General features: G+C 40.5%; 54 protein-coding genes and 2 pseudogenes (1 of these 56 running past the window's edge). 27 read left to right on the forward strand and 29 right to left on the reverse strand.

From position 1 onward, the window contains the following. Positions 1-196 precede the first annotated feature (196 nt). Both CXF95_RS14115 and CXF95_RS31475 read left to right on the forward strand, forming a co-directional pair. A complete protein-coding gene (locus CXF95_RS14115; protein WP_101199311.1) occupies positions 197-655 on the forward strand; it encodes an RNA-binding protein in 459 nt (152 codons plus the stop codon). 691 nt (positions 656-1,346) lie between these two features. Continuing rightward, positions 1,347-1,445 carry a SipW-dependent-type signal peptide-containing protein gene (locus CXF95_RS31475; protein ID WP_369809321.1) on the forward strand — a complete coding sequence of 33 codons (99 nt, stop codon included), beginning with the start codon at positions 1,347-1,349 and terminating at the stop codon, positions 1,443-1,445. Positions 1,446-1,678: 233 nt separating this feature from the next. Here CXF95_RS31475 and CXF95_RS31480 read toward each other — a convergent pair. After that, positions 1,679-2,125: pseudogene (locus CXF95_RS31480) on the reverse strand (DUF5610 domain-containing protein); the annotation flags it as partial. 174 nt (positions 2,126-2,299) lie between these two features. Between CXF95_RS31480 and trmA the strand changes: the two are divergent. Continuing rightward, complete coding sequence (trmA, locus tag CXF95_RS14125; protein WP_101199313.1) at positions 2,300-3,397, forward strand: tRNA (uridine(54)-C5)-methyltransferase TrmA; 1,098 nt, start codon at positions 2,300-2,302, stop codon at positions 3,395-3,397. 21 nt (positions 3,398-3,418) lie between these two features. Here trmA and fabR read toward each other — a convergent pair whose 3' ends face one another. Further along, entirely contained in the window at positions 3,419-4,030 is a 612-nt protein-coding gene (fabR, locus tag CXF95_RS14130; RefSeq protein ID WP_101199314.1) for an HTH-type transcriptional repressor FabR, read from the reverse strand. 165 nt (positions 4,031-4,195) lie between these two features. Between fabR and CXF95_RS14135 the strand changes: the two genes are divergently transcribed. The 3 genes and pseudogenes from CXF95_RS14135 to CXF95_RS14150 all read left to right on the forward strand — a co-directional run bounded on the left by CXF95_RS14135 (position 4,196) and on the right by CXF95_RS14150 (position 7,656). Beyond that, a complete protein-coding gene (locus CXF95_RS14135) occupies positions 4,196-5,332 on the forward strand; it encodes a fatty acid desaturase (protein ID WP_101199315.1) in 1,137 nt (378 codons plus the stop codon). 280 nt (positions 5,333-5,612) lie between these two features. Beyond that, a pseudogene (locus tag CXF95_RS14145) lies at positions 5,613-7,215 on the forward strand (IS1634 family transposase). A gap of 312 nt (positions 7,216-7,527) precedes the next feature. Beyond that, complete coding sequence (locus CXF95_RS14150; RefSeq protein ID WP_369809314.1) at positions 7,528-7,656, forward strand: DUF1653 domain-containing protein; 129 nt, start codon at positions 7,528-7,530, stop codon at positions 7,654-7,656. 58 nt (positions 7,657-7,714) lie between these two features. On the opposite strand, the gene CXF95_RS14155 is transcribed toward CXF95_RS14150, so the two are convergent. After that, positions 7,715-10,690, reverse strand: coding sequence for a TonB-dependent receptor domain-containing protein (locus CXF95_RS14155; RefSeq protein WP_101199317.1), 2,976 nt, complete (start codon positions 10,688-10,690; stop codon positions 7,715-7,717). A 661-nt stretch (positions 10,691-11,351) separates the two neighbouring features. Here CXF95_RS14155 and CXF95_RS14160 point away from each other — a divergent pair. The 3 genes from CXF95_RS14160 to CXF95_RS30675 all read left to right on the forward strand — a co-directional run bounded on the left by CXF95_RS14160 (position 11,352) and on the right by CXF95_RS30675 (position 14,626). Then, a complete protein-coding gene (locus CXF95_RS14160) occupies positions 11,352-12,533 on the forward strand; it encodes a sensor histidine kinase (RefSeq protein WP_232787853.1) in 1,182 nt (393 codons plus the stop codon). Then, complete coding sequence (locus CXF95_RS14165; protein WP_101199318.1) at positions 12,526-13,353, forward strand: LytTR family DNA-binding domain-containing protein; 828 nt, start codon at positions 12,526-12,528, stop codon at positions 13,351-13,353. The genes CXF95_RS14160 and CXF95_RS14165 overlap by 8 nt, the downstream gene beginning before the upstream one ends. 184 nt (positions 13,354-13,537) lie before the next feature. Continuing rightward, on the forward strand, positions 13,538-14,626 hold the full coding sequence (locus CXF95_RS30675; RefSeq protein WP_232787854.1) for a c-type cytochrome: 1,089 nt from the start codon (positions 13,538-13,540) through the stop codon (positions 14,624-14,626). A gap of 245 nt (positions 14,627-14,871) precedes the next feature. Here the strand turns inward: CXF95_RS30675 and CXF95_RS14180 are convergent, their stop codons facing one another. Continuing rightward, positions 14,872-16,200, reverse strand: a complete 1,329-nt coding sequence (locus tag CXF95_RS14180; RefSeq protein WP_101199320.1) for a dienelactone hydrolase — start codon at positions 16,198-16,200, stop codon at positions 14,872-14,874. A 187-nt stretch (positions 16,201-16,387) separates the two neighbouring features. On the opposite strand from CXF95_RS14180, the gene CXF95_RS14185 reads away from it, so the two are divergent. Further along, a complete protein-coding gene (locus CXF95_RS14185; RefSeq protein ID WP_232787855.1) occupies positions 16,388-16,780 on the forward strand; it encodes a hypothetical protein in 393 nt (130 codons plus the stop codon). 21 nt (positions 16,781-16,801) lie between these two features. On the opposite strand, the gene CXF95_RS14190 is transcribed toward CXF95_RS14185, so the two are convergent. From CXF95_RS14190 to CXF95_RS14210, 5 genes are all read right to left on the reverse strand, one after another. Next, a complete protein-coding gene (locus CXF95_RS14190; RefSeq protein ID WP_101199321.1) occupies positions 16,802-18,403 on the reverse strand; it encodes an IS1634 family transposase in 1,602 nt (533 codons plus the stop codon). Between the two features lie 269 nt (positions 18,404-18,672). Continuing rightward, complete coding sequence (locus CXF95_RS14195; protein ID WP_232787856.1) at positions 18,673-21,726, reverse strand: response regulator; 3,054 nt, start codon at positions 21,724-21,726, stop codon at positions 18,673-18,675. 74 nt (positions 21,727-21,800) lie between these two features. Next, the gene (locus tag CXF95_RS30680) at positions 21,801-22,091 is read right to left on the reverse strand and encodes a TonB-dependent receptor (RefSeq protein ID WP_232787857.1); all 291 of its coding nucleotides are present in this window, start codon (positions 22,089-22,091) and stop codon (positions 21,801-21,803) included. A gap of 176 nt (positions 22,092-22,267) precedes the next feature. Next, the gene (locus tag CXF95_RS29985) at positions 22,268-22,495 is read right to left on the reverse strand and encodes a hypothetical protein (RefSeq protein ID WP_101199323.1); all 228 of its coding nucleotides are present in this window, start codon (positions 22,493-22,495) and stop codon (positions 22,268-22,270) included. A 352-nt stretch (positions 22,496-22,847) separates the two neighbouring features. Then, positions 22,848-23,462 (reverse strand): tRNA-uridine aminocarboxypropyltransferase, encoded by a 615-nt coding sequence (locus CXF95_RS14210; protein ID WP_101199324.1) that lies wholly within the window; start codon positions 23,460-23,462, stop codon positions 22,848-22,850. A gap of 186 nt (positions 23,463-23,648) precedes the next feature. Between CXF95_RS14210 and CXF95_RS14215 the strand changes: the two genes are divergently transcribed. From CXF95_RS14215 to CXF95_RS14225, 3 genes are all read left to right on the forward strand, one after another. Then, positions 23,649-25,640: a tyrosine-type recombinase/integrase gene (locus CXF95_RS14215; protein WP_101199325.1), complete on the forward strand. Its 1,992-nt coding sequence runs from the start codon at positions 23,649-23,651 to the stop codon at positions 25,638-25,640. 9 nt (positions 25,641-25,649) lie between these two features. Then, positions 25,650-25,994, forward strand: coding sequence for an MGMT family protein (locus tag CXF95_RS14220; protein WP_101199326.1), 345 nt, complete (start codon positions 25,650-25,652; stop codon positions 25,992-25,994). Between the two features lie 91 nt (positions 25,995-26,085). Beyond that, positions 26,086-27,264, forward strand: coding sequence for an HD-GYP domain-containing protein (locus CXF95_RS14225; protein WP_101199327.1), 1,179 nt, complete (start codon positions 26,086-26,088; stop codon positions 27,262-27,264). 30 nt (positions 27,265-27,294) lie between these two features. Here CXF95_RS14225 and CXF95_RS14230 read toward each other — a convergent pair whose 3' ends face one another. Both CXF95_RS14230 and CXF95_RS14240 read right to left on the reverse strand, forming a co-directional pair. Then, entirely contained in the window at positions 27,295-27,477 is a 183-nt protein-coding gene (locus CXF95_RS14230) for a hypothetical protein (RefSeq protein ID WP_101199328.1), read from the reverse strand. 743 nt (positions 27,478-28,220) lie between these two features. Next, positions 28,221-29,084: a YicC/YloC family endoribonuclease gene (locus tag CXF95_RS14240; protein ID WP_101199329.1), complete on the reverse strand. Its 864-nt coding sequence runs from the start codon at positions 29,082-29,084 to the stop codon at positions 28,221-28,223. A gap of 144 nt (positions 29,085-29,228) precedes the next feature. On the opposite strand from CXF95_RS14240, the gene rph reads away from it, so the two are divergent. From rph to tusA, 3 genes are read left to right on the forward strand one after another with little or no spacing between them, the layout of a single operon-like run. Then, on the forward strand, positions 29,229-29,942 hold the full coding sequence (rph, locus tag CXF95_RS14245) for a ribonuclease PH (RefSeq protein ID WP_101199330.1): 714 nt from the start codon (positions 29,229-29,231) through the stop codon (positions 29,940-29,942). A 9-nt stretch (positions 29,943-29,951) separates the two neighbouring features. Further along, complete coding sequence (gene pyrE / locus CXF95_RS14250; protein WP_101199331.1) at positions 29,952-30,593, forward strand: orotate phosphoribosyltransferase; 642 nt, start codon at positions 29,952-29,954, stop codon at positions 30,591-30,593. Between the two features lie 7 nt (positions 30,594-30,600). Continuing rightward, positions 30,601-30,852, forward strand: coding sequence for a sulfurtransferase TusA (gene tusA / locus CXF95_RS14255; protein WP_101199332.1), 252 nt, complete (start codon positions 30,601-30,603; stop codon positions 30,850-30,852). Positions 30,853-30,888: 36 nt separating this feature from the next. On the opposite strand, the gene CXF95_RS14260 is transcribed toward tusA, so the two are convergent. The 4 genes from CXF95_RS14260 to CXF95_RS14275 form a co-directional block, all read right to left on the reverse strand. Beyond that, positions 30,889-31,641, reverse strand: a complete 753-nt coding sequence (locus CXF95_RS14260; protein ID WP_101199333.1) for a class I SAM-dependent methyltransferase — start codon at positions 31,639-31,641, stop codon at positions 30,889-30,891. A 91-nt stretch (positions 31,642-31,732) separates the two neighbouring features. Then, entirely contained in the window at positions 31,733-33,052 is a 1,320-nt protein-coding gene (locus CXF95_RS14265; RefSeq protein ID WP_101199334.1) for an amidohydrolase family protein, read from the reverse strand. 14 nt (positions 33,053-33,066) lie between these two features. Continuing rightward, on the reverse strand, positions 33,067-33,624 hold the full coding sequence (locus CXF95_RS14270) for a DUF1285 domain-containing protein (protein WP_101199335.1): 558 nt from the start codon (positions 33,622-33,624) through the stop codon (positions 33,067-33,069). Continuing rightward, a complete protein-coding gene (locus CXF95_RS14275) occupies positions 33,624-34,433 on the reverse strand; it encodes a DUF3014 domain-containing protein (RefSeq protein WP_101199336.1) in 810 nt (269 codons plus the stop codon). Before CXF95_RS14275 ends, CXF95_RS14270 begins: the two co-directional genes overlap by 1 nt. Positions 34,434-34,610: 177 nt before the next feature. Here CXF95_RS14275 and CXF95_RS14280 point away from each other — a divergent pair, with 177 nt between their 5' ends. From CXF95_RS14280 to CXF95_RS14290, 3 genes are all read left to right on the forward strand, one after another. Next, the gene (locus tag CXF95_RS14280; RefSeq protein WP_101199337.1) at positions 34,611-35,843 is read left to right on the forward strand and encodes a sterol desaturase family protein; all 1,233 of its coding nucleotides are present in this window, start codon (positions 34,611-34,613) and stop codon (positions 35,841-35,843) included. An 81-nt stretch (positions 35,844-35,924) separates the two neighbouring features. Further along, complete coding sequence (locus CXF95_RS14285; protein WP_101199338.1) at positions 35,925-36,518, forward strand: hypothetical protein; 594 nt, start codon at positions 35,925-35,927, stop codon at positions 36,516-36,518. A gap of 451 nt (positions 36,519-36,969) precedes the next feature. Further along, a complete protein-coding gene (locus CXF95_RS14290) occupies positions 36,970-37,281 on the forward strand; it encodes a DUF6482 family protein (RefSeq protein ID WP_101199339.1) in 312 nt (103 codons plus the stop codon). A gap of 29 nt (positions 37,282-37,310) precedes the next feature. Here the strand turns inward: CXF95_RS14290 and CXF95_RS14295 are convergent, their stop codons facing one another. The 3 genes from CXF95_RS14295 to CXF95_RS14305 all read right to left on the reverse strand — a co-directional run bounded on the left by CXF95_RS14295 (position 37,311) and on the right by CXF95_RS14305 (position 40,489). Beyond that, positions 37,311-37,433: a DUF3149 domain-containing protein gene (locus CXF95_RS14295; protein WP_101199340.1), complete on the reverse strand. Its 123-nt coding sequence runs from the start codon at positions 37,431-37,433 to the stop codon at positions 37,311-37,313. A 100-nt stretch (positions 37,434-37,533) separates the two neighbouring features. Then, positions 37,534-38,034, reverse strand: a complete 501-nt coding sequence (locus tag CXF95_RS14300; protein WP_101199341.1) for a DUF6702 family protein — start codon at positions 38,032-38,034, stop codon at positions 37,534-37,536. After that, a complete protein-coding gene (locus CXF95_RS14305) occupies positions 38,027-40,489 on the reverse strand; it encodes a M1 family metallopeptidase (RefSeq protein ID WP_101199342.1) in 2,463 nt (820 codons plus the stop codon). The genes CXF95_RS14300 and CXF95_RS14305 overlap by 8 nt, the downstream gene beginning before the upstream one ends. 269 nt (positions 40,490-40,758) lie before the next feature. On the opposite strand from CXF95_RS14305, the gene proB reads away from it, so the two are divergent. Genes proB through CXF95_RS14320 form a run of 3 tightly spaced genes read left to right on the forward strand, consistent with a single transcriptional unit; the run spans position 40,759 to position 43,637 of the window. Next, complete coding sequence (gene proB / locus CXF95_RS14310; protein ID WP_101199343.1) at positions 40,759-41,856, forward strand: glutamate 5-kinase; 1,098 nt, start codon at positions 40,759-40,761, stop codon at positions 41,854-41,856. 53 nt (positions 41,857-41,909) lie between these two features. Next, entirely contained in the window at positions 41,910-43,160 is a 1,251-nt protein-coding gene (locus CXF95_RS14315; protein WP_101199344.1) for a glutamate-5-semialdehyde dehydrogenase, read from the forward strand. Positions 43,161-43,163: 3 nt separating this feature from the next. Beyond that, positions 43,164-43,637, forward strand: a complete 474-nt coding sequence (locus CXF95_RS14320) for an HAD family hydrolase (RefSeq protein WP_101199345.1) — start codon at positions 43,164-43,166, stop codon at positions 43,635-43,637. A gap of 134 nt (positions 43,638-43,771) precedes the next feature. On the opposite strand, the gene CXF95_RS14325 is transcribed toward CXF95_RS14320, so the two are convergent. Both CXF95_RS14325 and CXF95_RS31485 read right to left on the reverse strand, forming a co-directional pair. Next, entirely contained in the window at positions 43,772-44,461 is a 690-nt protein-coding gene (locus CXF95_RS14325) for a VIT family protein (RefSeq protein ID WP_101199346.1), read from the reverse strand. A 269-nt stretch (positions 44,462-44,730) separates the two neighbouring features. Beyond that, on the reverse strand, positions 44,731-44,949 hold the full coding sequence (locus tag CXF95_RS31485) for an AraC family transcriptional regulator (RefSeq protein ID WP_369809322.1): 219 nt from the start codon (positions 44,947-44,949) through the stop codon (positions 44,731-44,733). A gap of 208 nt (positions 44,950-45,157) precedes the next feature. Between CXF95_RS31485 and CXF95_RS14335 the strand changes: the two genes are divergently transcribed. Then, positions 45,158-45,565, forward strand: a complete 408-nt coding sequence (locus CXF95_RS14335) for a GFA family protein (protein WP_101199348.1) — start codon at positions 45,158-45,160, stop codon at positions 45,563-45,565. A gap of 24 nt (positions 45,566-45,589) precedes the next feature. On the opposite strand, the gene CXF95_RS14340 is transcribed toward CXF95_RS14335, so the two are convergent. Then, positions 45,590-47,053: a M20 family peptidase gene (locus CXF95_RS14340; RefSeq protein ID WP_101199349.1), complete on the reverse strand. Its 1,464-nt coding sequence runs from the start codon at positions 47,051-47,053 to the stop codon at positions 45,590-45,592. 418 nt (positions 47,054-47,471) lie between these two features. Beyond that, positions 47,472-48,110 carry an ERCC4 domain-containing protein gene (locus CXF95_RS14350; RefSeq protein ID WP_198556595.1) on the reverse strand — a complete coding sequence of 213 codons (639 nt, stop codon included), beginning with the start codon at positions 48,108-48,110 and terminating at the stop codon, positions 47,472-47,474. A gap of 346 nt (positions 48,111-48,456) precedes the next feature. On the opposite strand from CXF95_RS14350, the gene CXF95_RS14355 reads away from it, so the two are divergent. Continuing rightward, entirely contained in the window at positions 48,457-50,016 is a 1,560-nt protein-coding gene (locus tag CXF95_RS14355) for a Fic family protein (RefSeq protein WP_101199351.1), read from the forward strand. A gap of 577 nt (positions 50,017-50,593) precedes the next feature. Then, a complete protein-coding gene (locus CXF95_RS14360) occupies positions 50,594-51,550 on the forward strand; it encodes a S9 family peptidase (protein WP_157828153.1) in 957 nt (318 codons plus the stop codon). A 374-nt stretch (positions 51,551-51,924) separates the two neighbouring features. On the opposite strand, the gene CXF95_RS14365 is transcribed toward CXF95_RS14360, so the two are convergent. Then, on the reverse strand, positions 51,925-52,203 hold the full coding sequence (locus CXF95_RS14365; protein ID WP_101199353.1) for a hypothetical protein: 279 nt from the start codon (positions 52,201-52,203) through the stop codon (positions 51,925-51,927). 176 nt (positions 52,204-52,379) lie between these two features. Between CXF95_RS14365 and CXF95_RS14370 the strand changes: the two genes are divergently transcribed. Together CXF95_RS14370 and CXF95_RS14375 are read left to right on the forward strand one after the other, a co-directional pair. Next, positions 52,380-52,877: an RNA polymerase sigma factor gene (locus tag CXF95_RS14370; RefSeq protein ID WP_101199354.1), complete on the forward strand. Its 498-nt coding sequence runs from the start codon at positions 52,380-52,382 to the stop codon at positions 52,875-52,877. Then, positions 52,870-53,463: a hypothetical protein gene (locus CXF95_RS14375; protein WP_101199355.1), complete on the forward strand. Its 594-nt coding sequence runs from the start codon at positions 52,870-52,872 to the stop codon at positions 53,461-53,463. The genes CXF95_RS14370 and CXF95_RS14375 overlap by 8 nt, the downstream gene beginning before the upstream one ends. Positions 53,464-53,545: 82 nt before the next feature. Here CXF95_RS14375 and CXF95_RS14380 read toward each other — a convergent pair whose 3' ends face one another. The 6 genes from CXF95_RS14380 to CXF95_RS14405 form a co-directional block, all read right to left on the reverse strand. Continuing rightward, a complete protein-coding gene (locus tag CXF95_RS14380) occupies positions 53,546-53,728 on the reverse strand; it encodes a hypothetical protein (RefSeq protein WP_101199356.1) in 183 nt (60 codons plus the stop codon). 49 nt (positions 53,729-53,777) lie between these two features. Next, entirely contained in the window at positions 53,778-54,395 is a 618-nt protein-coding gene (ureG, locus tag CXF95_RS14385) for an urease accessory protein UreG (protein ID WP_101199357.1), read from the reverse strand. A 44-nt stretch (positions 54,396-54,439) separates the two neighbouring features. Continuing rightward, positions 54,440-55,180: an urease accessory protein UreF gene (locus CXF95_RS14390; RefSeq protein WP_101199358.1), complete on the reverse strand. Its 741-nt coding sequence runs from the start codon at positions 55,178-55,180 to the stop codon at positions 54,440-54,442. After that, positions 55,134-55,595 carry an urease accessory protein UreE gene (gene ureE / locus CXF95_RS14395; RefSeq protein ID WP_101199359.1) on the reverse strand — a complete coding sequence of 154 codons (462 nt, stop codon included), beginning with the start codon at positions 55,593-55,595 and terminating at the stop codon, positions 55,134-55,136. The genes CXF95_RS14390 and ureE overlap by 47 nt, the downstream gene beginning before the upstream one ends. Before the next feature lie 162 nt (positions 55,596-55,757). Continuing rightward, positions 55,758-57,461, reverse strand: coding sequence for an urease subunit alpha (ureC, locus tag CXF95_RS14400; protein WP_101199360.1), 1,704 nt, complete (start codon positions 57,459-57,461; stop codon positions 55,758-55,760). 2 nt (positions 57,462-57,463) lie between these two features. Further along, positions 57,464-57,671, reverse strand: partial view of an urease subunit beta gene (locus CXF95_RS14405; protein ID WP_101199361.1) — the 3' portion only. It continues 98 nt past the right edge of the window; 208 of the gene's 306 nt are visible here — the last part of the coding sequence; the start codon falls outside the window, past its right edge; its stop codon occupies positions 57,464-57,466.

Below are 57,671 nucleotides of genomic sequence, written 5' to 3' on the forward strand. Positions count from 1 at the left end.
GCATGCAACCCCTAATTTACAATTATCGTTTAAGTGCTTATTAATCACTCAAAAACAATAAAAACAGTGTGCTTTATAAAGGAATCAAGAAAAGGATTGCTGATACTTAGTCTTACTATTTGCGAAAACCTTATAAATGAGTAACATGAGGGCGCTTTTATTCTTATAACCATAAAATCTTTTTAGGTAGAGCCATATGAATCCATCTTTTGTTTTGAATATTTTTGTCACCGTTATTTTCGCTATTGTTCTGTATTTCATTTTACCCATCTTAGCTTCTGATATGCCAAACCAATTGTCAGCAGCTATAGGCGTTTTAGTTGGTGGCTTATTAGTACCAGCCTTATCGAAGTTATTTTCGTCTTCTAATTTATCTAACGACAAAGACGAGTCCTCAGAGGTATCCACACTATATGTAGGTAATCTTCCTTATCGTGCAGATGAAGAAGCCGTTCAAGAACATTTTGAGCAACAAGGTAGTGTTGTGTCAGTCCGGTTAATGAAAGACCGACGTACTGGAAAAAGGAAAGGGTACGGCTTCGTTGAAATGCATCCTAAAGGTGCAGATAAGGCAATCAAAAATTTGAACGACTCAACATTCCAAGAACGCACTTTGAAAGTGAGATTAGCCAAAGAAAAAATTGAAGAAGAGTGATATCAATTCAATTATAAAAAAGGCCAGCTTCAAGCTGGCCTTTTTTATTTATCCATCACACCGATACTAACGCTGGTTTTCTGGTTGATATCCTACTGGTAAGTTGTTCACGAGATTCTGATTAAATTTGTTGAAGCGATTAATAGCAGAAATCAAATCTGGCGTTGCCACATCTTTGCCTAATTTATTGATCAGTTCATTCACAAGATTTTCATAAGACTTACTATCTTCAAGTTGCAGTCTGGAGCCATCGAGCACATTCAATAGTTTATCAAGATAATCAGCAACTGGCTTAACAGCTTTCGCAGGATCACTGTCAACGCTATCCTTATCAAATCTGGAAATTGTTTCATACGCTTTGATAACTGCAGTATTTTCAACTTTTGTTAGCTGTAAGGCAAAACTAGATAATTCTTGCTCGTCAAAACCTAATTCTAATGCTTGATTAAAAGCGGTCTCAATATCACCGTTGAAGAATTCTTCAGCCAACTCATTAGTGTCCGCTACTAATTGGCCAATAGCTTTTAGTTCGTCTTCATCTAACTCACCCTTAACTGAAAACGAAAATGTGTTCTCCTGGTAAAAAATGGTGTTTTGTTCAGTTGATTGAGTGTTGGGTTTTACCTCTTCCTCTTCTTTAACAGATAAAGTTGATTCATTCACTTCATCAGTGACTGGTGTTTCAGTTTGAATTGCGGCTGTCAAAGCACTCGGAGTTTTAACTGGCTCAGAAACTACTGCCTTTTTTTCTGACTCTGTCTCTTCGGAAAATCGCTGCACCTGTCTTTGACTAGATTCAAACTGCTCAAGATTTTCAAAAGTAATATTAACTCTGTCACCATCTCTGGTTCGAATACTCAGTTCACCTGATACTTGCTTTTCGTAAGATACACTGGTGGATTTCACTGTAGATTGAGTGGCTTTTTCCAAGTCTAAAGATTGGGGATTAAAAATATTACGCTTTAGTTTAGCTATGCCGTCTTCAATTAGGTTTTTACTTTGACTGATGCCATTTGTAATTTCTTCATTTAAGAAACCTGCTAAGTCCCGCTCTGCTAACTTTATGCCTTTAAGCACACCAGATGAAGCTTGTTCAAACAAATCATTTAACTTATCTTCGTCTGCGCCTTTGCTTTGAGCATTCTTAATTGCTCCACCCACAAAATTGAGCACATTCTTCGCTATTTTTTCGAAATCAAATAACGATGCTTCAGATTGCTCTGTCTCAGGTGCAGCAAAATCAGGCTTACGTTTGTCAACTTCCAACGTATTGTTTAATGCATTCGAATATACTCGCACACCCAAGGAGGTACTGGAACTAAATTGCTCCACTCTTTGTGACGTTTGGCTATTTTGCCCACTAATGGCTTGCTTTAAACCAGTATCACGCAATTGATTTTGAATACTGTTTTCGTTACCCAAATGCTGGGGCTTATCACCTAGAAATGCTTTTAATTGACTAATGTTCATGGCAGATACCTCACTATCCTTAACTAATCTTATCGGCCACACCTATCTAATACTTTAACTTGATTTGCATAAAAATTATTCAAGCATAAATATTTAACTTTCTCAAAATATTGCAGAATGACTAAAAACACTTTAACTTGCGCGCTTTTATGAACCAAACAATTGAGGCAATACATGCGGCCAACAGAGATTCAGGCAGACAATTATGTTGAAGAACTTAACGTCAAAACAAAGGTTCTTATAGACAGTTTTGCCCAACATCCTATGCCTGAATTGGAAGTATTTGCTTCACAGCCATTGCATTATAGGTTACGAGCCGAATTTCGGATATGGCATGATGGTGATGATCTTCATCATGTTATGTTCGACCAAGCGACAAAACAAAAGTACCAGGTCCATCATTTCCCACCTGCCAGCCAACTTATTAATGATGTCATGGCTGATCTGCTGTTATTACTAAAACCAAACGAAACTGCGCGCAGAAAGCTGTTCCAAATTGACTATTTAGCCACACTCAGCGGAGAAATCATTGCATCTTTGCTTTATCACAAAGAATTGGATGAAGCATGGACAGATGAAATGAAGAAAATTCGATTTTCGTTAAGGAAAAAATACCAGATAGATATTATTGGTCGGGCTAAGAAACAAAAAGTCCTATTAGATAAGGATTATGTAACCGAAGAATTGACAATCAACCAACACAAATTCACCTTTAAACAAATCGAAAATAGTTTTACCCAACCCAATGCACTAGTCAACATTAAAATGATTGAATGGGCATTGGATATTACTCAAAATAGTCAAGGAGACTTACTTGAGCTCTATTGCGGATCTGGTAACTTTTCAGTTCCCTTAGCGCAGAATTTTGAAAAAGTATTGGCAACTGAAATATCCAAAACCTCGGTTGCAGCTGCGCAAGATAACATTGAGCAAAATAACATAGACAATTTAAAGATTATTCGTATGTCGAGTGAAGAATTTGTTCAGGCTCAACAAGGTGTAAGAAAATTTCGACGTTTAGAAGGCATTAACTTAGCCGAATACCACTGCAAAACAGTATTAGTCGATCCACCTCGTTCTGGCTTAGACGAGAGCACGGTGAATATGATTAGTCAGTATGAAAATATTGTGTATATTTCATGTAATCCAGACACACTTAAACTCAATTTAGATACATTGTTAAGTACACACGTCATCTCTCGATTTGCGCTATTTGATCAATTCCCCTACACGCACCACACAGAATGTGGGGTTTATTTACAAAAAAAGTAACTAATCTCTGGTTGCAGGCAGTTAACTCGAAGCTTGTTCAGCTTTAGCTTGCAATGCACCATTAACAACAAACCTTAATTGCAGTTTTACTCGCTCTGCTACATTGAGCTTTTGCTCATCAGATGCATCCAGTGCTTCCGCTCCAGCACTAAAGACCAATTTGACCATCGCTTCGGCTTGTAAGTTAGCAATATTATATGGCAAGCCAGTAGTAGATATAGTGTAATCAGTCAGTTCTACATTAAAGTGTTTGATTTCTCGAAGAACTGCAGCTCTAAAAGCCATTGACGTCCCTGTGTGCTCACGCAATAACAAACGGAAAACATTATTATTAGCAGTTATAAATTCCATAAAAGTATCCACCGAGGTATTGATCACACCACCACCAGAAGCAATCCTTACTCTGGCTTGACGCATTAACTGACGCAAAGCTAAACCTGCTTCGTCAACTAAAGTTAAGCCTAATTCGTCGATATCTTTAAAGTGGCGATAGAAAGAAGTGGGCGCGATACCAGCTGCCCGAGCAACTTCTCTAAGGCTAATACTCGACAAACTTCGCTGTTCATCTAATAGTGAAAATGCAGCTTCAATAATAGATCGGCGAGTGCGTAATTTTTGTTCTTGACGGTTCAAAAGCTAAACCCAATGTCGGTGGCGAGATCAATATAAATAGAATTCTAACGTGAAAAAAGTAAAACACATACCGAAGAAATATCACACTATATACATATAGGGCTTGCGAAACGCAAAAGGCAACGTAAAATAGCGCACACATGTAAGCTGAACTTAATATTTTAAATGAAAAAACCACGCCTACTGCTCACCAATATATTAATCTTTACCATTACAGGCCTTATAGCTACTGTGTTGGTTCCCTTTGAAGCGCTGACAAATGGCTTTGATGCTGTTGAAATTATTGCGTGCGTCGCTTTAATTTACTTTTCAGGTATGTCAATTACTGCCGGTTATCATCGTTTATGGTCACATAAGGCATTCGAAGCCAACGCGTTTGTAAGAGTAGTGCTGGCGATAGGTGGTGCCATGTCGCTGCAAAATAGCATTTTGCATTGGTGTTCAGATCATCGTATTCACCACAGACATGTTGACGATAACGAACATGACCCGTACTCAGCCAAAAAAGGCTTTTGGTATTCTCATATTGGTTGGATGTTAAGAGAGTATCAAATTCATCGTTATGCTGATTATAGTAACTGCCGCGATCTTCAAAAGGATGCTGTAGTGATGTGGCAACATAACCACTATTTAAAGATCATGTTTGGCGCAAATTTTGGTGTTCCAATTTTATTAGGTTGGCTGAATGGTGATATTTGGGGCATGTTATTATTAGCCGGTGTTTTCCGCTTGGTAGTAGTTCATCACGTTACTTTTTTCATAAACTCTCTGGCTCATATATGGGGTAAGCAACCTTACACGGATAAAAATTCTGCTCGGGATAACGATATCTTAGCTTTTTTCACTTTCGGAGAGGGTTATCATAATTTTCATCATATATTTGAATATGATTACAGAAATGGCATCAAGTGGTGGCAATTTGATCCTACAAAATGGTTAATCAAAGGCTTATCTCTTATTGGCTGGACCAGTAACCTTAGGCGTTGCCCAGAAGAAAGAATTGAAAAAGCGAAGGTCGCGATGCAACTAAAATTAGCTCAGGAAAAAGTATCTAAATTAGCCAACGCAGATGAGATATTAGCCAAAGTGCAGGTTGAATACGAACTCTTAGCACAGCGAATGACCGACTATTACGCAGCCAAGAAACAACTAGTGGCAATCAAGAAGCAAAACTTGAAACGCAGCTATGAAAATCTTGAAGTTCATTATAAGTATAAAGAGTTAAAACAAAGTTTGGCCATACAAAAACAAAAATGGTTACACATCAATCAATTCGACTTTTTACCTGCCATGGCTGAGTAACAAGAAGATATTATAATGATAAGGCCTCATTTAGAGGCCTTTTTTTTGGCTACAAACTGACTTGAAGCATGGGATGAACAGCAAAATGGACATTATATCTAAAATCTATAATTGCACTGAGTGTGCCCATTATTTACCTAAACCCATATTACAACTGTCGTTCCGCACTTAAATTAACCATTAATTTTGGTCAATAAACAGACGATTTAAAGAATAATGAAAAAAAACTTGACGTAGATCTCAGATCTTGATCTATTACTCTCTTTTGAGAGCTAGAATTATGTCCTCACCTTTTACTAAAACATTAGAACACCACGGTCTGGTTGCCGGTTTTTGCAAAGAAATCCGCTTAGCCCAAATTATTGATCAAGCTCTTGGCGTCTCAGACAAGAGAAATATCAGCTTTGGACAGCTCTTTGTCGCCATGATTATCAATGGCCTGGGCTTTACTGGCCGTACCCTGCATATGTACAGCGAATATTTCGAGGACAAACCTCTTGAGCGACTGATTGCACCCGGGATCGAGCCTGAGCATATCAACGATGATGCCCTAGGTCGCTGTCTGGATGCGCTGTATGAAAAAGGCGTTTCAGCCCTTTATCAAACCCTTGGTGAAGCCGTAGTTAAACACCTAGACTTGCCTTGTGACTCTGTTCATCTCGACTCCACGAGTTTCCATTATGACGGCCAAGGTAGGCCAGCAGAGGATGAGTTCAACTGCATCCAGGTCGCCAAAGGCTACTCCAGAGAGCATCGACCTGAGCTCAATCAGGTGATCTTAAATCTTATTTGCGAAAACCAGTCGGGCATTCCGGTATATATGAAGCCGTCCAGCGGCAACACTAATGATATGGAAGGTTTCAAAAAAATTGTTAAGTCTCATATCCAAAGCTTAAAAGCCGCACAAGCGAGCCGCTATCTGGTGGCCGATGCGGCGCTGTATGTCAAAGAAAGTATTGTTCATCTTGATGCAATCAATCAGTTGTTTATTACCCGTGTTCCTCAAACATTGAACGAGGCGAAAAGTTTAATCGCTCAAGCCCATCAACTGGACTTTGTTGATATAAGCGACGGTTATCAAGGCGTGTGGCACGAAACGAGCTATGGTGATGTGGCGCAAAAATGGTTGCTGGTATGCAGTGAGCAAGCCAGAAAACGTGAAGGCCATAATCTGGATAAGCGGATGCTCAAACAGTTTGAACAAGGCCGTAAGTCCTTCAAGAAATTGGGTCAACAGGAGTTTGCATGCCAAGAGGATGCCAAACAAGCTTTAGCGCAGTGGGAAGTCAAACAGCCTTATCTGATGGTCGACAGCCAGATCAACAAGGTGCCTGTTTACGCGGGTGCAGGGCGCCCTTCCCAGGACAAACAGCCTAAACGTGAGTATTATCACATCACAGGGAGCCTCTATACTGGTCTTGCAAAACGACAGGATGCGTTGAAGCAGCTGGGCTTATTTATCATCGCTAGTAATGATTTAGCGGATGATTTAAGCATGGAAAAGATACTCAGTACCTACAAATCCCAGCAGTCCGTAGAAAAAGGCTTTCGATTCTTAAAGAGCCCCGACTTTTTAACCAGTGCTATTTACCTTAAAAAACCAGAGCGTATTGAAGCACTACTGATGGTGATGACCAGCTGCTTAATGGTTTACGCTTCGTTAGAACATCAAATACGTAAACAGTTAAAAGTCCAAAACCGTTACTTCCCAGACATGAAGAAGAAACCCAGTCAAAACCCCACCGCCCGTTGGGTATTTTCAGTGTTTTCAAGGGGTGACCCTCTTGAATATTGAGGGGAAAGAGTTAGTGGTAAACCTAAAAGAACGACAAAAAATAATCATTGATTGTCTGGGCAGTGAATACCAGCATATTTATTATTAAAAGTGGTGCGGAAGATCGGCCTTATGATACTAATCTGTAAAAAGAGTTACCCTCTCAGAAAGCCCCAGTCGTATTTGAGCAAGGCGTCGCAAAAAGAAATGGCCAATTCACTTTCACTTAGCGAGAACGCAGTACAAAACCGACTGGGGCTTTTCCGAAGGACGAGGTTTAAAGTAGCTAACTCTGCGTTGCATGAATTTGGAGGAGTCATTCCCTAAGGTAGTTGCACTATTCTTACATTCAAGCGCCTTGTTCGGGCGCCGAGCGTTACGCTCCTTTTAAACTCGCTGAGAGGTCACTTCTATATACGGATTGGTATTAGTTGTCTATCGCCTCCTATATGGCGAAGGTGGTTTGTGGGTAAGACCAGTGGAGATGTTTGTAGAAAGGGTAAAAATTGACGGCCAAAGTCTGCCGCGTTTTGCATATACAGGTGAATAAAAAAAGCAGGGCTAAGTTTGTTAACTTAACCCTGCATTACTAACTTAAAAGTCATAAATTAGAAGGTAAATCTAACCCCCATTTTATACATACGTCCAAGATTGTCATAAGTACTTGGGAAAGTATTACCACTGTTAAATGCAGTTGAACCGACTTCGCCACCCAGTACAGGCGCATCTTTTTCGAAGATGTTATCTATACCAAAGGTAAATTTAGTATGCTTACCGTATTGATAGCTCGCAAACAAATCTACATAGTCGTAACTTTCAATACTTTGAAACTGGGCAAATGTGTCAACAATTTGGTCACTTTGAATATCAACACCGCTCATGTGACGCCATAGAGCAGAAACTGTGAAGTCATTCAACTGCCATGTTGTACGCTGAACCCAACGTAAATCAGATGTTGGACTACAAGTTGTACCAAACTGACCTTTACAATCAATTAGTGCAGATTCATTTGAGCTTTGTTGTTCATGAGTTAAGTATTTGTTTACGTTAGCATTAAAGAATACCTGACCCATTTCACCGAAATCAACACTAAAGTCTACGTTTACTTCGATACCTTCAACCTGACGAGACTTAAGGTTAGTAGTAAACAACTCAACACCAGAACCAGAAATGGTTAAATCACCACCGATACGTTTAATTTTTGAACATGCAACAGTATCACCGCCTATATAACATCCATCAAGCACTTCTTGAGGAGAGAATTCACCAATATAATCATCAACTTGAATGTCGTAATAATCAACTGAAAGTACAAAGTCATCTAAGAAATCAGCAGAGTAAACAAAACCAGCAGTAAATGTTTCAGCATCTTCTGCGCCAGGTGCATTATCGGGATCACTACCATTGAAGGCGTTGACTTGACCAGAGATAATATCTTGTACCGCACCTACTTGCGCTGGAAGCATACCTGTTGATAAACAAAGAGCCGTTAACGCTGCATCAATGTTACCCACGTTAGCAATTGAACATGGATCTAGCGTAGCATTATCTAAACCTGTAACGACAGGAGAAGAAAGCTCACCAACGTTTGGAGCACGTGTTGCCGATTGCTGCATTACACGGATTAATACTTGATCTGTTGGTTGCCATGTAGCACCCAATTTCCAGGTATCTACAGAGCCAACAGAGCTATAATCTGCACCACGATAACCAAATTCAATATCGACCCGTTCAGCAAAAGAAACATCTTCTAATACCGGAAAAACACCTTCAATGAAAAGTTCTTCAGAAGAGAAACCACCATTAATGGCAAGTAAGTTACCACCTGCACCACCTTGACAACTGGCCGGAGCTTCTTTTAAACATTCATCAGGCTCTAATGAACCGGTCTCTTTACGATGTTCGTAACCAACACTGATAGAAAGTTCTTCTGCAGACCATGGAGATTTTATCGCTTCTACAGGACCATTAGCCGTAATAAGTATAATTTCTTGCGTGTAGGCTTGCGTTTGCAGAGCGGTTGCCGTTGAATAAGCCGCCATTTCAGGCGTAATCGTTCCTAAACCACCAAATAAATTAATTGGCACACAAGAAGAAACACCATTTTTACAGTTAACACCATCGGTAGTATCTAATGCGTTTTGAATGTTAGTTAGGTTAGTGTAGCCACCACGTGTAGTAACACGGTTTGTTTCACCATATTGATATGAGGCGTCATACATCCAATCGCCATACAATTCACCTTCAACACCAGTTAACAATGAAAATTGGTCTGTGTTGAAAAGTTCTGAGCGTGCACCAAACTCAACTGTACGACGACGTAATTGCACATTTAAGTAATCAGCAGCATCAACGTCTCCGCTACCATTACTATCAATCCAGTTAGTTAAGCCTGGAGTATTTAACAAGCCCGCAGCAAGAGCACTATTACCTGCATCAATCATATATTGGCGAGCTTGGTCAGCAATAAATGGGTTCGCAAGAGGTAGGTTAAATGCGGCACCAAACGTACCTGAAGGGGCAACTTGTGCTGAAACCGACTGATGATTATAGTTAAATGTACTGTAAACAGTGGCATTGTCATTAATTTCATAATGACCAATAGCGGTTGCAGAGTAACGTTCAGCCGGAGTTTGATAGAAGTTAAACGGGTTAAAGTTAAAACGACTGCAATCTGAGCCAATGCTACCGTCATTTCTGAATTGTCCATTAGCAGGAGCATAACCCACTAGTGCAAAACGTGTTGGGATAGCGGTAGTTGAACCACTACCGTTTACAAAGTCAACAACATTAGGTCCGTCACAACCTGCTGGGCCTGAAACCGGTGGAAGACCGTTATTAAATTCATTAAGACCCGCACCTGTTTCACTGTCGATACCCAGTAAACCTAATGGACGGTCGCCTAATAGTACTTGGTCACGATTCATCCAGCTTACCGATAAAGCAACGTTACCTTTACCGTCAGCAGAGTTTGAACCTATCGTTAAAGAGATGTTGTCTTTATCACCGTCATTATCACCTGTTACAGCATGATTGTATTGTAATTCAACACCTTCAAAATCTTTTTTCATGATGAAGTTAACCGCTCCTGATATGGCATCAGAACCATATACCGCTGAAGCCCCACCAGTGACAATATCAACACTTTGTATTAATGCTGTAGGTATAGCAGCAGTATCAACTTCACCATTGTAGTTGAACGGTGTCATACGACGGCCATCCATCAAAATCAATGTACGCTCAGTTCCTAAACCACGTAAGTCAACTGTTGCAGCACCCGCACTACCATTGTTTACGTTGGCGCCATCACCTGGAATAGTACTAGGCAGTACTTTAAGCATTCTTTCCACTTCAGGCTCTTGAAAAAAGCTTATTTCTTCAGCACTCATTGAAAAAATTGGGCTGGTAGATATCGCACCAGGTCGACGAATACGACTACCTGTAATTGAAATCTTTTCAACCTCAGCAGCTTCTGTCTCCATAGCTGCTTCTTGTGCGGTTGCAGCTATTGATGTTAAAGCTGCAACCGCACCAAAGGCCAAAGACAAACTAATTGACTTTGCCAGTATTTTTTTATTAAACATGTGTATACCTCTGGACGCTCAAAGTAGCCTTCGAGCAAAAATTATTATGATTATTAAGAGATAACTTGAGTTACCTAACTCAACGTTATGCTTAAGCCGTGCTCATCACTACCTACTTTCCGCCAATGGATATAACGGGGTGATGAATGGTCGAAATCAAGACGCCAGAGGCGGAAATTAATATGCGTACAGATATAGTTATCCAGCTTGTGATGAGTAAATATCCAGAGGTATAAGGTGAGTGCTAGTAGCCGCAGTTTCCCCGATGCCACCAGTCGTTAGCGACCTTGATAGCACCGGAAATTTCAATTTATACCTCACTAATAATGTTAATGGGCGAGCTGAATATCTATTCGGTTCTTCTGAGCCAATGCCCAGTAACAGAAATTTTATCCTCACTGGTATTTTCTTGAGATAGAGCAATATGAGGATTGATAACAAACGTTGAGGCTGTACCTTAAGCAATAGTTAGCCTATGGGACTTAGTCAGTTTTGGGATGACAAATATTCATTTTTCTTGGTCTGCCTAAAGATGAATGTTGAATAAATAGGTCAAAAACTCTATTAGAGTGACGAAAGAAGCGTAATCAGTGCTTAACGGTATGATTTAAATGGAATACCATCGACATAAAGGTCTTTTAGCTTACCGAAAGCCTATATTATGGCTTGTTTTTTATACCGTCAGTTGCAATGCTGGACACAAACTACGGATAATCCATACCCAGGTCGAGATTATTTAACTATGTTCAAAAAACGTCTTATTTATTTCCCTTCACTGTTATTTTTGTTATTTAATCTCATTTTGTGGTTGCTACTCAATTCTGTGGCCGCAGATAATGCCCATCGGATGCGCCTATATTATGGTCAGGACTCCGACTATTGGTCAGTTTGGCTTGAATATCTTCCCTGGTGGATCAATTGGGCTGTAGTTGCCCCAATCGTAATCGCTTTAGTGAGGCACATTAATATTGAGAAGGATCTTACCTATAAGTTTGTCGCAGCTAACCTGCTGGTACTCACTGTTTCAATGAGCTTGTATTGGGGCTTGACTTTGATTCTAATTACCCTGATGCTTAATAACTATCACTTTGATATGGAAGCCTTTTTTGTTGCTTATGAACGTTTATTCACGGGTCTCTTACATATGGATTTACTGGTTTACGCGGCCATTGCCAGTTTAGGTTTCACCATGAGTTATTATACCCGGGCAAAAATTCAAGCAACCTATAATCAACGACTTAGCAATCAGCTACTTAAGGTGGAGTTGCAATCACTCAAGGCTCAACTGAGTCCCCATTTTCTGTTTAATACCCTAAACACTATTTCAGGACTCATCCGCCTAGAGCACAAAGATAATGCAGTAAAAGCAATCAGCGAATTAAGTCTCATGTTTCGAAAAGTACTGGAGAGTCAGGGCATTCAGCTTACTTCCCTACGTAATGAAATTGAGTTTATTAACAGTTATCTGGCAATTCAAAAAATGCGATTTGAGAACAAACTTGACGTTGATATGGATATCAGTGAGCAGAGTTTAGATGTGCAAGTACCTTTTATGTTGCTGCATACTCTGGTCGAAAACGCAGTACAACATGGCTCTCAGTTAGAAAGTGATCAAAACTTGCTTAAGTTAGTGATCACTATAGATGATCAGGTCTTATCAATCCATTTGATAAATAAAGTCGCGCAACACGAAACTCATCAGGGCTTTGGGATAGGATTAACCAATTGTAAAAAACGCCTGCAGAATATATACGGAGGCAACTACACTTTAATTTGTAATAAAACAGACGATAGTCATTTTGAAACCATTTTAATATTACCTACAGGTGGATTGCATGCTTAAAGTATTGATTGCAGATGATGAGCGAATTGCCCGCGATATCATTGCCCTGCTGCTATCAAGTCAAACAGGGATTGAAACGATTGAAGAAGCTAGGGATGGGGCGCAAGTGCTAGAAAAGGTGCAGCAGAGTCGACCAGATATCATTTTTATGGATATTCAAATGCCAGGCACAACGGGTATTCAATTAGCAAAAATGCTTGATCCCAGTATCGTGATCGTTTTTGTTACGGCCTACGATAAGTACGCTGTAGCAGCCTTTGAGTTAAATGCGACCGATTATCTGTTAAAGCCCTTTGAAGATAAGCGCTTTTTTACCGCATGGGAACGGGCTAAAAAGAAAGTATTAGAGAAGGTAAAAACCGATTACGTAAAGCTTGCTGAGCTGGTAAGTCTTATAAAAGACGGCATCCAAAAAAATCACAAGTCTCGACTGTTGATTAAAGAGCCGGGCAGGATACGACTCATTGATGTGGAGCAAATAAACTTTATCTCAGGAGCGGGGAATTACGCGGAATTACATCTGTTTGACGGCAAAGTGATCTTGCATCGAGAGACTCTTACAGTGCTGGAAGAGCAACTCGATCCGGCCTTATTTATGCGCATTCACCGTTCATCCATTATCAGGCTCGCAAGTTTGCAGGAGCTTCAGTCTAATGACAACGGAGACTACACTGTTGTGCTAAAAAGCGGAGATGCTTTGACGTTATCCAGGAGTAATAAAACAAAACTGAATGAGCTTCTTAATGAAACCAATAGCAGTACCGCTGAGGTCCATAAACCGGCCGCTAGCAAAGCTGCGAGGCTCAGAGGAATAAGTTGAGTTTTCACATGGTCCATTATAAGTCGCAGCCGGTGGTCATCCGCGTGATATATTGCCAGATTTGACACCCTTTATGCGTGCGGCCTCCTTTTAAGAACCTCAAGAGTGGCTTTTAACAAAAAGTCCATTTCGAACAGGGCTTAGACGGCTAAAGGTTGAATGGAATAACAATGAGATAGTCCTAATGAAAAAAACACTAATGGCTTGCGTCATTTTGCTCGGCGCTTCAATGGCCAGTGTGGCTGACAGTATCAAATCGAAAACGCTGCTCACTATTGCTGATGCAAAAACATCACCGGCAGTTGCACTGGATTTAGGTGAACCGGGTGATACGATTGGTGATCAATGGTTGTTTGACCAACCTTTGCTGGATGCAGAACGCAACAAAATTGGCAATAACAGTGGTGTGTGTACCCGCACTCAGGTGGGCAACAGTTCTCAATGTCGTTGGACCCTGACGTTGATAAACGGCACTATTGAAGTAGCAGGCAGAGAGTTTGATCAGGGCAGTTCAGCCATCGGCATTGTTGGCGGAACAGGTGAATATCAGCATATATCAGGTGAATTGATATCGTTCAAAAACAGTGATGGTACTTACACGCAAACCCTTACCTATACTCTGGCAAATACTATCAACTCAAAACAGCCAGCGGATGCCAAATCGTTGATCACCGGTGTGCGTGAAAATGGCCACTATTCCTGCTCTGAATGCCATGGCGTAACGGGTAATCCGCCGATAACCGATAAATACGATAAACAATCCCCTATCCTTGCGGGACAAAATTATCAGTATTTGCGCACCCAACTCAATCATTTTAAATTCGCCCGGCGAGACACAAAAGAGATGGCCAATACGTTACAAGATTACAACGCTGAAGAAATTAATCAGATTGCCTTTTATTTTTCCCAGCAAACCCAAACAATCCTGCCTTTCGATCCGACCATAGATACCTTAATACACAGTGCTACCGAAGATAACTTATGGGCAGACAAAGGCCGTGTATTGTATCAACAAGGTGATCAATCCAGAGGTATTGTAGCTTGTCAATCTTGCCATGGTGCATCTGGAGAGGGCGACAGCCACCAGTCAATCCCCAAACTGCTGGCACAACATGCCCGTTATGTTCGCATGACCTTAGCTGCCTATAAAACAGGGAAACGAACCACTGACCAAACCCTTGATAAGGTTATGAGACAGTCTGTTAAAAACTTAAACGATGACGATATCAAATATTTAAGCGCTTATATTCAATCCATGGTTGTTGCGCCATAACCAAAGAAAAAGATGCCGCTGCGGGATCAGGTTCGTTGAAACCTATCATTTGTCATCAAGTTGACCGTTATGACTAATTATCAAAGTGACTGTGAATTAGTCATAATGCAAAGATATAATTTCAATTGTAAATACCCCTTTGCTAGTGGAGCCAATCTTTAACGAAGGCAAGTTGAAAATCCGATTATCACTCATTCCAGACTATGGAGATTGGGTCTGAACTAGCACAAATTAAAGATGTTTTATTACTCGCCCTTTGCTAACTTCTCAAATCTTAAGCCCTTGGCAGTGCGGTTTTTAAAGCCTGCCCAATGGTTGTGATCGGCTTTAGGCTGGCCTTTGTCATCTTTGCTCCAAACACCATTATTTGAATTGGGTTCTAAGTCGAGATAATTGTCCATATCGGCATTGTCTTTTAAGTATTTTTCTAACCATGCAGTTACAAAGTGCTGGGATATGTTATTCATGCGAACAGTGTCCCAAACGGCATCTGTGTAGTGTTCGCTGATATTAAACCCAAGTGCTTCATCATAGACATAAGACTCCTCAGGAGCAGGCATAGGGGCTCCAGCACCATGATTAGCATTATCAAAGGTTAATAATGCTCGGTCTACCATGGTTGTACCCTGCCAGATAGCACGTACACCTTTTTCGTAACCTGATACATCATCAACTGAGCCTGCTACAAACAACATAGGTACCATTACCCCTTTTAGTGTTGTTTGGTCCCATACGCCATAATTCATGCCCCAAGGTGCAAAGGCTATGACGGTTTTGAGTCTTGGATCAGGATGATGCTGGGTTGCATTAAGGTTTTGGTGTATGGCTAATGCGTCCCTTGGTAATCCCCATGGGTAATCTACCGCTTGCTGGGTAACCCCTCCACCAGCAGCAATGACCGCTCCATAGCCACCCATAGAATAACCAATCAAAGCAGTATTTTGGGTGTTGACTAGGCCATACAAAAATGTGGCATTATCCTTTGCCATAAGCTCTATTTGATCAAGGGTAAATAGTTGGTCGATTGGACGATTGACCAAAGTCGAACCGAAGGCCGCTTTGGTTCGATAGGTAGAGTCTGTGTGATCGATAGACACCACAACATAACCTTTTGAAGCAATATTTTCGGCTAAATGAGACATTAAAAAACGATTGCCTGGATAACCATGGGAGATTAATACCAGAGGAAATTTTTGACTGCTAACTACTGGTTTGGCGTCGCGTATTGCCTTGCCCTGTATACTGACTGTCGTTTTGCCATCACGTAAATAAACATCGAGGGTGGTGCTGCCTTGGCTATTCTTTATAGCTGGATACCAAACTTCGAGAGTCAAAGGGCGGTCATATTTAGGTTGGTTTGTTAGCTTAGGCTTAGCGATATCAATTTTAGCAATATTAATTTGCTGAGGATGAGTGATTTCTAAGGTTTTTACACCTATGGCATACTGGCCGTAAGCGGCTAATTTTGGCGCATCAGGTCGTTGAGTATCAATTCTATTTTGAGCTAGGCAAGTTAGGTTAAACCCAGCTAATATAACCACCACAAACACTCTATTTATAACCGGATAAAACATAATTCTGCTCTTGCTAACAATATTAAATACAGTGTAATGGATAAAGTGCGAGGTTTTACGACATTCTGCTAGTTACAGAGCATAAAATGCTAATGACAAATCCATAAGATGGTTTTTCAGAGAGGACATTGAGATTAATTTTCTTTAATTAGTATGTATGCCATTACCCCAATAACCAGTGAAGTTAATGATGCCAAATGTAAGTATTCCAATGTTATGTAATATGGAAACCATAGAGTCATACTTTATCGAGCAGCAGTATTGTCTTGATGACTACAATGGTTTGTTTATTTCATCCCGCCAATCGGCATTAAACTTTCGTCATAGAATGAGTAAACCTGGTTATTTTAGTGACTGGCATGTGGCTGGTGACGCTACTCTTATTCTTATTCGTTCAGGTATTTTACGCATTGGGTTAAGGGATAACAGTTACCGTGACTTCGCCGCTGGCGATGTGTTTATTGCTCAAGATAAACTTCCCGCTAATACCCATTTTAATCACAACATTCATGGCCACACAGCACAAGTCATAGGTGACCAACAAGTAATAGCCCTTCATCTAAAGCTTTCGTCTGTTTGAATCCGATCTTCCGCACCACTTTTAATAATAAATATGCTGGTATTCACTGCCCAGACAATCAATGATTATTTTTTGTCGTTCTTTTAGGTTTACCACTAACTCTTTCCCCTCAATATACAAGAGGGTCACCCCTTGAAAACACTGAAATACCCAACGGGCGGTGGGGTTTTGACTGGGTTTCTTCTTCATGTCTGGGAAGTAACGGTTTTGGACTTTTAACTGTTTACGTATTTGATGTTCTAACGAAGCGTAAACCATTAAGCAGCTGGTCATCACCATCAGTAGTGCTTCAATACGCTCTGGTTTTTTAAGGTAAATAGCACTGGTTAAAAAGTCGGGGCTCTTTAAGAATCGAAAGCCTTTTTCTACGGACTGCTGGGATTTGTAGGTACTGAGTATCTTTTCCATGCTTAAATCATCCGCTAAATCATTACTAGCGATGATAAATAAGCCCAGCTGCTTCAACGCATCCTGTCGTTTTGCAAGACCAGTATAGAGGCTCCCTGTGATGTGATAATACTCACGTTTAGGCTGTTTGTCCTGGGAAGGGCGCCCTGCACCCGCGTAAACAGGCACCTTGTTGATCTGGCTGTCGACCATCAGATAAGGCTGTTTGACTTCCCACTGCGCTAAAGCTTGTTTGGCATCCTCTTGGCATGCAAACTCCTGTTGACCCAATTTCTTGAAGGACTTACGGCCTTGTTCAAACTGTTTGAGCATCCGCTTATCCAGATTATGGCCTTCACGTTTTCTGGCTTGCTCACTGCATACCAGCAACCATTTTTGCGCCACATCACCATAGCTCGTTTCGTGCCACACGCCTTGATAACCGTCGCTTATATCAACAAAGTCCAGTTGATGGGCTTGAGCGATTAAACTTTTCGCCTCGTTCAATGTTTGAGGAACACGGGTAATAAACAACTGATTGATTGCATCAAGATGAACAATACTTTCTTTGACATACAGCGCCGCATCGGCCACCAGATAGCGGCTCGCTTGTGCGGCTTTTAAGCTTTGGATATGAGACTTAACAATTTTTTTGAAACCTTCCATATCATTAGTGTTGCCGCTGGACGGCTTCATATATACCGGAATGCCCGACTGGTTTTCGCAAATAAGATTTAAGATCACCTGATTGAGCTCAGGTCGATGCTCTCTGGAGTAGCCTTTGGCGACCTGGATGCAGTTGAACTCATCCTCTGCTGGCCTACCTTGGCCGTCATAATGGAAACTCGTGGAGTCGAGATGAACAGAGTCACAAGGCAAGTCTAGGTGTTTAACTACGGCTTCACCAAGGGTTTGATAAAGGGCTGAAACGCCTTTTTCATACAGCGCATCCAGACAGCGACCTAGGGCATCATCGTTGATATGCTCAGGCTCGATCCCGGGTGCAATCAGTCGCTCAAGAGGTTTGTCCTCGAAATATTCGCTGTACATATGCAGGGTACGGCCAGTAAAGCCCAGGCCATTGATAATCATGGCGACAAAGAGCTGTCCAAAGCTGATATTTCTCTTGTCTGAGACGCCAAGAGCTTGATCAATAATTTGGGCTAAGCGGATTTCTTTGCAAAAACCGGCAACCAGACCGTGGTGTTCTAATGTTTTAGTAAAAGGTGAGGACATAATTCTAGCTCTCAAAAGAGAGTAATAGATCAAGATCTGAGATCTACGTCAAGTTTTTTTTCATTATTCTTTAAATCGTCTGTTTATTGACCAAAATTAATGGTTAATTTAAGTGCGGAACGACAGTTTGAATTGGCAGAATGTAGTATATGGAAAGTATTATAAAAACCACTGTTTGCATGACTTTAGACCCGCTATTAACTATGGCTTTTGAGAGAATTACCGAGTAACGCATTACAATAGACACATCAATACTATTCAGATAAGGACTAGATTTGGTTCATTAAGCTGGGTTGTAATGCTTCACTTAGTTCCGAAAAATGTATTTGGATAATATCCAGTTGCAGAGAATATTGTTCAGGTTCAAGTTTACCTTGTTTAATAATATCTTCTAAGGCTTTAAATGCCGATTCAGACTGGACTAATGCACAATCATAGCTGGAAGGGAAAAACTTGTATAAATGCACTAAGGCGCTGTTAATTTCATTGTTGTCCAGGGCTGAAGTTAAGTCTTTAATCGTTTGCTGTGAATGTTCGACTAACTCAAAAATGGCACTTAAAAATTGCTTGGCACTATTATGATGTCTCACTATACCTTGTGGGATATCTATACCCGGCAAGTCAATACACTGTTTTGTTAAGGCCAGTAATTTAGGTAACTCATAAGTCACTGCAATTTCATCATCTTGCAGGGCAGAGTGTTCCATATCAGCAAATTTTTGACCAATTATATCGAAGCCGAAAGAGCCCGCAGAGCCTCTTATTCTATGGGAAATTTCGCTAATGATAGTCAAATCCCGTTGTTCTAGGGCATTTTGCAGATTACCGATTTGTTCTCGCAAATATTGCTGATAGTCTTTTTTTAACTTCAACATATCGCCATAATGAAGTGGGCTATCTATCTCACCTTGTTTATTAAGGTACAGGGACAGTTTACTAATAAAGTGATGACGAGAAATAGGCTTGGCTAAATAGTCAGAAAATCCAAGGCGCATATAATGTTCGATTTCATGTTTCATGTTATTGGCAGTGAGGGCTATCACGGGTGTGAAGTTGCCTGCGGCTCTGATTTGCTTAAGTGCTTCAGTACCATCCATTTGAGGCATGTGAATATCAAGTAAAATTAAATCAAACTTTTGATAAAAAACCGTTTCCAACGCTTGTTTACCGTTTTCTACTTCAGTAACGATAATATTCATCCGTTTTAAGAGTATGGAGATCAATTCGCGATTATTAGGGTGATCGTCTGCCAGTAATACTTTATTACCTTCAAAGTTTGGTAATGCCGCAGTATGCACAGATTTAATTGGGGTCGACTGCCATATTTGACCGACATTATTTATCCAAGGAGAATCTTGAACCACAGATAAGTCAATATTTAAAGTAAAGGTTGAGCCCTTTCTTGGGGTACTGTGCACATTAATATCGCCCCCTAAACCCTTAGCTAATCGCCGTGAAATACTCAGCCCTAAGCCCGTCCCACCAAATCGCCTGTTGATTGAACTGTCAGCTTGAGTGAAGGGTTGGAATAAATGCTCTTGCTGCTGCGTCGAAATGCCTTCACCAGAGTCTGTTACTTTTATCTGTAATCTATTGTCGACCACACTCACCGATAAACCTACATAACCTTGTTCAGTAAACTTAATAGCATTATTCGTTAGGTTAAATAAAATTTGTTTCAAACGTGTTGGGTCGATATTGATTTGAGCAGGCAGTGGATACTCGTATTCCAAGTGAAAAGCCAAACCTTTATCTCTGGCTCGTTTACCTACAACTGATTCGATTTCAGCCAAGACTGAAAACAAAGGTGTAGGTATTGATTCGAAGTCGAGTTTGTTGGCTTCTATTTTACTGATATCCAAAATGTCATTAATGACACTCAATAAATGAATACCATTTTCTGCGATGATTTTTGTCACACGTTCTTGTTCAGCTTTGTCTATATCTCCTAATAAAATACCATCGGCATAACCAATGATAGAGGTCAAAGGAGTACGAATTTCATGACTCATAGTCGCTAAAAACCGACCTTTTGCGTTACTTGCTTCGATTAGGTCGCTATTGGTTTGTTCTAACTGATAATTCACTTTTCTAAGTTCGAAAGTGCGCTGTTGCACGGTATTTTCTAGAGTGGCAGTCAGCTTTTTATTTTGTAGTGTTAACAGCCGTAATTGAGCTGCCAAGGCAAAAGCTAATAACAAGCTGTCTAAGCTGTTACCGATTAACCCTAATAAATAAATATTAACGTTTAACCCAGGTAATACCCCAAAATTCATCAGATTTCCTACCATGTTTGGTAGTACCACTGACAACAATGCAAATACAAAATATTTGGCCGGCGAGTAACCGTTCATCCAGCACCGAATGCCAGAGTAGACACCCAAAATGCACACTACAGAGGTAAACAACGAGGCTAGATATAAACCTATGCCTTGGCTGTAGAAGGCAAAGGGTAATGAAATAACTGCAAATAAGACAATAACTTTAAATGCTTTAGCTATTTTAGGTGCTGATTCTTCTAGGCGCAAAAATTGAATGCTAAATAAACTAGTAAAAATAGCCCCTATTATATACGCGGGCATTAACCAATGGTCTGAGCTTTTAATCCCTACGTATTCCGGCACAGCAAATACACTTAACCACCCAAAGGCATAAGCTAAAGTGGCCAATGCATAAGTTAAATATTGGATATTTCGGGTGCTGAAAAAAATGAATAAGTTGTATATACCCAGAGCCAAACACATACCTAGGCTGATAAGTAATATGACATTTTCTAATTGAAACTGCTGCTCAGCTTGCCCATGAGTCTTTACTAAAATCTTGATAGGTGCAAAAAAATATTCACTTTCAAATATCATGAGTAAGGTTTTTCGCTGACCGGGTAATAGGTCGATTTTGCTACCGTAATGAAAATCTTGTTGGTTCTTTAAACCGTGTCCTGTTTTAAATGAGCTAGCCTGATTATTGAGATCAAAACTCAGTATTTCTATGTTTTGTACTACTGATCCATAAGGATAAACAAACCATTCAGTGAGCTGTGTGTCATTGTATATTTCAAATGCCACAGCATATTTGTCACCAAATACATTGGTGGTCTGGTGCGAAGCTAAGGTGTGTAACCAAGTGTCTAGCTGACTCAACTTATTGGGAGGATTTGTGGCGTTGTCACTAAGTGAAAAATAGCTGACTTTGTCACTAATATTTTGATTGTTAATGTTGCTCAAACTGAAGCTAACAATAGTATCGGTAGGTGCAGCTAAAGCATTTGCCGCGATATAAATACACAGAGTTAAAAGACCAACCAGTAATTTGACTTGTTTCAAACTATTACCACACACTTTGCATTTCACTTTATTAAATATACACGGCTAGGCGTGTCGTTGTTTGATTAACTAAACTAAAACTCATAACGAACATCAAGGCCGACTTGCCTTGCTTCACCTTTAAAATCTTGCAACATACCAAATAGGTTAACTAAGTCAAATTTCAGATGACTATACTCTTCATTTGTTAGGTTTTTAACCCAAGCACCCAAAGTGCAATTAGCACTTTCCCAAGCCATATGGGTATTCCAAAGAATGTAACCCTTTTGAATAGCAAAGGGGCTTTGGTCTTGATCAAAATAAAATTCTGACTGATAATCGGCATCAAGGTGAAAGTTTAATTGGCCTGAGCTGCTATGTTCCACTTAGATGTGAAAGGTAAGCGGTTATCTTGTATTTCAACTCCTTCCGTATCGACAAAAGATGCAAGATCTGCCTTGGGTAGATATCCGATTGAAAATTTAGTTGCTAAGGCTGATGTCACTAGCGCGTTCAAAACCAATTCTACCCCATAAATGGTTGATTCATAAACTCTTGTTGGTCATGATAGTCGTAATAAAAAGCAGCTGAATACAAAATCACTTGAAATCGGTTGTTCACCATTTTCTGGCATATGACCAAAACCTAGCCCCGAATAATCAACATCCGCCCATACTTGAAAAGCCTGAGTGGCGACGGTTTTAATTTCTTCACTACAGGTTTTTAATCCCGAGTTGTTGGCTAACTGTTGGGGGCAAATATGTTCTAACCCACCAACAGAGGTACACAAGATAATCTGATCAAAATCTATCCCTAAGACTAACGTTTTTTGTGGAAGTGGTTGCTTAAACTGTTTCTGATAAACCTCTAGCCAGTTGCTCCAGTGAGATAGATAATAATATCGGTTTCCTGCATTGACTCTTGCGCCGCAAAACCGTACGCCAAAGACGCTATATTTTGGATATCAGTAAAAGTTAACAGCACCTATGGCGACAGGCATTCATAATTGCACTGAGAAGCATCAGGGTACTGACCATCAGGGTACTGACCATCAGGCACACTATTTAATGTTTCATCTAGATAAGCTTGAATTGTCGAAGCTTCTCCATTAACAAAAAACCGAGGACTGTTGTTAGGTCATTTTATTCCTTGGGGTGATCTAAGAAACACTTCTGCTGCATTTTTAAGAACAACGTTCGTAGCCCCACACAATTAATCTTGCGAGTATGCTCAAGTACATATACCACCGACTCCAGAGTTGATAGACTATCTTGTCGAGTTGTATGTCTAATCTGGTATTGGTTTTCAGGTGGATGACTAAAGTGCCAGTTATTGCATAGTTTTAACCAAGGATTAAGGTGCCAAATTTTCAGGGCTTTGCGCCATGATGCATCAATGAATAGCATATTGTGATTGACTGGGAAATAGCTTTGTTTTTGTTGTGGTGAGGAAATAGATTCAAGGGAGGTGCTGTGTTCATGAGGGTAAATCAAGGAATAATTTTGGGGCTGGTTAGCTACCCTTTCGGCTAGTTCTGCCCAGTCATCGAGTCTCTCACCTTGTAAAACAGTCACGTTTTTTAATCCCAGGGTTAATAACTTGACGGTATTTTTTGCGTGTTTTGCTTCTTTAGGATGTTGTAAAATAATGATGTTGAAAGGTGTTGTGATGGGATTTACCCAAACACAGACACATGTGCTTTGCGGGTAGCCACATTTTGCACATACTGGTCTTTTATTCGTTTTTAACGTTGTCATATTTTTCAAGTTTTTAAACTTACTATAACTTATGCTTGGTGTTTGTGATCAGGCTTGTTAAATTTGATAGATAAAGTCAAACCGACTGCCTCTAATATAAAAAATATAAAGCCAAATGGATGTATATGCTCATCGGAAATTGTTTAATTAAATTAGCTAGTTATTTATTTACCTTGGGTGTTATTCATGTCATTTGATAACAGCGTTGATTATATGCCAAACCAACCCTTTTCCAATGCCGGTATAGATCCATCAGACTCCCAGCATAAAATCTTTCAAAAACTTAAGTGGCAAGTTTTGATTGGCACATTTTTGTTGATCCTGATCACTGCCAATGCTGTGATTTGGAGTCAATCGCCAATATATCAAAGCCAAGCTATCTTACATTTTTCATATGCATCTCAGACTGAACAAGAGTTTTCTGAATTAGCACAAAGGCAAATTATCCTGCATCAGCAAAGGATGAAAAGCAACAATGTGCTTAGCCTTGTTGCAGAAGAGCTTGAACAAAGTCAGATGTTAATCATTAACGTACAAACACTTTTTGATGCACTGGCAGCAGAAGTGAATTTAACTGGGCGTATTATTACTCTAAAAGCCAACGGTAGCGACCCACAAATACTTAAACCAATAATAGATGCATGGATAAAAGTGTATCTGCAGTTATTTGCGTCTGAAACGCAAATAAACAACACTGATGATCTATTGGTTGCAGACCAGCAATTGCAGCTGCTGGAATTAAAAATCAATGACCAAGAACAACAGTTAAAATTTTTTGCCAGTGAAAATAATATCACCTCGCTAGAAAGAGATGAAAATCGAGTCCTAAGTCAGACCAAAAACTTGGGTGCTAACCTTGACCAAGCGTTGGCCGAACAGGCACAAACACAAGCGTTGCTTGATAGTTTGGTTGAGTCCATTAATAATGGACAAGTCATTATTAGACCAGCGGACAAGGCTCAAATTGATGCGACAAAGCTTAGCCTGCAAGAGGTTAATGTCAATTTGTCTGCTTTATCTGAAAAATATACGCAAGCCTATTTGGAGCGTGACCCAGCTATTGTGGCTCAACAGCAAAAATCTCAGCAACTTCATATTTTGCTTGAAGAACAAATACAGATTAGCCAAGCGGACTATTTACTCGATGTAAAACGCGAACTCAGTGCTGCTAAAAGTAAAGTGGAGCAGATGAATACCCAGCTAATTGAGCAAAACAAACTAGCACAAGTATTTAGCCAAAACCTTGAACAATATAAAAGACTAGACGACGAATTAAAGGCCCTGCAAACTCAAGCCCAAACTCTAAAAAATCAACAAGTAGCGCAAGAGGTATCGAAACCTTTCGATGCTAAGATTTCTTTGCTTGAGCCTGCCTTTATTCCTGATTTTGCAATTGGACCCGACTACTCACTTAATAGCCTTATCAGTTTAATCGCGGCCGTCATTGTGGCCGTATTAGCTTTGTTGTTGTTTAGTTTTATCTTCAACCAGAAAGTATCAGCTACATCTACTCACTTTGTTGTGATACCTGGGCAAGCCGGAGCCAATAACTATTCAAACATTGGCCATGCTCAAAATGGCCAACTTCCAGCACCCGATCCTCGCCTATCATCAGAACCAGCTAAGTTGCCACCCGTCCCCCAAGCTATACGTTTATTAAGTATTGATGAATGCCAGTTGCTTTTTTCTGTTGCAAATAACCAAGGCAAGGCATTAATAGGCTTAGTATTAAGTGGTGTCAATATTGATGAATTATTAGTGATAGAGAAAGCGAATTTCAGTCAACAATATTTGTTTTTACAGATAGACAACCAATTTTCTCGCAGCATAAGTATTCAAAAGGAACTCGCTGAAGCTCTGCAAGTCATATTCAACAAGGTAACTGATGGACAAACAATTTGGTCAAATATGCAAAGCCATGAAGACTTTGTACAGCTGTTGGTCAATATAGGCCATGATGCTCAGATGGCCTTTCCTGAACAGATTTCCCTCGACGTATTAAGGCATACTTATTTAACGTATTTGGCTAGTCAAGGAGCTAGGCTCAATGATATAGAACAGGTTGCTGGATATACCTCGCCAAGTGACTTAGCACTTTATCGAAATGTTAACCAACAAGGCAAGTTACTGGATTTAGAGCAAATTCAAACACAATATGCTTTTGTTGTGACAGGCTGATTTGTTGCCATGTGTGGGCACCCTCAATACGCCAAAATTTGGCGCACAGTGCAGCTTATTCCTTTAGGTAAAGTGGCCAGTTATGGCCAAATTGCGGATCTGGCTGGGTTACCAAGTCGGGCAAGGTTAGTGGGTAAGTCACTTGGTTACGTGCCAAAAGATATGGACGTACCTTGGCATAGAGTTTTGCGTTCTAATGGACAAATTGCCTTCCCCACAGGCTCTGAGCAATCACAAAAACAAACAGGTTTATTACAACAAGAAGACGTCGCTATTTTTAACAACAGAGTCAAGCTTAGCCTTTTTCAATGGCAACCTGATTTAGCAGAAATGCTGTGGAAATTAGAGTATTAGCCTTTATCAATAAATAGTAAATGTTGCCCTTAAAGTGTAAATCATATATTTTTATGTTCCCTTTTTTGATTTGACTTAACCGAGATAAACTGTGTTAAAAACCTTTGATATAGACGACGTTGAAGAAGGAATGTTCGTTGACTCTATAGCAAAACAACAAGGCAAATTTAAGATCACCAGTCGTGGTAGGGTCACCTCTTTTGCCGTTATAAAACAATTAAAACAGAAAGGGATTTTGGCTGTTGTGGTTGATATGAGCAAACAAATCAAGGCAGACGTTGTTGAACTAGAAGAACCTGCCCTCATCCCTGAACTACCTGAAGAAGTGTCCTTTGAAGCAGAACTTGGAGTGGCGAGCAAACTTCACCTAAAAGGTAAACACTTACAAAAAACAATGTTAGAGAGTATAAGTAAAAATTTACCCATCGACATTACCATCCCAGAAGCATTCACCAAAAATCTTGTATCCTCGATTGATCGCAATCCTAATGCCTTGATGTGCCTGACAAAAATACGAGAAAAAGACACCTATCTTTTAGAACATTCGTTAAATGTGGCTATTTTGTTAGCCAACTTTGGTACTTATATAGACTTGGATGAAGAACAAATACAAGAATTGGCGCTGTCAGGTTTTCTTCATGACTTAGGGAAAATTAAAATTCCTGAAGAAATATTGCATAAACCTGGTTTTTTGACTGATCAAGAAATGACGGTTATGAAAGATCACGTGTATTACGGCACCAAAGTACTCATTGAAATGGGGATTCCCAATTCAATTGTTAAAACAATAGGCCAACATCACGAGAGGCTCGATGGTTATAGTTATCCAGAAGGTTTGCGAGGTGATGAGATTACTCACTTTGGTCGAATGATTGCAATAGTTGATACTTATGATGCGATAACGGCCGACAGATGTTACAAAGTTGGGAGGTCGTCTAGGAAAGCACTACAAATTTTGTTGCAAGATGCGCCTGAAAAGTATGATGAAGTGTTAGTAACACAATTTGTGCAATGTATCGGAATTTTCCCCGCGGGCAGTTTAGTCAAATTAAACAACCAAAAAATTGCCATGGTGCTCAGGCAAAACCCAGTACATGCCACTAAACCCGTTGTGAAAGTGTTTTATTCAGTTCGAGGCGGTCATTATTTGGAGCCCAAGGAATTGGACTTAGCTGCGGCTAGTAATGGCGTAAAAATTGTTGATGCTGTGATCGCAAGCGACTTAAAGCTCGATTTCAATAAGTACTTTAATGAATCAATCGTCGTCTAAATCAAGCAACTTTAAGTTTCGAAACGCATTTTAACTATTCTTCACTTCTTTTAATATGATCCGCAGTTGGTCAGTAGTGACATCAGAAGGGCACATGCCTTTATGGACCAATTCTTCACGAATACATTCAGGATCATTAGTCGAAAAACGAGAACTGTTTTTTTGGACATAACGGGTTAGTTTTTGCTGCAATTTTCGAGTTAAACAAGACATCTGTACATCTCAACCAGTAATACATTAAAATTACCCCAACACAAATTGCGGTGGGCTTGCTAATATAAGTAATATGCATAACGCATTTATGTATAGGCACTTTAGAACATATACAAAAACTAAGCCAACAAACTTTTAATGATATAATTCAATAAGATAGATGAAGCTTAAAAAAATGCAATTTGGCACTTGTAAAAATAGTTGACAAAAAAGTGCCAATTACTTTTGTGTCAAGGCAAGGTTGTCTGTAATTTTGAATTATGTTTTACGATGACAATAACCATTTTGGCACCAAAACGGGCAAAACGTTTCTATCAGTTCTCATGCTTGCTGAATTCATATTCTCTATCTGGATAATTACATGAACCAAAGATGCATCAAAATTCAGTTTAGACTTAGTTCATATAGACGTTGCTCGAAACGCTACCGACGATTTCAATTTATTTCATGTGCGTTGTTAGAAAGGGGCAAAGGCTAACGGGATAGATTTTAAACGTAATCCCATGGTGTATACATCCCATAAAATATCTGTGCATAGTGAAAACTTAGCTAAATTAAGAAGCGATCAGCAATTGCATATTCTGGTGGGGCCGCCTATCAATAAACTTGCATCTGTTAAAGACCAAGAAACAGCCTTAGTAACACACCATTGCGTCGGCTTGAATCAAGATAAAAGTATTTTGTTCCAAGGCTAGATTGAATTCGCCCCCTTATCCTATATTTTGAAAAAGCAGCTTGGTTTTCTACTCTATATTCGCGATCTGCTCACGCATCTGTTCAATCAAGACTTTCAATTCCACTGCAGATTGTGTGATATCGGTGTTGATAGATTTGGAGCCTAGGGTATTCGACTCGCGATTAAATTCTTGCATCATAAAATCAAGTCTGCGACCGACTGCGCCGCCTTTTTTGAGGATTTTTTGGGTTTCACTAATGTGAGATAACAAGCGGTCTAGCTCTTCGGCTACGTCTACTTTTTGTGCCAGCATCACCATTTCTTGTTCTACGCGGGCGGGGTCTAGCTCAATTTTGGCTTCTTCGAAACGCCCTAGGATTTTTTCACGTTGCCATTTGATCACGTCTGGCATGTGGGCTGTGACTTTTTCAACTTCGCCGCTAATGCCATCTAAACGTTGTTCTATCATCGCTTTGAGGTTGCTGCCTTCGGTGGCGCGTGAGGCAACAAAATCTGTCAGTGTTAAGTCAAATTCAGCCAGTACATCGGCTTGAATACCATCCATGTCAGTTTCTTCGGCAGAAATCACACCAGGCCAGCGTAATACATCAAGAGGGTTAACACCGGCAGATTGGCCATGTGATTGCACCCAGTCCGCAGCCTTCATCACTTGTTTGGCTAAACTTTCGTTTAGGTTGAGGTTGCCTACTGCCGCATCGTTCGCTACAAAGCGTAATGAACATTCCACTTTACCTCGTTGTAATTGTTTGCGAAAACGTTCACGTAACACGGGCTCCATGCTTTTAAATTGTTCAGGTAGACGGAAATAGGTTTCAAGAAATCGTTGGTTAACGGAGCGCACTTCCCACACGGCTTTGCCCCAATCGGCTTTAAGTTCGCGGCGGGCAAAAGCAGTCATACTGTAAATCATTGAATTCTTCCTATGTCTTAGTTGCCTGCATTATACCTCTGTTGTGTCTTGGGGCGAGGACCTATGGCAATTAATTGCTTAAAACTTAAGATAATTTGCACGGAAGCCTTTATAATTCTGCTCACTATTATTTAGGAGAGCATCATGCGTCCAAGTGGAAGAACCGCCAGTCAAATTCGCCCCGTTACTATTACCCGCAATTTTACCTGCCATGCAGAAGGCTCAGTATTGATTGAGTTTGGTAACACTAAAGTGTTGTGTAATGCCTCAGTAACCGAAGGTGTGCCACGTTTTATGAAAGGCCAGGGTAAAGGCTGGGTGACGGCAGAATACAGTATGTTGCCAAGGGCCACGCATACTCGTTCTGATCGTGAAGCTGCTCGTGGTAAACAAGGTGGACGTACTCTTGAAATTCAACGTTTAATCGCACGTTCATTGCGCGCAGCGGTTGATTTAAAATTATTGGGTGAAAACACTATTATAGTGGATTGCGATGTTATCCAAGCTGATGGTGGTACACGTACCGCTTCGATTACGGGTGCTTGCGTGGCTTTGGCCGATGCACTTAGTTGGATGCGTGCTAAAGGCATTCTCAAAACAAATCCAATCAAACATATGATTGCCGCTTTGTCTGTCGGTGTTTATAAAGGTATCGCTATTGCCGATTTAGAATATCTTGAAGATTCTGATGCTGAAACTGACATGAACGTAGTGATGACAGATACCGGTAAATTTATCGAAGTGCAAGGTACTGCTGAGGGCGAACCTTTTGATTTTAACGAGCTAAATGAAATGTTGGAATTGGCGAAAAATGGTATTCGTGAATTGTTCGACGAGCAAAAATTGGCTTTGAACTAGGACGTTAAAATGCAAGATTATCAACGCAATTTTATTGAGTTTGCCTTAGCTCGCAATGTATTGAAATTTGGTCAGTTTACCCTTAAATCAGGTCGAATTAGCCCCTATTTTTTTAACGCGGGTTTATTCAATACGGGTGGCGACTTGGCCAAACTTGGACAGTTTTACGCGCAAACGTTGCAAACATCAGGTATTGATTATGATGTATTATTTGGCCCTGCGTACAAAGGCATTCCTATCGCCACTACCACTGCTGTGGCGTTAGCAGATAAACATAACGTAGATAAGCCTTATTGTTTTAACCGCAAAGAAGTGAAAGCCCATGGCGAAGGTGGCAATCTAGTCGGTAGTCCTCTTGCAGGTAAAATTATGCTGGTGGATGACGTGATCACCGCCGGTACGGCTATTCGTGAGTCTATGCAGTTGATTGCAGCGAATAATGCTCAACTCGCAGGTGTGTTGATTGCTCTAGATAGGCAAGAAAAAGGTCAAGGTGAGCTGTCGGCCATTCAAGAAGTTGAGCGTGATTTTGATACTAAAGTGGTTTCTATTGTTAGTTTGGCTGATTTGGTTGATTATTTGAGTGACAAAGCAGACATGGCTGAGCACTTAGCTAATATCAAACAATATCGTTTGGATTACGGGATCTAGTTAGCACGTGAAAGATTTATCACCATACGAATCTGCTGACTATCAATTAGATGCTTTAGGTTTGCGATGTCCAGAGCCAGTGATGATGGTGCGCTTAAAAATTCGTGAGATGCAAATCGGCGAAACTTTGGCCGTGACCGCCGACGATCACTCGACTACTCGCGATATCCCCAGCTTTTGCCGATTTATGGAGCATGAGTTGCTGGATTTTCAGAGCGTCAAATCGCCTTATCAATATGTGATCAAAAAAGGTCGCTGACTTAGCGACCTTTGAACTTAATCTATTTCGAATTGTTTAATTGGGTTTGCGGAACTTCATGGTCCAGCGATCTGTATTACCTGAGACAGATTTAACCCCTACTTCGTAACGTAATTCGTCATCAGCACGGTAATGTAGGTCGGTATAATCAACAAATTCAAAGCCTGCTTCTTGGATTTCTTTGATCGCAAGTACCGGATCAATACGGCGACGGTTAGCTGGAGTTTGCTCTTCCATATGGCGGGCTGTGTGATCTACTACGGCATAAACACCACCTGGCTTCAGCGCTTCAAAAGCTAACTTATTCATATTGCGGCGGCCTTCTTCACCAAAGTTATGGTAGTTACGAAACGTCAACACCATATCAAGATCTTTTACTCCAAGAGAATCTGCTTCTAAAGAATAAAAGCGCTCACCATCTTTACGATAAAGTTTAGCGTCTTGTGCAACGATTTTTATTTTTTCGAAACCAGACTCTTTAATTAATGTTTCAATACGCCCTGTACCAATAGCAGCATAATATTCACCTTTATCACTGACTACGGGTGCTAAGATTTTGGTATACCAGCCGCCGCCAGGAATAAGCTCGATAATTTTCATATCGTCCCGTAAATCAAAAAACTCCAATGTTTGTAGTGCTTTACGGTTTCTGTCTCGGTCGGTTTCAGCTTCGGTTCTGATTTCAGCGTTTAGCGCCGATTTGATTTTTTCTGCTGTAGCATCAAAGCTATCTGCCGCTATTGAGTTGACACTCGCAGCTAGTAGCAATAGGGATAGAAATTTTTTCACAGGTATATATCTCCACTTATAGTTTTAAAATTGTGAAAGTCACTTGTTTTAACTCGATAAAAGACCGTTGTAATAAGGTTTTAGTTTCACCCTACTGATGTTTGTAAATTACACCGTCTTTCATCACAAATTGAACCTCTTTTAATAGTGATATTTGCTTTAAAGGATCACCTTTTACCGCAACTAAATCCGCCAGTTTACCTACTTCTATGGTACCAACTGTGTCGCTTATCTTGAGCAAGTCTGCTGCACTTTGAGTGGCACTGCGTATTGCTTCAATGGGCTTCATGCCAGCTTCAACCATTAATACAAACTCTAAGGCATTGTCACCGTGAGCCGAAACGCCAGAGTCGGTACCAAAGGCAATTTTGATACCTGCTTTATAGGCCTTGGCAAAAGTCTGTTGAATAAGTGGCCCAATAGCGGCTGCTTTAGGTCTAACAAGTTCTGGAAAAAAGCCATCAATCTTGGCTTTCTCTGCCACCCAGTTACCGGCCATAATGGTTGGCACATAATACGTGCCATATTTTTTCATTTGTTTAAACACCTCTTCATCCATATAGGTGCCGTGTTCAATAGATGTCACACCTGCTTTAATCGCGCGCAACATGCCTTCTTTGCCGTGAGCATGCACTGCGACTGTCATAGCATAATCTTTTGCCGTTTCAACAATGGCATTTAATTCATCATCCATAAACTGTGGATTTTGACCACTTTTAGCCACACTTAAAACGCCGCCCGTAGCTGTGATTTTAATTAGGTCTGCTCCATCTTTATAACGTTGGCGAACTGCCTTGCGCGCTTCGGCTACGCCATTTATTACGCCGTCGATAGGCCCAGGATCGCCCATAATTAATTTACTGCGACCATTGGTTGGGTCGGCGTGGCCGCCGGTTGTGGCTATTGATTTTGCGGCGGTGTAAATCCGTGGACCTTTTACCATGCCATTATTGATCGCGTTTCTCAGAGCAACTGTTTCGTTGTGACTATCACCTAAATTTCGAACTGTTGTAAAACCTGCCATCAAGGTTTTTTCAGCGTACATCACGCCTTTAATGGCATAGTCTGCTTCGTTCAGAGTAAAGCCTTCCATGTAGCTTGCTGGGCCGTTATGTTGGCTAGATATATGGGTATGCATATCCATAAATCCTGGCATCAAGGTATAGTCTGATAAATCAATGACGGTATCTTCGCTACTGCCCTCAGTAAATCCTTTGTTTATAGCTGTTATTTTATTATCGGTGATAATTACCGTCGCGTTTTGTATCACTTTATCTGAGGTGCCATCGATTAGACTACCTGCATGGATAATTGTGACCGGTACTACGGTGGCGGCTATGACGGTACTAGCGATAAAAGGTTGGGCTAATGTTGCCAAAACTAAGGTGGATTTTAAGATACTGTTTTTCATATTAAAACGTCCTGTTATAACTCGCCAAGGCTAAAGCGGTAGTCACCACTTTCAAGCATGAGATGGCGCTTACCCTCTAACTCTTGCTCTTCTCCATGATCTACTGCTAACTCTGCGAGTTGGTAAAATACATTTTGATGTAAACGTGCCCATAAGTTTCTGCGAACTAAAGCGTAAGGTAGCAATGCACCTGTTTTTTTGTCTGCAAATATTTGTATGGGATTTTCTGAACTAACAATTAAATCTTGGCCTGTATTGGTTGTAAGTGCCAACTTACTACCTTGTTTCTGCCATTGCGTAATGATAAAAGGTACGTCTTCTACTTGAATGCCTACCTTTTCGACAGGTGTGACTAAGAAGTAATGATCGTCTTCACGTTTTAAAACACTGGAAAAAAGCTTAACTAAGGGTTTACGGCCAATAGGTGTGCCCATGTAAAACCAGCTTCCGTCATGTTTTATTTGTATATCTATGTCACCACAAAATTCAGGATCCCACTTATCAACTGGCGGCAATGCCGCGTTTTGTGAACTGATTTGTTTTTGAAATGCACCTAAGTCGAAGGTTGTCATTACAGTGTTTCTTTTATCTCACGTAATTTAGCTTTGATACGGCGCATGTTTTCAGGCCCTGTGCGTAACAATTGTTTTTGTGGAGCGGGTAAAGACTCAAGTTGCCTATCTGCAAACTTATACATGACGCTATCGGTAAATACTTCAACAGGGAAAGGCACTTCAGGGGTATCTAGCAATACATCAATTGCTTCTTCAAGTTTCTCGTCAAAACTGTCAGATGGATTACCTATTTCAGAATATATTTTTTCAATAGCGGGTTTGTATTCTTGATATAGCTGCAATAATGATTCTATTTCAAGGGACTCAAATATATCTACGTAAGGGGCATAACGTTTATAACTAGCAGGATCTATCCATTCTTTATCGGCTTGTCTGTAGGTGCGAAATAGCTGTTCTGGCTGAACTAATACTCTATTGTTATCCGCTAAATTCTCCTCAGCTAAGGTATTGGTCATGATTACAAAGCGCTCTAGTAGTGCTTCATTAATCAGTAAACGTGCGAATTCATCGTAGTCCGATAACGCTAATAATTTAGTTTTTACTGTGCCATCACTTACATCTAATGGCAGCGGTTCGGGGATAATTTCGGGTTCAGGTTTTTCTGCTACTGGTTCAGGAATAAGAATAGTCGGCGGTTCTTCAATAATAGGTTCGACTGTCGGCTCGATAGCAGGAGGAACAGGTGCTACTATGACAGGTTCAGGCTCAGGTTCGCGGGGCCAAAGTACAACTGCCAAAACAATAGCCAATACAATTGCACCTATAGTGAAATGTGGTACTAACGATTTTTTCGATTCTTCACTCATGATTTCCCCGTTATGCGTACTTCTGTAATTAACAAGACAATTTAGCCTACTTAAAATTCCATCTAAATGATATGTGTAGATTGAAAATACTGTAATTGTATTCTTATCTGGACTGACCATTAAGAGGCAATTAGACTAACCATGTGACTTACCTTCTTTAAGACGAGTTGGATCAGTATGAATCTTATTTTATATGCAGTGCCGATTTTTTTCCTATTAATTTTTATCGAGTTATTCTTAGAAAAAAATAAAGGGACTGACTATTATCGTGTTAACGACAGTATTAATAGCTTAACTGCTGGTGTGTTGAGCAGAATGACTGGCATTGTTAAGCAGTTATTCCCTCTGACTATTTACATTGTGGCTTATGAGCATCTGGCCTTGTTTCAAATGGAATCGAGTTGGTGGATGTGGGTGACTGCGTTTGTGCTTTATGATTTTTGCTACTACTGGAATCACCGCTTGGGCCACGAGATGAACATCTTATGGGCTGCTCATGTGGTACACCATTCAAGTGAAGAATATAATTTAACGACAGCATTACGACAAAGTGGCAGTAGCTTTTTCAGTTGGATTTTTTACTTACCCATGGCGATATTGGGTTTTGAACCCCTGGTATTAATTACTGTAGGCTCGTTAAATCTCATCTATCAATTTTGGGTACACACTCGGCATATTCCTAAGTTGGGCTGGTATGAATGGGTGTTTGTGACGCCTTCAAATCACCGGGTACATCATGCGCAAAATCAAATCTATATAGATCGAAATTATGGTGGTGTGTTTATTATTTGGGATCGGCTGTTTGGTTCTTTCCAAGAAGAATTAGAAGCAGAAAAGCCCATTTATGGTATCCGAAAAGCATTAAAAAGCTGGAATCCGCTTTGGGCCAATGTACATGTTTATGCGCAATTAGGTAAAGACTGTTGGCATGCAAAACGTTGGCAAGACAAGCTACTTATTTGGTTCAAACGCACAGGTTGGCGACCCGCAGATGTAGAACAAAATTATCCTTTGAGTAAGGTTGATCTTACACAATTTAGGAAATTTGATGTTCCGCTGTCGCTAATCAACAAATGGTATAGCCTGATACAGTATTCATTGTTGGTCTTTGTTGGTTTGTTACTAATAATGAACGTTTCAGCTTTTACTCTAACAGAGCAAGTTTTGGTGGTACTGTTTGTACTTTATGGCAGCATTTCTGCTGGTTTGGTTTTGGAAAACAACCCCCTGGCTATTTATTTAGAATGGATAAAATACTCTCTCATTATGGTATCGCTAATGATTTATACGTTACCGCTATGGATTGAATGGACATTAGGGGTAAGCATATTGATTAACGGCACATTGTTGTTATGTAAAAAGGCTGACATTATTACTACAACCGTACCAATGGTAGAGGCTAATAATTGAAACCATTATTATGTCGTGTTGGGTTTATGCGCATATGCACACCCTATTAATAGTCAAAACATCAATAAGAAGAATACTAAAATGAATATACAAAACCGGCTCTTAATTTTTTTGATTCTTGGCAGCAGTGCGGCCTTTGCCAAGCCAGCCCCGTTGGTGTCTATACCTACCCATGATGCTTTTTTCTCTAACATTGCACAGTACTGTGGCAAAGCCTTTGAGGGAAAAGTTGTGGTTGATAACCAGCCTAGCCCCGCATTCGATGCAAAATTAGTGATGTTTGTGCGCAAGTGTGACCAAGCTGAATTACAGATCCCATTCTATGTGGGAGACAATGCGTCCCGTACTTGGATAATTAAAAAAACGGGTAGTGGTTTAAGTCTAAAACATGATCACCGACATCAAGATGGGACTGATGATCCTGTGACTATGTATGGTGGGCATACACTGGGCGCGGGTTACAACCAAATCCAATCCTTCCCTGCTGACCAATACTCAAAAGAATTGTTCGCTCAGCAAGGACTGCCGCAATCTATCACCAACACTTGGCAAATCTATATTTATCCAGATAAGTTTTCATATCGTCTAGTACGAGAAGGCAGAGAGTTCAGAGTGGATTTTGATTTAACCAAGCCGGTATCACCTCCCCCTGCGCCTTGGGGTTATGAGGATTAGCCCAGAGGTTTGATTTTGTATTTTGGACCTTGCTAACGTTTCAAATATGGGGCACGTGCTGTTTGCGTGTACCGCTCCCCTTGCTGGCTTTTAATTATTTGGCTGTTAGGTCACTTTATCAATGGAAATGACTCCAATAGAAAAAGTAAAAGTGAAATAGAACATTGGGAATATATCCCAGTAGCCAAAATCGTTTGTCTTTTTGTACCTAACTTGCAATTAACCAGGGCAAATTTGATGGACATCACTAAAACATAGGCCCCAAAACATATTCAATTAAAGTGTCATGTGGGATCGTCTGAAAACCCAAGGCCAAGCTCTAACGTCATGAGTGTCTTACCTTTTAGTAAAACCCATATTGAGGGCTACAAGTCTAAAACTTATGGCTGAACCAATTCACTAATGATGACGTATCAATCCTACATTCATTGATTTGCCTAGAGCAAGATTTATGCAACATACTAAATTTTGGATTAAGGATCTTAAATCGAAATCTATCACTGTGGATATGCTAACTGTGTGTTCATACGAGATGAACGTATACCTCGTTAAGCTTACCGTCGGTGACAACACAGGTTTGGTATATGAAGGTCAGAGCCCTAAGCGTTTTCAAAGCTCACAGTTTATCCGCGATGCGTTTGATGGCTGTAATGTGTTAGCCGCGCAAATGTTACACGAATCGCCCTACGACGAGATGATAGGTAATCCTGAGTCTGTGCAACGGGCGTGTACCTTGCCTTTTTCTATGGGGCAGCCGTACTAAATGGGTGTGCTAGATAATACTTTAAGGGTTCAAAGATCATCTTTTGTATTGTGGATAAATAAGTAGGCATAATATGCGCCCATAACCACCATTATACCTATGCCAAGAATTGAGCCCCAAGCCACTGGGTCGTGTAGTATTAGATCCCACATAATGATTCACCTCTGTTTTAAAATTTTTTTACAGAGGTGATTTTAGACAATTATTCATAGCCAATATTGATCTAAATCAGCTTTGCTGCAAGGTCATTATTTAGTGTTCAAATGTGAGTGTTAACAGCTCGACTGAATCAGCAAAAATCAGGGTTTGCAATTTGCCTTTACCTTCAATATTAATGGTATTGACCTGCTCTGGCCAAAGATCCCGCAGGGCGTTATGACGGATTGTCATATTATCCAATTTAGTTGGTTGTGTGGTTTCTTGGTAAACCCAGAAAAATTTGCCATCTAGTTCAACTCCCACCATTTTTAGTGGGAGCGGCTGCTCATCACTATCAAACAAATTAAAGCGCTGATTAACATAGTCGCCGAACTGATTTTGAGTCTTTTTTGAGTCAATGATATCCGCGTCTTTACCAAATATTTCTTTTACTGCATGTTCCGCGTCGTGCACCTTAAAGCGGTGCATGATTTCGATATTTTCGGTACGTGCATTAAATAAAACAGTGCTAATAGCGGTCTTTTGCTGGTGGGCCGAAAGAGAGAACGCTGCAAATAGCAGCGTTCCTATTAACCAATTCGATATTTTATTCATCGTTGTCTTGGTTGTCTTCATCGTCACCGTCTGTTTTCAGCTCTGTTTTTATATCTTGCATGATATCGCGAGATACTTTTTGGGTGCTCTTCTTCTTTTTATAAGCTTCGATACGTGACGGGATAATTTGACGTGGGTAATGGTTGTTATCCACATTTACATCAGCCGTTTCCCAACGTGGATCTACAGTGACACTGACCAACTCTTTATCTTTGTCAGTGATTATCATCTTATTCACTGCCTTGGGTGTGCGGCGCCATATTTCAGCTGGAATATATTGATTTTCTTTAGTGCCGTCAGCAAAAGTAAGCTCTAAGATGATTGGCATAACCAAGCCACCTTTGTTTGAAAACTCTAACACGTAGTAATTTTTATCTTCTTTTACTGCTCGCTCCAAGGCTGTCTTTTCCCATGGGTCTAACTTCTTTAAGAACTTCTGGTACTTGTTGCGCTCTTTGTTAGTAACAGTAAACCTGTCATTTTCGTCGTAGAAGTCAGTGATGTCTGGGAAACGTTCAACCCATAGTTTTTTGCCTTCGGCTTTATTACGCTCGTCTGTTAAAGACATGGGTTTGTCTAATTCTTCCTGACGTAAACGGTTAAAATCAATATCAGGATCTTTAGTATCCAAGCGCAACTTAGAAATTTTATCTAATGAAATATCAACGTGATCTGTACTGTAAAACCAACCGCGCCAGAACCAATCTAAATCAACACCTGAGGCTTCTTCCATAGTGCGGAAAAAATCTGAAGGTGTAGGGCGTTTATATTTCCAGCGCTGTGCGTATTCTTTAAAGGCAAAATCAAATAATTCCCTTCCTAAAATAGTTTCGCGCAAAATATTTAATGCAGCAGCAGGTTTGGTGTAAGCATTCGGGCCTAAACGTAATACGCTATCTGACTGAGTCATAATAGGTACTTGATTAGAGGATTTCATGTAGCTCACAACATCGCGAGGCTCTACGCCCCAAGGGATAGTCGGATCCCATTCACGACCCGCTACACCATCTAAAAAGCTGTTAAGGCCTTCATCCATCCAAGTCCATTGGCGTTCATCTGAGTTGACTATCATAGGAAAATAAATATGCCCCACTTCGTGGATAACCACCCCAACTAAGAACCGCTTTTCTGCTTGTGAATAGGTACGGGTACCATCGTCTTGCAATTCAGTACGAGGTCCATTGAAGGTGATCATCGGATATTCCATGCCACCTACAGGGCCGTTGACTGATTGCGCCACTGGGTAAGGATAATCAAAAGAAAAACGGCTATACACTTCTAAAGTTTGAATAACGGCTTCAGTAGAATATTTTTTCCATAAATCACCGCCTTCTTTAGGATAAAACGACATGGCCATAACCAAAGGTTGGTCGTTACCGTCTTGTTGATGGCCTCGCGCATCCCACATGAATTTACGTGATGAGGCCCAAGCGACGTCACGTACGTTTTTAGCACTAAACTTCCATGTTTTGAATGAATCGGTGCCTTCTTTTTCGTTTGCTAATGCTTCTTCTTCAGTCACAACAAATACTACACGATCCGCTTTTTCTGCTTCTTTTAAACGTTTACGTTGGGTAGACGTTAATACGTCTTTAGGATTTTGTAATGCACCAGTAGAGCTAACAATATGGTCGGCAGGTACTGTTAATTCAACGTCGTAGTTACCGAATTCCAAGGTAAACTCACCGCGGCCGATAAACTCTTTGTTGGTCCAAGCTTCGTAGTCGGTGTAAGCATGTAAACGTGGGTACCACTGAGCTAGCAAGAATATATCGTTGCCACCTTTGCGATCGTCATCAGGAAAATGTTCATAACCTGAACGAGCCGAAACCGCATCTTCTTCTACTATGTTGAAAGCATAATCGATATTAAATTCTACTTTTTTGCCGGGCTTAAGATGAGTTGGCAAGTCGATACGCATATTGGTACCCACAATAGTATGTTTCAGTGTTTGACCATTTGAATCTTTAACCGATTGTATGTCGTAACCCAAGACATTATCTTCAGTAAATTGTTGGCGACGTAAGGCGCCTAAACTGAGTTGTGCTGGTTTGCTGCTAGAGGCTGTAGATGTTGCTGGCCCGCGATTACCAATGCCGCCAAAGGTAGTTGTCATGGCAGACATGGAATCGTTGCGAAATTTATTTTGATCTAATTGCATCCACAGATACTTAAGGGTATCGGGTGAATTATTGTGGTAAGTAATGGTTTGGCTTGCGTCTATTCGACGTTTTTCTTCATCCAGCTTGGCCTTGATTTTATAATCTACCTGCTGCTGCCAATATTCATGACCGGGTTCGCCCGCAGCGTTACGGTATACGTTCGGGGTTGGTAATGACTCGTCTAATTGGCGAAACTTGTCTTCAAAGTCGCCCTTAGTTTGATTGATCGCTGCGTTTGCCGAACCAATAGTCGCAAACGACAGCACTGCTATCGTAATGAGTTTATTAAACATTATATTCCCTGTTTGTCGTAAATAGTGATATACGGGCAATTATTAGTATTGTTTTAATCCGCGGGAGTATTTTAATACAAACTGTAAGAAAATTCTTCCCTAACTAACCTGTAATAAGACCGGATTGTTCGCGTTGTTGGTTCATAACCTTTGTTTTTAAATGAATTTGTTCCTAAATAGATAATTTTTAGATCATAGCTTATAACTACAATCGCTTGTTTCTCCTTGATTTTCTCGTACTCTAAACACATAAGTTCGCGAGGTAGAGTATGTTAAAGGTCAATTGGAAACGAGCCGTAATTAAAGTGGGTAGCAGCTTGATTGCGCCTAATAATAATCAATGCAGTCAGGAGTATCTTAGGCCTATTGCCCGATTTATTAGCGATAGCCGCAAACAAGGAAAAGAAGTGATTTTGGTGTCTTCAGGCAGTGTTGCCGCGGGAAAGGGTAAAATTGCTTTTAAACATCACCCCTCAATTGTAGAAAAGCAGGCCATGGCAGCGATTGGGCAAACCCAAATGATGGCTAATTGGGCAAGTTTATTTGATTTTGATTGTGCACAAATATTGCTTACTTCTGATGATTTACATAATCGTACCCGTTACGTTAATATCAAAAATACTTTGCGAGAATTGCTAAAAAATAATGCGCTACCCATAGTGAACGAAAATGACACTGTGGCAATTAACGAGCTAAAAGTGGGCGATAATGATAACCTAGCGGCATATACCGCGTTGGTTTCAGAAGCAGATACATTAATTATTTGTTCTGATATTAATGGTTTATATGACGCTGATCCTAGACATAATTCAACAGCTAAACTAATACCTGAAGTGAACATTATTGATGACAGTATTTATCAATTAGCGGGTGGTGCTGGAAGTGATGTGGGCACGGGAGGTATGCACACTAAACTTCAAGCTGCACAAAAATGTGTGGATTCGGGCATTCAGACTTTGATAGTCAATGGCCGTGACCCAGTTGTCTTTGATGAGTTGGCGAAAGGACATTCTCCCGGTACCTTATTCAAACCGAATAAGAGTTTAGACAACGCTCGCGACAACTGGTTAAGGCATACCTTAAAAGTGAAAGGGTCTATCGAGATTGACCAAGGTGCTCAACAAGCATTGTTAGAAAAAGGTGCATCACTGTTACCCTCAGGTATTATCGGTGTCAGTGGTCGATTTTTGTCTGGTGAAGCGGTTAATATTATTTATAAGGACAACGCTATAGCCAAAGGTATCGTTTTGTATAGTTCAACTGACCTAACATCAATAAAGGGTTTAAACAGCCAAAAGATTGAAGCAACTATAGGCTACTCTTTGGGTGAAACAGTCATCCATCGTAATGACTTAGTGCTGCTTTAATTATCTCAGTTTTAGCAGTTTTAGAATATATTTTTTACATAAGGATCAACAACATGAGTTTCTCAATTGCCGACGCGGCACTAAAAGCCAAAAAGGCAGCTCGTCAAGTCGCTAATTTAACAGCGCAGCAAAAAAATCAGTTATTAGCGGATATCGCCGCAGCACTTTTAGCAAATACCGATAACATCTTGACTGCCAATATTAAGGACCTAAACGCAGCTAAAGAAAACAACTTAGACGCTGCCATGCTGGACCGGTTAGCCCTTGACCCTGAGCGTATTCAAAGCATTGCAGATGCGGTGATTGAGATAGCAGCTCAAGCTGATCCGGTAGGCAATATTGCTAATATCCAACGTATGCCAAGTGGTATTCAAGTTGGCAAAATGCGTATCCCATTAGGTGTTATAGCGATGATTTATGAATCGCGCCCTAACGTAACCATAGATGCCGCCGCTTTATGTTTAAAAGCGGGTAATGCTGTTATTTTACGTGGTGGTAAAGAAGCGATACATTCAAATTTAGCCTTAGCCACATGTATTGAAATTGCCTTGGCCAAACAGCAACTTGACCCTGCCGCAGTGGTAGTTGTGCCTGATACAGATCGTGGGGTTATGAATGAGTTGATGTCACTCGACGAATCTATTGATTTAATTATTCCCAGAGGCGGTGAAGGGCTAATTCGTTTTGTATGCGAAAATAGCCGTATCCCGGTTATCCAGCATTACAAAGGGGTGTGCCATTTATATGTAGACAGCGCAGCTGACGAAGTTAAGGCGTTGAATATACTTAAAAACGGTAAAACCCAGCGCACCGGCGTATGTAATTCTTTAGAAACATTATTAGTACACCAAGATGTTGCTGCGACATTTTTACCTAAAGCAGCAGCGTTATTAGCTGAGTACAACACTGTTATTCATGCTTGTGAAAACAGCATCGAATATTTTAGCGGCGCACAAATAGCGACCGAAGAAGATTGGCACGCAGAATACTTAGCGATGGAAATAGCCGTTAAAGTAGTTGCTGATTTTGAGAAAGCAATTGAACATATTGAAGAATATAGTTCAGGCCATACAGAAGTGATTGTCAGCCAAGATTATTCTAAAACCCAAGCCTTTATTCGCCGAGTCAATTCCGCAGTCGTCATGGCCAATGCTTCATCTCGTTTCTCTGACGGTGGCCAGTTAGGATTAGGCGCGGAAATTGGTATTTCCACCAGCAAACTCCATGCATACGGGCCTATGGGCGCAGAATCTCTTACCACAGAAAAATTTATTGTGATGGGCGACGGTGAAGTGCGTGCTTAGTTTATGGAGGTAAATACGCAACACTACTTGTTTGATTTGGGAGACACCTTAATGGTTGATTTGCCCAATCAAACTGGACCTATGTGTGATTGGCCTGAGGTGCAAGTAGTAGATGGGGCTTTGGATTGTCTAAAGCGCCTTTCACTAAACGCTGAGTGTCATTTAGCGACAAACGCCGCAGAGTCTAGCGAAGCGCAAATTTGGTTAGCTTTAAAAAGAGCGGGGTTATGTGACTATATTGGTCATGTTTTTTGTCGTGAAAATCTCGGTGTGGGCAAGACATACATTAACTATTACCCTCAAATAGTCAATAAGTTAGCTGTTAGCTCAGAGCAGGTTACTATGGTTGGTGATTCTTTAGAACGTGATGTTTTACCTGCTTTAAAAAGTGGCCTAAAGGGTATTTGGTTTAACCCTAAGAAAATTTTTACAGACTTAAACATTGATTCAGTCGATCAGCTAATAACTGTTCGCTGATTATTGGGTGAGTCCTATAATTCTGGCATCGGAAAAATTTATTGTGATGGTGGTCGCCGAAGTATGTACCTAACTAGGGAGCAGTTAACCCATTACTTTTGATATCGAGTAACGGGTATTGCCTTGCAGGACGTCTATATACTTACGTCAAACAGACTACCCACTCCCATTGATACCGCCATGGCTAAACTTCCCCATAACAGAACTCGTATAGCGCCTTTGGTTTTAGAGGCACCGCCTGCGTGAGCTGATATGCAACCTAATACAACAAGGGATAAGAGTGAAATACAGATAACTGCGGGTATTAAGGCTGTCTGACTCACCAACAATATCATCAATAATGGCAATGAAGAGCCTGCTGAGAAAGACAGTGCAGAATATATTGCGGCCTGTAAAGGGTTGCCTTGGGATAAGTCGGTTATTCCTAGTTCGTCTCTAGCGTGGCTACCTATGGCATCTTTTTCCATTAATTGTACAGCAACTTGTTTGGCTAATGGTAACTCGACACCTCTTTCGTGGTAGATGTTCGCTAGCTCTTCTACTTCTAATGCCCAGTTATTTTGAATATGGTCTTTTTCTAACGCCAGTTCCGCTTTTTCAATATCGGTTTGAGAACTCACTGATACATATTCACCAGCGGCCATCGACATTGCACCAGCCACTAATCCGGCCATACCAACGGTGAATAAGTTATCGCCGGCTGCCTGGGAGGCGGCTACGGCAATAATTAAGCTCGCCGTAGACACTATGCCGTCGTTGGCACCTAATACTACGGCTCGTATCCAACTTATACGCTCCGATTTGTGTTCATGGTTGTATTCCACTGTGCTCCTTAAACTGCAACATATGTTTTAGGGTGTCATGTTTTAAAAAAGTGATGACCAAGAGCATGCTAAGGCATGCAGGGCAATTAAATCGTAGTCGACTGAACCCATGCAACCAAACCGAAACAACAGCAAAGTTGTTTGCATTATCATCTAGTCTGAATTGTGCGCTTTATCATACTTTGACTCGCTACTTTCTGCTTGCATATTATTCCAATATTCAATGATAAGAGTGAATGATGTTGAGGACATCCTTCACTGTGATTTGGTCATTGATACTGTGGCGTTATTTCAACATTTTTTGGATAAAAAGAGGTTCTCATAAAAATATAAATATTGTTAGATCGACTATGAAAATGTGTATTCTTTGCATATTGCTTAGGTGTAACACCCAGACATTCATTAAAATTTCTAATCAGATGTGATTGATCTGCATAGTCCAAATTTGTTGCCAATTCAGCTAACGTAAACTCCTGACTCTCTAACATCTCTAAAGCATGATAAGGCACTTCTGGTTACCTGACATTAAGGCATTTAGGCCGATTTGTTGATGGTGTTGCGAGTCGTCAATTTGTGGTGATCCAAAGCTCAATTGAGGATAAGCTAATTGGCGCAAAGGGTGACTTTACTTCAGGTGAAAATGGGTAGGCTCATTTCACTGTCGATCTAATCCAATAGACACAATTAGGAGAATATATGAGCGACAAAATTAGCGGTAGTTGCCTTTGTGGCGCGGTCACTTATGAAGTACAGAATGACTTTAAACGTTTCTATTTTTGTCATTGTGGACAATGTCAAAAAATTACTGGATCGGCTCATGCGTCTAATTTAATGACTGAGCCTGACGCCATAAAATGGACGGCAGGCGAAGCACATAAAAAACAATTCAACTATCCAGACCGTGATTTTACCGTGGTGTTTTGCACTGAATGTGGTTCAGGCCTGCCTTTTGTGACTAAAAGTGGCAAAGCCTTGATTGTGCCGGCAGGCAGTTTAGATGCTCAGCCAAACATTCAACCCAATAATAATATTTTTTGGGCTGAACGAGCTAGTTGGTATGACGATGGGAAACTTGCTAACAAGTGCGAAGGGTTTCCGAGTTAACTCGAATTTAGCTTATTTTGTGGCTTAGATACCACTGGCGGTTTGTTCTAACATCGCATAATAAAATTGGATGGCGTTGAGATAGTCTTTAACAGTGATTTGCTCATTCAGCCCGTGAAATTGTTTTAGTGTGTCCGGGTTGAGTGAGACCATCATAAAGCGATAAATATTATCTGAAAGCGCCTGAAAATGTCTTGAATCGGTTGCCCCTAATACCAGGTAGGGAGTCACAAGCACATTGTCATTCAAACGTCTGATTGAGCTTTCAATTAACTTAAATCCAATATTATCGGTAGGTGATACTGCTGATGCTTCGTTGGCTAGTTCTGTGGAAAGTGTCACCCTAGGGTCGTCAATCACTCGTTCAAGGTGAGCTTGAATACTAGCAACGGTATCACCTGGTAAAATTCTAAAATTGACTACCGCAGTGGCAATAGTGGGTAGTACGTTTGACTTAGTGCTGCCTTGTAACATAGTGACTGCTGTTGTAGTGCGTGCGCTGGCTGCTGAGCTGGGGCTTTTAAGCAGTTTGTTGAGTACTAATGGTTCAAATAACCATAAGTTAGCCAAAGGTAAACGTTGGGATAACGGCATCGAATAACCAATGTTATCGAACATTAAATCAAAAAATTCTAGTCTTGCATCAAACGGGTTGTTTTCTACATTCACTATGGCACTGGCTAAAATTCCCGCTGCAGTATGTGCTGGTGGTTGCGATGAATGTCCACCCTCAGCTTTCACGCTAAGCCTAAAATTCACAAAGCCTTTTTCGGCCACTCCAATTAGGGCTATGGGTTGAGTTGTACCGGGAATAATACCGTCGGTAATCACGCCCCCTTCGTCTAATATAAATTCAAACTGGATACCTTGCTCAACAAAATATTTGGCTATCGCTTTTGCACCTGCGCCGCCGGCCTCTTCATCGTGACCAAAGGCAAAATAGATATCTCTTTGTGGTATGTTATTGTTTGCTAAAAACCACTCTAGGGATTCCATTAGTGCCAGCACACTGACCTTATCGTCAATTGCACCTCTTCCCCAAATCACGCCGTCTAATACGTTGCCGCTAAATGGTGATTGGTGCCATTGGTCTTTAGTTTGTTCATCAACCGGAACCACATCCATATGCCCCATAAAAAGTGCGGGTTTGAGTTGCGAGCTTTGCCCTTTTAGAAGGTAAACCATGCTGTAATCATTGAACTTGGTGAGCTTTGTTTGTGCATGTACTAATGGAAAAGACTGGGATAAATGTTGGTGAAAAGCTTGAAATGCTGAGTGATCAAGCTTGCTGGATTCGTCATAGGAAATGGTGGGAATTTGTAGGGCTTGACTAAACCTGTCTATTGCTGCGGTTTCATCTAATGTAATAGGTGTTAGAGGCTCTGTGACCTGATACTGACTATTTTCAAAAACAGTGGTCGCTCGAAAAATCACAATAACCAATAACACAACCACAATGGCAGCGAGGGATAGCAGAATTTTTTTCATAAATGAGTCACTTCTAGAGTATTACTGGGTAAACTTGTCACTAGTATAACCTTTCACCAAGAGTAATAAACCGTTGTCTAACCCCGTTCTGTTTTCTGTGGTGGTGCTTATTTGGGGTTTAACCTAGCTGGCTATTACCTATCAGTTTGGTGAAGTGGACCCTACACTTTCGGTTGCGTATCGCAATTTTTAATTGCCGCGACAATTCTATTTACCTACTGCAAAATAAGAAAATTATCCTTGAAGCTGCCTCGACACATCCATATTAAAATGGCATAGGTGGGCCTGTGTTTATACACCCTTGATTACACGCTTTTATATCAAAGCCAACAACGTCTACTGTTTGCTTCCCAAAAAGATCTTTTTATGAAAACTAAAAAGCGTAATGTTGACGGCGGTAAGCGACATTAATTTGGGTTTATCTAGTTAATAATTGAATGATGTTTTTGGCCTTTTTATTACCAATACCTTCTACTTCCTGTAGTTGTGCTTCAGTTGCTAACATCACAGTCCGCACGCTACCAAAATGCAACAATAGTGCTTTTGCTAAAATGGGACCAACGTTAGGTAGTCCTTGCAATATAAAAGACTGTTGTTTCTTAAACGATTTAGGACGATAGCCATGACGCCTTAGTTGTTTTTTCTCAGTGCGGGATTTTTGTTGCGATGCATAAAGCATTGTATTGACGGTTTCAATATTGTCTTTAGTGCGTAAAATGCAAATACCATATGTCAGACTGACGCAAGCCAATGCGCCTAATACAGCACGTCTATCCATCTTTGTATTTTGAATATCACTACCTAGGCCTTCGATAATGAGTAGAGATTGATAAGGCGACTGACATATTTTTTCGGCTTGTTGAAATAAACGACCATCAATAATGGAGACTAGTAAATCGTTGATTTTCTTACGTTCAATAATTAGCCAGTTATCAACAAGATAATCGCCATAAATCAAACGTTTTATATCGAGAATAACTTTGGGATGATTTTGTAGTAAGCTCAAAATCCCGCTGTTACTTTCCCTATCATCTGCTTGGATGTGTAGAATATTCATTTCATAGCCTTTCCCTAGCATATCAAAGTTAGTTTAGTTCATCCTTTATTGAGCAACTACAAAAATGCGCATTTACTACTGCTCAGTGATCCGATAAAAAGACAATAATAGAAGAGACTGAATTATTTAGAAACATAGTTAAGCCCTAACAAAATCATCGTAAGTAAGTGAAAATCTAAAGTTCACCTCAAAAAATAAAAATATAAGTATTTTATTTGATTTGTAAGTGTAAATTCAATATTGTAAGTATTTTATAGGAAATGAATGTTTCTTGATGGGATAAATACATATTTGAGTACTTTATGCAAAAAGTATTGAATAATTCACTGAATAAGTAAAGTTTAATATGACACCACTTGGCTACACCTACTTAAATCAACACTACAATTTATTACTACCAAAGCTAGATGTTGAAGTATATCAAGACCCACAAGCCGATACTGAAAAGTTGATCTCCTATGGCGCGTCAAAAAGAAAAATTATACCGGGTTCGCGTAAACAAGCAGAAACGTCGTATGAACATATGGTATCAGCGATCAAATATCAGGGCATTCGACTTCATTTTTTTGCCGCTATTTTTCAGAAAGTAGATGTAAAAGCATTAACTGCTTTTATCGCCGATAAGCCAAACTCAAAATACAACAGAGTTATATGGTATTTATACGAATGGTTAACCGAAAAAAAGCTCGATCTTCATGATTTAACCAAAGGTAATTATATTCAACTTTTTGAAGATGAATTTTATTACACGTTAACTAACGGCGATAAAGACAAACGTACTCGTGTTGTTAATAATGCTATCGGCACAAAAGATTTCTGCCCTACCATCCGAAAAACGAAAGAAGTAAAAGCATTAGAAAATATAAACGTTTATCAAACAGCATATGCTGAGATGCAAAAAGTTGGCGACCCGCTTACCGCCGATGTATTAGGTCGTTCGATAAATTATCTATATACAAAAGAAACAAAATCATCAAATGAGATTGAACGTGAAACGCCAGATAAACACAAAATGAAGCGTTTTTTAAATGCCATTAAAAATGTCGGTTTGTTTGAATTAACAAAAGAAAAACTCATTGATTTACAAAATAAAATAGTAGAAGAAAATAAACGAACTAATGACTATCGAGCAGATGAAATCTATGTAGGTAGCACTATACATCGCTTAGGAGGAATAGACGAAGACATACATTATATTGGTGCACTTGCCAAGCATGTCCCTAGTATGATGCAAGGTTTGCTAAAAACTCATGAACGGCTAATGATAGATTCAGCGGTACCAGCATTAATACATGCAACAGTTATATCATTTGGTGAAGTATATATACATCCACTGGAGGATGGTAATGGTCGAATTCACCGTTACTTAATTCATGATGTGATGAAGCAAAGAGAACCTGAACATAAATTTATAATCCCAATTTCAGCAGCTATATTGAAAAATCAAAAGCAGTACGATGCGGTTCTTGAAACAATTTCACGCCCTACCTTAGCAATGCTGGATTGGGAGCTTGATAGCGAAAATAGTAATAAATTAATCGTGTACAACGATATTGACTACATGTACCGGTACCCTGATTACACAGCACACGTGAAATTTGTATACGACATGATGAACAAAGCTATTTCTAATGAATTAGTAGAAGAGATCGGTTTGCTCGTAGTCTTTGACGCTATCAAAGGTGCTATCAATGATCTAACAGACATACCAAATAACATGTTAGACAAAATAACCTCTATTCTCATAAATGGCGGTGGCAAAGTTTCAAAAGCTAAGCAAAAGTTAGTGCTATCTCATATCGATCAAGAAAAGCTGGTTTTGATTGAACAACTATCCGTTAATTTAATCCAAGCAATGAAAGAAAGAATCAATATAGACGTACAGCTATTAATGAAAAAGGAGTGATCAAAATCGAATTTATGGGGATGTTGGCTTCGTTTGAGTTGACGTTTAATATGACAGTCGGCATCGGTTTTTAGCATAAAAATGCTGCTCGATGGCAATGCTATTCACCTAATTATTAGGAAAATTTAGCAGGTCGTTTGCACTTGCTCCCAGCAATGACAAACTCATTTAACATCCATGTTAAATGCCCTCCTAAATTCACCTAATAATTGGCAAACCTAGAGTCGAGGGTAGAGCAACGGCATCGGCTTTGCCGATTAAGCGTTTTAGGTTGCGTTACTGCGAATTAACGAGCGTGCCCTTTTAATTCTCTCTTGCTGTAATAAAGTGTAATATTTTTCGCACCAATTTTCAGTTAAGATTTTAAATTGTATTTTAACTAAGTGATTTAGGCGGTTGTAACTATCCATGTCGCATTTGAGCGGTAGCCGTGAGGAACGCATTCTGATTTGAGAGAGCGATTTTGATGAGACCTCAAATGAGCTTAAACCGCAGAATTTTGAAATTTTAGTAATTAACCAGTCAACCATGATATTTTGATGAAAAATTAAACGCACGGATTCATGGTATTAACAAGGTGTTAAAAGGTAGCTCAATCGCTATACAAGATTATACGCCAGACTGGTCTAATATTATTTTATATATTGATGGCGCAGGAAGTTCTGGGCAGTATCTTCGTTATCAAAATGGGCAATTAAGTTTACTTGCTCATGCTCGTCCTCACATTAAACCTGAGCAAGTTAGCGAAGTACAAGAAACAACGTATGAAGCGCGTGATGGTTTAAATATCCCGACATTGTTAACACTGCCAAACGATAAGGCATTAGTGAACCTCCCTGCCATAGTAATGCCTCATGGTGGGCCTGAATCATACGATACCATTGGTTTTGATTGGTTAGCTCAATATTTTTCTAGTCAAGGTTATTTAGTTATTCAGCCGCAATTTAGAGGTTCAAAAGGTTTTGGCACTGATCATTTACTTAAAGGGCGTGGTGAATGGGGTCGCAAGATGCAAGATGACCTAACTGATGCTGTCAATATGCTAGTTAAAGAAGGAAAGGTTGACTCTAAACGTGTTTGTATAGTTGGCGCGAGTTATGGTGGTTATGCAGCACTTGCTGGCGCAGCATTTACACCTGATATTTACCGATGTATTGTGTCAATTAATGGTGTTGCTGATATTCCTCGTATGTTGGAAGGTGACAGACGAAGATATGGCAGGGATCACTGGGTAGTATCGTATTGGGATAAAGTTATCTCAAACGGGAAGTTAGATGAAGATCACCTTGAAAAAATTTCACCGATAAATGCAGTGCAGAACATTAAGGCACCTGTTCTGTTAATTCACGGCGAACGCGATTTAGTGGTACCATTTCATCAATCAGAAGATATGTTTGATGAAATGAAAGATGCAGATAAACAAGTGACTTTTGTTGAGTTAGAAGATGGAAATCATCATTTAAGTAACCCTAAGAATCGTGCTAAAGCATTAGAGGCTCTTGATAAATTTTTGAAAAAAACATATATGACTTAATTAATCAAATTTACTAAGCCACCCAGTGAGCCGAGATAAATCGGAAGAAGATCGGAGGTGCAAGTCCTCGAATCCAGAATTTGCGGGATCAGAGACGCTGATATATCGAATCGCGAACGTCCCCTTGATGACACAAAGGCGACAGTCGGCTTAGAGCGATCAACGCTCAGTCAACAATTTCAAGACATCGTGCGCTGTCAGTAACGACGACTTCTACTGCAAGTTTACTGAGTTATCCGACAGTTAAAGGGTTGGAGTTGAACTACAGTCCTTGTTCCAATTACAAACTTTTGTCAATCAACGTCACTGACCCCATCGATTGCAGTTGCTATAGGTAAACTGCCATTGCCTTTTAGCAAACGAGAACCAAAAGCTTAAAGTTGATTAAGCTTTTGGTTCAACTCATAACTGGGCTCTGTGACAATTTTTTCCAGTACTTGGACTCTTTCAGTCAATTGTTGAATAAGCAGATCTTTATCATCCAGACTTTCGGTCGCTTTTTGTGTTTGGTCGTGCGTTTGGGTAAAAGGATTACTGCAACGGCCATTTATCCAGGCTGCTAATTGCCAGTTATTTTTGTGATCTAACCAACAAACTGTCAAAGAAATCACAGCGACAATCGATAATATAAGAGTAATTTTGAGTGGGTCCACAGGTTTCTCCTGAGTAGTTGAGTTGCAGAAAATGCACTATTTGCACTTGCCTTTAATTCAGTAGTCTTGCGTAACAAAAATTTATTACATAATATTTGTAATAAATTTATTAAGCTAAAGACTATGTTATAAAACCTATGATTTTAATTGTCTGTTGTTAGGGAATATTGAGCCACTTGAGTAAGGATTTTAGCCACGTTTTAAAAGAACATGCCGCCTTATTAGGCCGCGTGGCTGCGACCTATGAAGCAAATTTTCATTTGCGCCAAGAGTTGTTGCAGGAGATTTCTTTGGCGGTGTGGCAGGCTTTAGAAAAGTTCAAAGGTGACAGCAGTGTTAAGACTTACGTATTACGCGTCGCTCACAATAAGGCGATTACTCATGTGGCTTATCATGCCAAGCAGCCTCGTAACGACTCTTATTGTGAAGTAGAAACACCGCAGCCAAGTCAGCAGCCGAGCTCTGATGTGCAAATAGCTCAACAACAGCAGATTCAAACCATGCTTAAAGAAATTAGGAAAATGCCCATACAAACGCGCCAAGTAGTCACCATGTCGATGGAAGGATTGAGTTACAGCGAAATAGCTGAAGCTTGCGGTATAAGTAGCTCCAACGCTGGGGTGATTCTTAACAGAGCGAGAAAAGTATTGATGGAGAGCATTCAGCATGTCTGATATCCAAGACCCACTTAGCCAACTTTGGCAGGGGCAAACAGCAGAGCAACCAGATATAAATGCTATTACTAAAAAGTGGCGCTGGACTAAGGTAAAGCAGCGTTTGTATGTGTGTCTTGATGTGCTGAGCGTGGTCATTCCCTTTGTATTGATATGGCAGTACATGGATGAGTTAGATATCGTGACTAAACGGATTGTTCTGGCAATTTTATTATTATCTATACCTTTTGTTGTATATCTGACTTGGTTAAGAAGGTTTTCTCTTGGGTGGTCTAGCGAATCAACCGAAAAATATATTCAACAATTGCAAAAACAACTCGCTAATAACAGCCAAATTGCCTTTATGACTAAACACTCAATTTGGCCGGTATTAGTGCTGATTGGTATTCAATACTTTGCTCTGTTTTATTACGATGTATTCCCTATAGAAAAACTCATACGTAAAGCGGTTATTTCAACATGTATTGTTGCCGTGGCGTTTATTGCCATTTGGATTTGGGCTGATAAACGTCAAAAACGCTTCGATAAAGAACTTCTTGAACTAAACAACTTACTTGATGGCACTATTACTAATCACCATAAGTGATTGGTAATAGATCTGACGGTTTACAATAGCCGTTATGTGTTCTCTCAAAAAGAGAATCCCAACACAACCAGATTCCCCAAAGTTATCTTTTTTTGCTGCTATTTCTCGCCTTAAACCAAGCAAACCCTTTATACGCGACTAGGGCACATAAGCTCCAAAAAACGATGTGATAGGCAAAATGTACACTTTCACCAAGGGCGTGATCTTCGTGAGCCATAGCGCTGCTAGTGACGATAAGACATATCAATGTGAATAAGTATTTCATGGAGGTTCCTTAATTAGTTAATTTTCAATTGGGTTAATCAAGACTGTTGTTAGATCTGCAACATGCCTTCCTTTTCAATAAACTGGATGATGTCGTCTAAGCCTTGTTTGGTTTTCATATTACTGAACACAAAGGGTTTGTCGCCACGCATTTTTTTTGCGTCTCGAGCCATAACTTCTAACGACGCGCCGACCAAATCAGCCACATCGATTTTGTTGATGATCAGTAAGTCTGACTTAGTAATACCTGGGCCTCCCTTGCGAGGGATTTTATCGCCAGCCGACACATCAATTACATATAGGGTTAAGTCTGATAGTTCAGGGCTAAAAGTGGCGCTTAGGTTATCACCGCCGCTTTCAATCAGTACAAAGTCTAAATTGGGGTGACGTTCTTGTAAGTCATCAATGGCCGCTAAGTTCATCGAGGCATCTTCGCGAATGGCTGTGTGAGGACAGCCACCGGTTTCTACGCCTAAAATGCGGTCAGCTGCTAATGCTCCATGGCGGGTTAAAAACTCGGCGTCTTCACGGGTATAAATATCGTTGGTGACCACTGCCATATCGTATTTGTCTCTGAGTGCAAGGCATATCATACGTAATAATGCTGTTTTGCCTGAACCCACTGGGCCACCTACCCCGATACGTAAAATTTGTTTGTTTTTTGTCATAATTCACTTCTTCTTAAATAAAATTTATTGTTTACGTTCTTCGCTTAAGACCGAAACAAACGTGTGTATTGGGTTTCGTGCCAAGCGCTGGCCATAGCTAAGCGCGGTAAGCTGGCACCAATATTTTCATCATTTATTTGATTGGCCAGTACGATGGCTTGATCAACTTGTTCCGTTAACTCAAACAACAAGTTTTGCCCTTGTGTTTGGCCTAGAGGCACTAATTTAGTCGCCGCAGCAACTTGGTTGTCGATGTAAGCCCAGCAATAACCACTTTGCATCTCACTTAATTCAAGCCCAAACAGATAGGCACTCAAAGCAAAAGCACTCACAAAACTGATGTGTTTTTCTCTGATTAACTGCACATAGTGCTGGCTATCAATGCCTTGTATGTCTTTAAGCAAACGCATCAATGCTTTGCCCATAGCTACATCGGCTAAATATAATTCGTTACTTTCACGGCAGGCTAGAGCGTGTTGGTTCCATTTATGAAAATTAGCAAAATCATCTTCTAACAAGGCTTTTTGCAGCCGGTTTAACAACACTAAGTCTGTATGCGCAATCGACTGATTTAAGTTGAAACTGATCCACTCTTTGGTGGATGTTGGGTTATTTACCCAGCCCATTTCCACCGCATACTCCAAACCTTGAGAAAACGAAAACCCCCCTACCGGTAAATTGGCACTGCATAATTGCAATAACCGATTGAGCTTTAAGGGGCTTTGCTTAGTCGTGTTTTCATTCATGGGAATGGGAATGACTGTGGCCATGATTTTGTCTTCCATATGCGCCGTTTTCTGGCTCAAATACCGCCGCTGTCCGATCAATAGATAAACCGAAGTTTTTAGCTAGTTCTTCTAAAACATGATCGGGTTTAAAGCGCACCCACAGCTCTCCAATTTGCAAAGAGGTGTGGCGATTGCCTAAGTGATAACAAATACGGCTGAAGTCCATCCAGTCTATGGCGATAGCGGTAGAAACCTCCTCGGCTTGGCCTTTTACTTCAATCAGTAAACCACACTCGGTTTTTAAAACCTCACCCACCAACAGCGGATGTCCCCGTTGCATAAAAATACCCAAGTCTTGTCCTTGGTCAGTCGTGATTTTTATCCGTGCCTTTTTACGGGTATCATGATCCAAAGTCACTGAATCATCAATGGGCTCATGACTATGAGAAAGGCGTTCAAATGCTTGTAACATATTTTAATTAATTCCTAACTTTTTTAATTTCTAATGCATTGTGCGAAATAGAACGCTTTTAGGCAAAGCTGTCGAGTTTTTCTGGTGAGGAGTATATAAGTAATATGTGACTCTCTAAAAAAACGAAAACAATGCAGCATAAGAACGTTCTATGCAGCATAACTAAAATAAACAGTAGCGCTGGGCTAATGGCAATACAGTAGCCGGTTCACAAGTGAGTAATTCGCCATTGGCACGCACTTCATAGGTTTGTGCATCCACTTCAATATCGGGTTGCCAGTTGTTGTGGATCATATCGTCCTTGCCGATGTTTCGGGTATTTTTGCACACGCCAACCATCCGTGTCATGCCTACTTGTTCTGGTACGCCTAGGTCGATAGAAACCTTAGACATAAAGGTCATCGATATTTTAGCCGAGGCTAAACCATATGATCCAAACATAGGGCGATAATAAACCGGTTGAGGTGTGGGAATAGATGCATTGGCATCACCCATTGGTGCGGCGGCAATAAAGCCCGACTTGATGATCATCGCCGGTTTAATACCAAAAAAGGCCGGTTTCCATAATACTAAATCAGCCAGTTTACCAACTTCAATCGAGCCCACTTCATGGCTAATGCCGTGGCTGATGGCAGGGTTGATAGTGTACTTGGCTATATAACGCTTGATCCTGAAATTATCATTCCGTTCAGTATCTGGGGCTAAAGGCCCTCTTTGTTGCTTCATTTTGTGGGCGGTTTGCCAAGTGCGGGTGATCATCTCGCCTACCCGGCCCATGGCTTGTGAGTCAGAGGCAATCATGCTGATGGCGCCTAAATCATGCATGATGTCTTCGGCTGCGATGCTTTCTTTACGAATACGCGAATCGGCAAAAGCGATATCTTCAGGAATAGAAGGGTCTAAATGGTGGCATACCATCAACATATCCAAATGTTCATCAATGGTATTGATGGTATACGGGCGAGTGGGATTAGTAGACGAAGGTAATACATTTGGCTCACCGCAAGCACGAATAATATCTGGAGAATGCCCACCACCTGCGCCTTCTGTGTGATAAGTGTGAATGGTGCGGCCTTTAAACGCGCCTATAGTGTCTTCCACAAAACCCGATTCATTCAAGGTGTCGGTATGAATGGCGATTTGCACATCGTATCTTTCAGCCACCGATAGGCAGTTATCAATAGCTGCGGGTGTGGTGCCCCAATCTTCATGGAGTTTTAAACCACATACACCGGCTTCGATTTGTTCTTCTAATGCCAAAGGTAAACTAGCATTGCCTTTACCTAAAAAACCAAAGTTCATGGGGAAATCGTTAGTGGCTTGCAACATTTTGTGAATATTCCAAGGACCTGGCGTACAAGTCGTGGCATTAGTACCTGTTGCAGGACCAGTACCGCCGCCTATCATAGTAGTGACACCCGACATCAAGGCTTCGTCTATCTGTTGCGGACAAATAAAATGAATGTGAGCGTCAATGCCACCTGCCGTTAATATTTGACCTTCACCGGCAATGATTTCAGTACCAGGGCCGATTTCGATATCAATGTTATCTTGAATATCGGGGTTACCTGCTTTGCCTATTATGGCTATACGGCCATCTTTGATGCCAACGTCCGCTTTGACTATGCCCCAGTGGTCGACAATCAACGCATTGGTGATCACCAAATCGGGTGTTTCTTTACATGAAGCCTGGCTTTGACCCATACCGTCACGGATAACTTTGCCACCGCCAAATTTGACTTCTTCGCCATAAGTCGTCGCGTCTTGTTCTACTTCGAGCCATAAATCGGTATCAGCTAAGCGCACTCGGTCGCCCACTGTGGGGCCAAACATATGGGCGTAAGCGTGTTTATCTATACTGGCCATTTTTATAATTCTCCTTGCACTAAGGCTCTAAATCCATACACCCGGCGTTTTCCAGCAAAAGGCACTAAAGTGACTTCACGTTGTTGGCCCGGCTCAAAACGTACCGCTGTACCCGACGTGATGTCGAGGCGATAACCTTTGCACTTTTCACGATCAAAGGTCAGTGCAGCGTTGGTTTCATAAAAATGATAATGGGAGCCCACCTGAATC

The sequence above is a fragment of the Paraglaciecola sp. MB-3u-78 genome (assembly GCF_002835935.1).
Classification (GTDB): domain Bacteria; phylum Pseudomonadota; class Gammaproteobacteria; order Enterobacterales; family Alteromonadaceae; genus Paraglaciecola.

Coding starts and splice junctions, on each gene's coding strand:
- CXF95_RS14230 (WP_101199328.1), bottom strand. CDS start 27,477: ATGTCTTGTTTAACTCGAAAATTGCAGCAAAAACTAACCCGTTATGTC.
- CXF95_RS14350 (WP_198556595.1), bottom strand. CDS start 48,110: ATGAATATTCTACACATCCAAGCAGATGATAGGGAAAGTAACAGCGGG.
- CXF95_RS14215 (WP_101199325.1), top strand. CDS start 23,649: ATGTCATTTGATAACAGCGTTGATTATATGCCAAACCAACCCTTTTCC.
- CXF95_RS14340 (WP_101199349.1), bottom strand. CDS start 47,053: ATGAAAAAAATTCTGCTATCCCTCGCTGCCATTGTGGTTGTGTTATTG.
- CXF95_RS14220 (WP_101199326.1), top strand. CDS start 25,650: ATGTGTGGGCACCCTCAATACGCCAAAATTTGGCGCACAGTGCAGCTT.
- CXF95_RS14155 (WP_101199317.1), bottom strand. CDS start 10,690: ATGTTTAATAAAAAAATACTGGCAAAGTCAATTAGTTTGTCTTTGGCC.
- CXF95_RS14240 (WP_101199329.1), bottom strand. CDS start 29,084: ATGATTTACAGTATGACTGCTTTTGCCCGCCGCGAACTTAAAGCCGAT.
- CXF95_RS14210 (WP_101199324.1), bottom strand. CDS start 23,462: ATGACAACGTTAAAAACGAATAAAAGACCAGTATGTGCAAAATGTGGC.
- CXF95_RS14275 (WP_101199336.1), bottom strand. CDS start 34,433: ATGAGTGAAGAATCGAAAAAATCGTTAGTACCACATTTCACTATAGGT.
- CXF95_RS14190 (WP_101199321.1), bottom strand. CDS start 18,403: ATGTCCTCACCTTTTACTAAAACATTAGAACACCACGGTCTGGTTGCC.
- CXF95_RS14305 (WP_101199342.1), bottom strand. CDS start 40,489: ATGTTTAATAAACTCATTACGATAGCAGTGCTGTCGTTTGCGACTATT.
- CXF95_RS14290 (WP_101199339.1), top strand. CDS start 36,970: ATGCAACATACTAAATTTTGGATTAAGGATCTTAAATCGAAATCTATC.
- CXF95_RS14300 (WP_101199341.1), bottom strand. CDS start 38,034: ATGAATAAAATATCGAATTGGTTAATAGGAACGCTGCTATTTGCAGCG.
- CXF95_RS14390 (WP_101199358.1), bottom strand. CDS start 55,180: ATGGAAGACAAAATCATGGCCACAGTCATTCCCATTCCCATGAATGAA.
- pyrE (WP_101199331.1), top strand. CDS start 29,952: ATGCAAGATTATCAACGCAATTTTATTGAGTTTGCCTTAGCTCGCAAT.
- CXF95_RS14375 (WP_101199355.1), top strand. CDS start 52,870: ATGTCTGATATCCAAGACCCACTTAGCCAACTTTGGCAGGGGCAAACA.
- ureE (WP_101199359.1), bottom strand. CDS start 55,595: ATGTTACAAGCATTTGAACGCCTTTCTCATAGTCATGAGCCCATTGAT.
- CXF95_RS30675 (WP_232787854.1), top strand. CDS start 13,538: ATGAAAAAAACACTAATGGCTTGCGTCATTTTGCTCGGCGCTTCAATG.
- CXF95_RS14285 (WP_101199338.1), top strand. CDS start 35,925: ATGAATATACAAAACCGGCTCTTAATTTTTTTGATTCTTGGCAGCAGT.
- CXF95_RS14380 (WP_101199356.1), bottom strand. CDS start 53,728: ATGAAATACTTATTCACATTGATATGTCTTATCGTCACTAGCAGCGCT.
- CXF95_RS14185 (WP_232787855.1), top strand. CDS start 16,388: ATGATGCCAAATGTAAGTATTCCAATGTTATGTAATATGGAAACCATA.
- proB (WP_101199343.1), top strand. CDS start 40,759: ATGTTAAAGGTCAATTGGAAACGAGCCGTAATTAAAGTGGGTAGCAGC.
- CXF95_RS14270 (WP_101199335.1), bottom strand. CDS start 33,624: ATGACAACCTTCGACTTAGGTGCATTTCAAAAACAAATCAGTTCACAA.
- CXF95_RS14115 (WP_101199311.1), top strand. CDS start 197: ATGAATCCATCTTTTGTTTTGAATATTTTTGTCACCGTTATTTTCGCT.
- CXF95_RS14315 (WP_101199344.1), top strand. CDS start 41,910: ATGAGTTTCTCAATTGCCGACGCGGCACTAAAAGCCAAAAAGGCAGCT.
- trmA (WP_101199313.1), top strand. CDS start 2,300: ATGCGGCCAACAGAGATTCAGGCAGACAATTATGTTGAAGAACTTAAC.
- CXF95_RS14280 (WP_101199337.1), top strand. CDS start 34,611: ATGAATCTTATTTTATATGCAGTGCCGATTTTTTTCCTATTAATTTTT.
- ureC (WP_101199360.1), bottom strand. CDS start 57,461: ATGGCCAGTATAGATAAACACGCTTACGCCCATATGTTTGGCCCCACA.
- CXF95_RS14135 (WP_101199315.1), top strand. CDS start 4,196: ATGAAAAAACCACGCCTACTGCTCACCAATATATTAATCTTTACCATT.
- CXF95_RS14355 (WP_101199351.1), top strand. CDS start 48,457: ATGACACCACTTGGCTACACCTACTTAAATCAACACTACAATTTATTA.
- ureG (WP_101199357.1), bottom strand. CDS start 54,395: ATGACAAAAAACAAACAAATTTTACGTATCGGGGTAGGTGGCCCAGTG.
- CXF95_RS14265 (WP_101199334.1), bottom strand. CDS start 33,052: ATGAAAAACAGTATCTTAAAATCCACCTTAGTTTTGGCAACATTAGCC.
- CXF95_RS14320 (WP_101199345.1), top strand. CDS start 43,164: ATGGAGGTAAATACGCAACACTACTTGTTTGATTTGGGAGACACCTTA.
- CXF95_RS14335 (WP_101199348.1), top strand. CDS start 45,158: ATGAGCGACAAAATTAGCGGTAGTTGCCTTTGTGGCGCGGTCACTTAT.
- CXF95_RS14160 (WP_232787853.1), top strand. CDS start 11,352: ATGGCTTGTTTTTTATACCGTCAGTTGCAATGCTGGACACAAACTACG.
- CXF95_RS14165 (WP_101199318.1), top strand. CDS start 12,526: ATGCTTAAAGTATTGATTGCAGATGATGAGCGAATTGCCCGCGATATC.
- CXF95_RS31485 (WP_369809322.1), bottom strand. CDS start 44,949: ATGTTAGAGAGTCAGGAGTTTACGTTAGCTGAATTGGCAACAAATTTG.
- rph (WP_101199330.1), top strand. CDS start 29,229: ATGCGTCCAAGTGGAAGAACCGCCAGTCAAATTCGCCCCGTTACTATT.
- CXF95_RS14295 (WP_101199340.1), bottom strand. CDS start 37,433: ATGTGGGATCTAATACTACACGACCCAGTGGCTTGGGGCTCAATTCTT.
- CXF95_RS14180 (WP_101199320.1), bottom strand. CDS start 16,200: ATGTTTTATCCGGTTATAAATAGAGTGTTTGTGGTGGTTATATTAGCT.